The organism is Bradyrhizobium rifense (genome assembly GCF_008123425.1).
Taxonomy (GTDB): Bacteria; Pseudomonadota; Alphaproteobacteria; order Rhizobiales; family Xanthobacteraceae; genus Bradyrhizobium; species Bradyrhizobium rifense.
Genome location: NZ_VSSS01000034.1, coordinates 1 through 57,671 on the forward strand (window position 1 = coordinate 1; position 57,671 = coordinate 57,671).

A 57,671-nucleotide genomic window follows, 5' to 3' on the forward strand; every position below is an offset into this window, starting at 1 on the left:
ATCCGCGCAGGCAGAAGACTGGGTTGCTCCCGGCTCTCGCCGGTCTTGAATGTGCGATTCGCCATAAGACGAATCCTACATCAACTCCCAAAAAACTTGCCCAGCCTCGACGGGTCAAATCTCATGGCCGCGCGGCTCAAACCAGATCGAGCCAAATTGTTGAGCAATTTCTACTGTGCATGGCGCTGTAAGTTATGTGCTCATTCGCGCTCGAGTGTCAGGTCCTGGAGTCTAAGCGGAAACGTCCTGCCCGGTCAGAGCATTGCCGGTTTTTGACCCGCGTCGACCAAGGGTTGAACAGGTCAGCATCTGTGGCGCCTCGACCCGCCAGCCCTTCCACGTTCGGCATCTGGCAATGTAGATGGGTGACCAAACTGGGATGCCGTTCGATCTCTGCCCATCGTTTCGATTCCGCTCGATTCCGCGACCCCAAAAATGCTTCCACATCGTCGCTCAACGACCGCACGAGCGTCACAATGAATCATCAAAGCGCCGTTTCAAGAGCAGTCAATGAAGCAGGAGCTGGGTCTACTCTGCACGGAGGGAAACCATGGCGCTCCATTTCCGCACCATCGACGGTTCAGACAACAACCTTGCGGACCCGGCCCTCAATCAGGCCAACACAGACTTTGCACGAGTGGGGCCGGCGAATTTCGCCGATGGCTTTGACGCTATGCAACCTGGTCCCAATCCACGTGAGATCAGCAACATCGTGGTGGCGAACGGTCCGGACACCCATCTTGAGGTCAACGGCGTAGCGCTGTCCGGGATGATGTATGCATGGGGTCAGTTTGTCGACCATGACCTCGACCTGGAAAAGAGTGGAGTCAACACGGCGGATATTTCAATTCCCGTTCCGGCGGGCGACACGCTACCTCAAGGCACCGTGATTCCCGTGACGCGGGTGGCAATCGATCCGGCGACCGGCATGCCTGGACATCCCGCAACTGCCATCAACACAGTGACCGGCTGGCTCGATGGTTCGCAGGTGTATGGTTCCGACCCCGTCACCGCGGCCAGCCTGCGCACCGCGGATGGTCACATGAAGGTGTCGGCCGGGGACAATCTGCCAATCGTGATGACCGCGCAGGGACCCGCCTTTGCGGCGGGGGATGTGCGGGCGCAGGAAAATCCCGATCTGACGGCGCTGCAGACCTTGTTTGTTCGCGAACACAATTACCAGGTCGATCAATTGCAGCAGGAGCATCCGCGCTGGAGCGGCGACCAATTGTACGAGACGGCCAAGGCGATCACGACCGCGGAAATGGTCAACATCACCTATAAAGAGTTCCTGCCGCATTTGCTGGGACCAGATGCGATTCCGGCCTATCACGGCTATGATCCGAACGTTAACGCCGGCATCACCGAGGAATTTGAAGGAGCGGCCTATCGTTTCGGTCACTCCATCGTGTCGGCCGACATCAATGGCATAAGCAATCTGGGCGCGACCACAGCCGAACAATCGCTGGCGGACACCTTCTTCGAAGCGCCGGCGGCGTTCACTGCCAGTGGCGGCGCCGATGGACTGTTGCGGCATCTTGCCAGCGATACCGCGCAACCGCTCGATACTCATATCGTTGAGGAGCTCCGAAGTTTCCTGAGTGATCCTCCGGATGCGATCGATCTGGCCGCTACCAACATCCAACGTGCGCACGATCTGGGTCTCGGGACGCTGAACCAGACGCGGGAGGCGTTGGGACTTGCTCCCTACAAGAGCTTCGACCAGATCAGTTCGGATTCGGCCACGGCTTCGGCGTTGAAGCAAGCTTATGGCACGGTCGATGCCGTAGACCTGTGGACGGGCGGGCTGGCGGAGGATCATACGGCGGGAGCGGCCATCGGTCAGACCTTTGGCAGGATCATCGCTGACCAGTTTACGGCTTTGCGCGATGGGGACCGGCTGTATTTCGAGAACCAGGGTTTCGATCAGCAAACCCTGAATGAGATCAAGTCGACCACACTCTCGGACATTATCCAACGCGATACGACAGGTACGACCGCCATGCAGGCGGATGCGTTCGTATCAACCGAGCGACATTCCGGCACGCTTGGTGGGGTTGATCCGGCCGGGGCGAACGCAGTGAGCGGTCAGGCTCAGCTTGTGGTGGGATCTCCAGGCAAGGACACGCTGACCGGCGGAAGCCTGGACGACACATTGGTGGCGGCAAGTGGTCACATGACGATGACCGGCGGCGCCGGCGCTGACACGTTTATTTTCGATCTTCGCAACCTCACGGGACAACACAACACGGCGGTGATCACCGACTACGATCCCAAGGTCGATAAGTTGCAACTGCCGCCGAACGATGGCTTCGCTGCCGTCAGAGTATCCTCCGATTATCACGGCGGAACCCTTTTGCATCTCCGCAACGAAACTATCGACCTGCTCGGCGTGAACCCCAACGAATTGCACCATCACGATTGGGCATGAGTCCAAAATGCTGCGTCGCTCAAAGCGAGCGGCGCAGCAGCGGAACAAAAGTCACACGGTGTCGCAGTCGGCGCGAGGTTGGAATCGGCTGGTGTTTTGCCCGACGTGTCAAACCTCGCTCTCGCATGGCTCCCAGCCCGGGCCAAATTGCTGAGCAATTTCTACTGTGCATGGGGTTGTTTTCGAGATTTTTGCTGGCGCGACCGGACGCCGAGGCTAGTTCCCCGAAAACTGCGGCTTGCGCTTCTCCATGAAGGCCTGCCGGCCCTCGCGGAAATCCGCAGAGTCCATGCAGGCTGTGCCGATCGCCTTGATCGCGTTCATGTCGCGCTGGCTTTCGTCCTTCAAGACCTGCGCGATGGTGATCTTGGCGGCCTTGATCGCAAGCGGAGCGTTCCCTGAGATCGTTTCCGCAATCAGCATGGTCTCGCCCCAGAGCTGATCGTCCGGGATCATCCGCTCGATCAGCCCGATGCGCAGCGCTTCCGCCGCGTCGATGCGCATGCCCGTGTACATCAAGAGCCGCGCCCAGGACGGGCCGACCAGCGATACCAGGTGCCGCAGGCCGTCATAGCCATAGGCGATGCCGAGCCTCGCGGCAGGAATGCCGAACTGGCTGTCATGCGCTGCAATGCGGATGTCGGCGAGCATCGCCACCTGCATGCCGCCGCCGAGACAAAAGCCCTGGATGCAGGCAATCGTCGGCTTCGGGAAGTCGGCGAGCAGCGCGCGCTGGGCGGCGCTGCGCTTGCCGTACTCCTCGGACGCCGCCGCGTTGTGGCGGGTTTTCTCGAACTGGCTGATGTCGGCGCCGGAGACGAACGCCTTGCCGCCGGCGCCGCGCATGATCACGACGCGCACCATATCGTCGTCGCGCAGGCTCGTGAGCGCCTCGCCAAATCCCTCCCACATCTCCAGCGACATCGCATTGCGCTTGTCGGGATTGTTGAAGGTGATCACACCGACGCCGTCGGTGACCTCTGTGAGGATCTTGCCGTCGGCGTAGAGAGTTTCATGGGAGAGCTCAGTCATCGCGCGCTCGCTTGTATGTGGCGAGGCGCAATGTGCGACTTTGGCGAGGGCCGGGTCAACCGCGGCAGGGCAGGGGGATCTGCATTCGCCCGTGCCGCGATTGCATGCCTACTGCGCCATATGCGCGGTCAGCGGATGGTTGCCGGCATTGCTGAAGAACGCGGCCTCTTCGGCGGTGGCCTCCAGCAACTGCTCGTCCTGGTTATAGACGTCGTTGCGGAACTGGATGGTCTGGTCCTTGCTCATCCAGGCCGTGAGGTAGATCCAGGCCACCGGCACCTTCTTCGCCATCGCGACCTCCTGATGCTGCCCGGTGGCGATCTCGGTGTCGATCGCGGCGCGCGTCCATTTCGGCTGGTCCTTCAGCAGCCAGGCGGCGAGATCGCGCACATTGTCGACGCGGGAGCAGCCGTGGGAATCGAAGCGGTAATCGTCGCTGAACAGATTGCGCTGGTTGGTGTCGTGCATGTAGACCGAATAGGAGTTCGGCATGTCGATCTTCACCGCGCCGAGCGCGTTGAAGGTGCCGTTCTGCTGGCGCACGGTGAAGTTCGGCGTATGCGTGCCCGACCAGTCGACCGAATGCGGATCGATCGGATTATCATGGCCGTCGAGCACCTCCATGTGCATGCGCGACAGATAGGTCGGGTCCTTGCGCATATGCGCGGAGATCTCGGTCTTGGCGATCGAGGACGGCACCGTCCAGGTCGGGTTCAGCACCACGCCGGTGATCTGGGCCGTCAGCGTCGGCGACGGCTTTTCGGTCTTGCCGACGATGACGCGATAGCGCCGCACCACGACGTCGTTCTCGACCGCTTCGGCGAAGGCGGCGGGGATGTTGACCACGACATAGCGCGGGCCGAAGCTGAAATTGGTGTTCTCGAGCCGCTCGAGCGACGCCTCCAGCTGGCGGATGCGCTTTTGCACCGTGACATTCATGGCCGCGAGCGTGCGCGGCGTCATCGTGCCCGTCGGCGCAAGACCGTGCCGGGCCTGGAAGCGTTTTACGCCGTCGGCGAGATCCTGGTCGAAAGCGCCACTCGCCTTCTCGGCAGCGAGGTCGCCCGAGAGAATCAGCCGCTTGCGCAGGAGGTCGTCATTGGCGCCCTGCACGCCGAGCGCGAACTTGGCGTCCGCGGGAATCGCTGGCCAGCCGCCGCGCACCGCAAGATCGGAGTAGCTCAGCGCCGCGTCCTTGATGCGCTGGGCGGTGCCCTCGTCATAGGTCGGCTCATGCGTCAGCGCGAGCGCTGCGGCCGAGCGGCCCTCGGCGGTCGAAGCCGGTGCCGCAGTGACGGCTTTGGGGGCGGCGGCGTGAGCCGGGTTGGCGGCTGTCGGAACTGTGCCGGACGGGGTGGCCGGCCTGGGTCCTGCCTGACCCGTGGTCTCGGTCTGCGCGAGCGCGGAGGCGCTGGCGAGGAGGCCCATGGCAACGATCACGGCATGGCATTTCGACATCTGTCTGGTTTTCCCCAAGAGGACGAGGCGGCAATTCCCGGCCGCCGCGAGAAGCTAAGGCATCAGGGTTGCGGTCCCATTAAGCACGACGCATCGAGGCCCCCCGCGCGTCCGACGCGGAGGCTCTCGATTGGGTCGCAACAAGGTTGGGACGGGTTCGCGTAAACTGCGACGAATGCCAAAAAAAAGGGGCGGCCATGCCGCCCCAAGAATCCAAGGCCGCGCGCGTAAGGCGCGCAAGCCTCTATCCTTCCAATCAGGATTCATTCTGCCAATCAGGCCTCGCCCAATCCAGCCGCGCCCCCCGACGCGGCGGATTGAACATTGGCCGTGAAGGCCGGACCGTCGACCGATCAGGCTTCGTTCGCCGCGATCGATTCCATCAGCGAGACGAGCTGACGCTGCACCGTCTGATCCTTGATCTTGCTGTAGGCGCGCAGCAGGCGGAGGCTGAAAGCCGAATCCAGGAACAGGAGGCTTTCGACTTCGCGGGCCTTGTTGTCGCCATCATAGAAGAAGGTCACGGGCACATCGAGGGCGGTGGCGATCTGCTGAAGCCGAGCCGCGCCGACGCGATTGACGCCCTTCTCGTATTTCTGGACCTGCTGGAAGCTGACGCCGAGCTTTTCACCCAGCTCGGCCTGCGAGATCTTCATCTCGACGCGCCGCAAACGAATCCGCTTGCCCAGCTCAATGTCCGGCTTGCCGGCACTGCGCTGCTTCATTCTCTTCGCCGCTGCTTTCATTTTGGTTTTCACCTTTGTTCTTCGGTTGAAAATCCCCCGAAGAGCTGGGTCAGGGGTTCGCCCATATACGAGTCCTTGAATTCATGCGGATGCACGAATTCTTCCTTAAACCACGGGAAGCGAGCTGGATTGAAAGCTTCTATCAGCCAGTCAATCATGTGCCGCACGCGGGGAATCCGGCCGCTACCAGGGTGGTAGGACAACCAGATATCCAGCGGTCGGTTCAACTCGACCTCCAGTGGAATCAACTTCCCGCCAAGCGCAATGGCATAGCTCGGGAATACGCCGATTCCGGCTCCATTCGCGACAGCCCAGTAGTTGGCGCTTGAGACGTTGGTCTTCATGACCAGAAGGTCACGTTCAGGAACGCCCGGGAAGAAGCTCTCAAAGGTTTCCTTGGCGGCGAGCTGGTCGGCGAATTGCAGCACCAGGCGGTGCTTGATCAATTCGAGGGCCGAGCGCGGCGTGCCGTGTTTCTCAAGGTATTTTTCCGAAGCCCAGAACATCAAATGCATGCGGCCGAGCCGCACCAGCTTGACGTCGAGTGCCGACGGTCGCGACAGATGGATGGCGACGTCGGCCTCGTGGCGGGAGACGTCGGCCGAGCGCATCGCGCAATGCAAATCGACCAGGATATTCGGATAGGCCTGCTGGAATTCGACCAGCCGCGGGGCGAGCCAGAAGGTGCCCAATCCCTCGGTGACGGCGACGCGGACCTCGCCGGTGAGGGCGTTGGCAGTCGAATCGCTGGTGCGCAACACGTCGAAGGCGGCCGCCTCCATGCGCTCGACAGCGGAGACCACCAGCGCGCCTTCATCGGTGAGATGGGTGCCGTGGACGTCGCGTGTGAAAAGAGTGGTGCCGGTCTGGCGCTCGAAATCGTCGATCCGGCGGCGGACAGCGTTGATCGACAGCGACAAGCGTTCAGCCGCCGAGCGGAAACTGCCGCATCGAACGACTTCCAAGAAAATGCGGGCCGCATCCCAATCGGAGAGGCCGCTGATATTTGTCTTTAGGCGTTCCTCCAGTGGAACGCCCCTTTCCGCTAAGGAGTGCATACAAGTCCCTTCGGGGCGCTAAACTGGCAGAATATATCGTAAACCACAACCACGACGGGTTGGGGAACGGTGAGTTTTGAACGCCATACTTACCGCGCCCGAAGTGGTATTTGAGTGTGCTTGGGGCTGGGAATCGGGCAAGTTATTGCCCGGAAGAGGGGTCAGTCGTGCGTTCCGTTGCGAGCCTTGAAGTGGCTGCGGGATTGCCGGGTCTACGTGGACCGGAGGATGACGTGCGATGTGTCGTGCGCCCTCGTGGGATGGATCGATCGCGCGGGACCAAGCGTTTGAGCTTTGACCGTTGGGACCTCCGCCACTTGGCGATGCCGTCTGAAACTGCAGTTTCGACGCAGAAACACATTGAAATCATCTTCGAAGGCACGGACTCCTCATGCTATCCTTGGCTCTCTTTGGGGGCCAAGGGGATCGTTTCAAGCACGTCTCGCAGCCCGAATTAACGGAAAGAACGCCGTGTCGCATTCAGACGAACAGTTGCAGTCGGTGCTCGAGACGCTCGAGGAGTGCCGCAAGGTTCTCAATGAGAGCAACAGCCGTGAGTCGGCTGAGCTGCTCTCGATCGTCATCCTCGATGTCAGGATGAAGCTCAAAGGAATTGACAGTGCCGACCTCAGGGCGCTGTGCGACGAAATGCTGCGGAGCGCTGCCAGCGAACCGCTGCCCCCCTCCAAGCAGACGCAGGACCAGCCCCGGCGTCCGCTGCTCCGCGTGGTGAAGTAGCCGCGCCGCCGAATCTCGCTTTTTGGCGAGATTCGTGCGCGTCCCGATGCCGCATCTGTGATCGCAGACGGCATCGGGAGGAGCCTTGGTTTGATCGCGCCTCTGTTGCGCATTCCCCGGCATCGGCTACACCAGAGCCGGTTAGGCTCCGGTCGCGTGCGCATTTCCCGCGCCCAGCCCGAGGGCCCGGGATGGCTCCGACTGCATCATGCAAAATGTCTCGATTACGGCGGCGCTGATTGCCGGCCTCGTCAGCTTCCTCTCGCCGTGCGTCCTGCCCCTGGTTCCGCCCTATCTGATCTATCTCACCGGCGCCACGATCGAGCATGTCGAGAGCGACGAGCCGGCCTCGGCCTCCAAGCGCGCGATCATGATGGCGGCGCTGCTATTCGTGCTCGGCTTCTCCACGGTGTTCGTGGCGCTCGGCGCCAGCGCCTCGCTGGTCGGCGGGCTGATCCGCGCCTGGTCGGCGGAGCTGTCGATCCTTGCCGGCATCGTCATCATCATCATGGGCCTGCACTTCCTCGGGCTGACGCGGATCGGCCTGTTGATGCGCGAGGGACGGCTGACCGCGCCAAAACCCGTCGGCCTGTGGGGCGCCTATGTGATGGGGCTCGCCTTCGCCTTCGGCTGGACGCCGTGCATCGGCCCGATCCTCGCCGCGATCCTGTCGATCGCCGCGGCGGAAGCGACGGTGACGAAGGGGGCGGGGCTGCTCGCGGTTTATTCCGCAGGCCTCGGCATTCCCTTCCTGATCGCAGCCCTGATGATCGAGCAGTTCTCAAGACTGTTCGCGCGCATGAAGGGCCAGCTCGTCAATGTCGAGCGTGCCATGGGCGTGCTGATGGTGATCACCGGCATCGGCTTCCTCACGGGCGCGGTCTCCAATGTGAGCATCTGGCTGCTGGAGACGTTTCCGGCACTGCAGACGATCGGCTAGCGCGCACGGCTAAGCACGCAACCTCGGAATGAGGCGCGTTGCATTCTCATGGCCGATGGCATCGAGATCCTCTGCCGAGAGGCCAAGCTTCTGCAATTGCGCAAACTGGCCAAAGCCGAAATAGGGATAGTCAGTGCCGTAGGTGATCTGCGAGGCCGGCACGAGCTTGAGCAGCGCTGCCATGGACGGCGCGAACGTCGCATTCGCGGTGTCGTAATGAAGCCGGCGCAGCTCGCCCTCGATCCCCTCCGGCGCAAATTCCTTCAGGTCGGGCCGCGCCCCGTAAAACGAATTGATACGCCCGGCCATCATTGGGATCGTGCCGCCGGCGTGCGAGAACAGCCATTTGATGTCGCGATAACGGGCGAATGAGCCGCTGAGCAGCAAGCTCGTCACCGTGCGCGTGGTGTCGTGCGGGACTTCGATCACCGCCGGAAACGTGCCGACGCTGAGAGCACTGCAGCAGCTCGCGACCAGCGGATGGACATAGACGACCGCCTTGCGGCGATTGAGTTCTTCGAGCACTGGTCTGTAGGCCGCATTGCCGAGCCATTTGTCGCCGTAGCTCGTCTGCAATCCAATCCCGTCGGCCTTCAGCGTGTCGAGCGCGTATTCGATTTCCTTGAGCGTGGCGTCGATGTCCAGCATCGACAAGGTCGCGAACAGGCCGAAGCGGCCCGGGTGGTCGCGCATCATCTCCGCCGCATAGTCGTTGCAGCTCCGCGCGAGCCGGCCGGATTCCGCCGCGTCAAGGTCGAACCACACGCCGGGGGTCGAGGCGACCGACAGGATGCCGGCTCGGACCCCATTGCTGTTCATATCCTCCACCAGCTTCTCGCGGGTCCATGCGACCTGACCGGGGAAGTGTGGCTGCTTGCGCGCGTCTTCGTAGCCAAGCCAGAGCTTTTGATATTCGGGCGGATAGAAATGCAGATGGGTATCGATCAACGTTGGCTTGGTTTGTCCGAGTGCCGCAATCGACGGGAGGGTCGAGGCCACGCCAAGTGCACCTAATCCCGCGAGAAGCCCGCGTCGCGACCATTTCGGATCGCAACAGGTGCAGCTGCGGCCATGCCCTGGCGATTTTTGATCCCTCGTGTTCATCTTGCGATTCTCCGATGACGATCCGACAAAGCAAGGACCCATGCGGGCAATGGGGACTTCGCCCATCTGCAATCGTCTGTCTGGATAGACGACCTGTCGTGATCGTCGGGGATTGGATTGCGCCGTTTTATCGCCGTTGAACGATGTCTGCACCAAGCCCATCGCGTCATGCCAGCAACTTTATGTGAAAACGGCTCGCCGCTAGGGCGCCGCTCGATAGCTGGGTGCTTCTGTTCGCGCGTGTCGCGATCGCGCCGCTGTTTCTCTACAGCGGCGTTGGAAAGGTGATGGCATTCACCGCGACGGCGGGTGCAGCGACACATACCCAGACCGTACGGGGATTTGCACCAACCGCCAGAAAGATTACCTTTGTGACCATCGACATCTGGCGTGTCGAGGGCGAAAAATTCGCCGAGCATTGAGATCTTGTTGACCTTGCCGGCATGGAGAAACAGCTGGCCGGGAAATGAAACTCCCTGGAATTCGAAATCACCCGTAGCGCTTTGTGTAGCGCGTGACACCAGATAGGAAGCTGGCGGTCTTCATCGCCGATATCCTTCGTTCACCGGGTTTCGTCGAGCGCGCAGATGACGGTGCAGACCACGCCGCGCGGCAGGAAGTCGACCGTTGCCTCGCCGCCGAGCTGGTCGCGTGCGCTGCGCTCGATCAGGCGCGAGCCGAAGCCGCGCTGCACCGGCGCCGTCACCGGTGGCCCGCCAGTCTCGGTCCAGATCAGCCGGAGCCGCGGCTTGGGCGTATCTTCCATAATCTCCCAGTCCAGGGTCACCCGCCCGGTTTCGTTGGATAGTGCGCCGTATTTCGCGGCGTTGGTGGCGATCTCGTGCACGATCATTGAGAGCACGACGGCAAGCCGCGGCGACAGCGGCACGGCGGGGCCGGCCATGCGGATGCGTTCGGGACCGGAAAGCAGAAAGGGCTGGAGCACGCGCGTCACTACATCCTTCAGCTCCGAGCCCTGCCACTTCTCCTGGCTGAGGAGATTATGTGCTTCGGCGAGCGCACCGAGACGGCCCTCGAATTTCGTCCGCTCGTCGCGGCTGGCGCTGCGAAACGTCTGCACCGCGATGGCCTGCATCAGCGCCAGCGTGTTCTTGACGCGATGGTTGAGCTCCTCGATCAGCAGATTGTGCAGCATGTCGCCGCGCGCAATCGTGGTCGCCATCCTGACGGCAAAGGTCAGGCCGATCAGCAGCAACACGCCGCCGATCAGGCTGGTGATCGCGATGTTGCGCCAGAGCGGTGCGATCAGCGAGCTTTCCGGAACGCCGGCGGCGACGGTCCACCCCGTGAGCTGCGATCGCGTGTAGGCGGAGGCGAGTGCGATGCCGTCGAGCGAGATCGACGAGAGGGCGGCCTCGGGTGCGCGGAACATGGCCTCGTAGAGCGAAGGCGAAGCGCGCTTGCCGAATGTTTCGCCGGGGTTCGGCACGCGCGCGAACACGGTGCCCTTGGCGTCGAGCAGGGATGCCGTCCACTCCTGGTCAGGCCGCTGCTTCTCGACGAGATTCTGGAAGATGCTGATCGGTGGGCCGAAGCAGAGGTCGTAGATCACCTCGCCGTTGCGCAACACTGGAACTTCGACGGTGAGAACCTGCCGCTGATTGAGCGTGCCCGTGAACAGGTCGGAATATTGCGGGGCCTTGGTCGCGAACACTTTCTCGACGATCTCGATATTGCCGCGCGACGGCAGGCTCGCAATGTCTTCCGTCGCCGAGGAAAACAGGATCTTGCCCTTGCGGTCGGAGATCAGCACCAAGCCGCCCTTGCCGTATTGATCGAGGAAGCCGAGCGCGATGCGGCGAAAATTCGGGAAGTCGTCGTTTTGCAGCGAGTTCGTCAGCGCAAGCACCTGCAGACTGCCGGTCATCCGCTGGACCTCGGAATCCAGCACCAGGCGCATGCTGCGCACGTTCTCCAGCACGCGCCGGGTCGCGTCGTTGCGGTCCTGCTTGTAATTGTAGAAGGCGATGCCGACCGCGAACACGATCATTGGCAGCGTCGTTCCCGCGACCAGGAGAGCGAGCCGGACCGGCAGGGTGAGCTTTGGCAAACGGGGATATCCTGGTTCCGGCGCGACGGCGCCGGACAGGCGAAGCATAATGCAGCACCGGTGTTCCGCCACTGCACTTTTCGGGGGGCTTGCGCGCCGGCATCCGTGCGGCGCGCAAGTTGCAGTGCAAAAGCAGCCTACAGATTGGTCTCGGTGATCGCGGCGTAGACCATGCTGCGCAGCTCGCGCCGGATCGGGTAGGCGCTCGACGGCAGCACCTGCGTCATGAAGATTGTGATCAACTCCTCAGCGGGATCGATCCAGAACGAGGTTGTGGCCGCGCCGCCCCAATTGTATTCGCCGGGGCTGCCGGCGATCAGGGTTTCGGACGGGCGCATGGTCACGGCGAAACCGAGGCCGAAGCCGATGCCGTTATAGGCGGCCTCCGCGAACATCGAGCGCGACACTTCGGGCAGCGTGCGGCCACCCGGAATGTGGTTGCTCGTCATCAGCGCCAGTGTCTTCGGTCCGATCAGTCTGACGCCGCCGAGTTCGCCGCCGTTGAGCAGTGCGCGGCAGAAGGCGAGATAATCGGCCATCGTCGAGCAGAGCCCGCCGCCGCCGGAGATGAAGGAGGGCACCGACAGGAACGAACTCTTGGTCGGATCGTCCTGGAGCGTCAGGCCCTCGCGGCGCTGGCCGGCATGGAACGTGAAGCCACCACTGGGATCGGCGTTATAGCAGGCGGCGAAACGGTGCGCCTTGGAGGCCGGCACGTGGAAGTCGGTGTCGGTCATGCCGAGCGGATCGAGAATCCGCGTTTTCAGGAACTGCTCGAAGGGCATGCCGGAAATCTTGCCGACGAGATAGCCGAGCACATCGGTCGACACCGAGTAGTTCCAGGCTTCGCCCGGCGAGAATTCGAGCGGGATTTTGGCAAGGCTCTCGATCATGGTCTGCAGCGTGCCGGCTTTCTCGACCTCGCCGATCTTTTCGGCGCGATAGGCGGCATCGACATTGGAGCGCTGCTGGAAGCCGTAAGTAAGCCCCGAGGTGTGGCGCAAGAGGTCGACGATCTGCATCGGCCGCGTCGGCGGCCTCGTCAAAAACGCCGGCGAGGTACCGGCGACGAACACGCCGAGATCCTTCCATTCCGGAATGTATTTGGCGACAGGCTCGTCGATCGCGACCAGGCCTTGCTCGACCAGCATCATGAAAGCGACGGTGGTGAGCGGCTTGGTCATGGAATAGATGCGGTAGATGGTGTCGTCCTTGACCGGCACCTTGCGCTCGACATCGGCAAGGCCCTGCACCGAGCTGTGGGCGATCTTGCCGCGGCGGTAGACGAGGAGATGCGTACCCGGGAAACGGCCGGCATCGATGTAGCGGTTCTTCAGATGCGCATCGACGCGGTCGAGCGCGGCCTTGGACATGCCCACGGATTCGGGCGAGGCGGGGGTTGGGGCGAGCATCGGTTCCTCCGGGCAGTTTTCTCAGGCGTTGATAGCCGAAATGACGGCCTCATTCCAAGCGGGTCGCGCTTAACGCGGGCAGGCCTACTGGTGTAGGCTCCAGTCTGGAACGCCTCCAGGGAGCCCCAAAGATCCGATGGGGCCAACGAGAAACTCAGGGCAAACGCACCATGACCCAGTTCAACGAGACCGAACTCACTGAAGCCGTCGTCAAAAGCTTCGACAACACGCCCGATACGCGTGCGAAATTCCTGCTCCAGGAATTGGTGAAGTCGCTGCACGATTACGTGAGCAAGACCGGTCTCACCTTCGAGGAATGGGAATACGCCATCGATTTCCTGACCCGCACCGGCCAGAAATGCACCGACACCCGCCAGGAGTTCATCCTGCTCTCCGACGTGCTCGGCGTCTCCATGCTGGTCGATGCCGTCAACCACCGCGACCGCGATGGTGCGACCCAGACCACGGTGCTCGGCCCGTTCTATGTCGGCGAGCACAAGATCACCGCCCACGGCACCGATATCTCGCCGAACAATCTCACCGGCGAGCGCATGTTCGTGCAGAGCCGCGTCACCGATCTCAAGGGCAAGCCGCTGGCGAATGTCCCCGTCGACGTCTGGCATGCCGACGATGACGGCTTCTATGATTCACAGAAGGCGAATTATGATGAGGTCGGCGCCTCGGCGCGGGCGCGCTTTATTACGGACAGCGACGGCAAATTCTTCTTCCGCACGATTTTGCCGTGCAGCTACCCGATCCCGACCGACGGGCCGGTCGGCGAGATGATCGTGCAGACCAAGCGCCACCCGATGCGCCCGGCGCATGTGCACTTCCTGGTCAACGCAAAGGGCTACGAGCCGCTGATCACCCACGTCTTCATGGACGGCGACAAATACCTCGATTCCGACGTGGTGTTCGGGGTCAAGGACGACCTCGTCGCCAAGGTCGAACCGCGCAACGACCTGGAGATGCCCGACGGCGCCAAGGCGAACGGGCAATGGCACCTGATGACCTATGAATTCCACCTCAAGCCCGGCGGCGGCCTCGCGCCCAAGCCGCTGGGGACGAAGGCGGCGGAGCCGGCCTGACAGCCCTGCTGGGCGCACCATTTCTCAATTCCCGATATGGGCCGCAAGCTCCTCGGGCGTCCCCATCGGAAAGGCTTCCTTCAAAAAGTCGAGGAAGGCGGACACGCGCGCACTTAGCAACCGTCGCGATGGATAGAGCGTCCAAAGCGCGATGTCTGGTCCGTCGACATCCCCCCAATGCACCAGCGTGCCGGCGGCAAGATCGTGACTGACCAGTGACACCGGAAGGCGTCCGGCGCCGACGCCCGCTCGGACCGCATCACGGACCATGATGAGCGACGACAGTCGAAGCACTGGATCAACCGCGATGCGCGATCTTCCCGCTGGCATCGTTACGTCCCAAGACGTGGTTTGCTCACCCGCTCCGCGCACGACCGCCGGAACAGCCAAGTCGTCCGTCGGTCGTCTCAGGTCCGGGCTCGCCACGACCACCAGCCGGTCGCGCAGAAAGATTCGTCCGACAAGACTTTCGTCCGGATCCGGATTGACCCGAATGACCAAGTCATAACCTTCCTCCACCATGTCGACGGTCCGATCTTCCGTCGTGACCTCGAGCCGAACCTCCGGATATCTGAGCGCGAACCCGGCCGCGAGCTTCCCCATGGCCGTCTGCGAGAACAGAAGGGGCGCGCTAATCCGCAACCTGCCTTGCGGCCTGTCGCCACCGGAAGCGATCGCGGCGGCAGTCTCGTCGAGTTCGGTCAGGAGCGTGCCAGTCCGTTCGTAGAGCGCGCGTCCTTCCTGTGTGAGCTTCAGTACACGCGCTCCGCGCTCGAAAAGGCGCAGGTCGAGACGACTCTCCAGTTCTGCGACCCGGCGGGACAGGGTCGCTTTCGGACGTCCTGCGGCACGGGCGGCTCGTCCGAACCCTCCGTGCCGGGCGACGAGATTGAAGTCAGCGAGAGCAAGGAGATCCATGTGTTCCACTCGTGAGACGGTCTGTCCAAATATACCGTCTATCGATCCGAATGTGGATCACTAACTTCCGGGGTGTCTTCTGACCCAACCCGGAGTGAGCCTCATGACCATCCTCGTTACCGGCGCGACCGGCAATGTCGGCCGCCAAGTCGTTGAACAACTCGTCAAGCGCGGAGCCGATGTCCGCGCCATCGTCCGCGATCCTGCGAAAGCCAACCTGCCGTCGGGCGTCACCGTCGTGCGGGGCGACCTGCTCGACGTCGATTCCCTTCGCAGCGCACTCTCCGGCGTTTCTACCGTGTTCCTGCTCAATGCCGTGGTGCCCGATGAGTTTACCCAGGCGCTGATCGCGCTCAATCTGGCTCGCGAGGCGGGCGTCGAGCGGATCGTCTACCTGTCGGTGATCCACAGCGATCTCTACGTGAACGTGCCGCACTTCGCGGGCAAGTTCGGCGTCGAGCGGATGATCGAGCAGATGGGATTGAACGCCACCATCCTGCGGCCGGCCTACTTCATGAACAACGATCTCACGATCAAGGACGTCGTGCTCGGACACGGTGTCTATCCGATGCCGATCGGCAGCAAGGGGCTTGCCATGATCGACGTGCGCGACATCGGCGAGATCGCTGCCATCGAACTGATCCGTCGCGAGCAGGCCGCGGGGCCATCCCCGGTTAGCCGGATCAATCTCGTCGGTCCGGACACCCTGACCGGCATGGATATCGCTGCCATCTGGTCGGAGGTGTTGGGTCGCACGATCGCCTATGGCGGCGATGACACCGGCGCGTTCGAGCAGAACCTCAAGCAGTTCATGCCGGGCTGGATGGCTTTCGACATGCGGCTGATGAGCGAGCGCTTTCTCACCAATGGAATGATCCCCGAGGCCGACGACGCCGCGCGTCTGACCGCGCTCCTGGGCCGTCCTCTGCGCTCCTATCGCGATTTCGCCTCCGAGATCGCAGCCTCGGCCGCAGCAGGCCGGCACTGATCATCACCACGAACATCAATCACGGGGCGGCCTTTGGGAGGCGTCCCGCTTTCCGAGGTCGCTTCCATGCAAACTTCCGAAACCAACACGATACAAACCGCCCAGCCGAAGATACTGGTCCTTGGAGCGACCGGCGGCACCGGCCGCCTGATCGTCAGCCAGGCGGTGGCGCGGGGTTACGACGTCACCGTGCTGGCGCGTTCTGCCGAGAAGGCGCGTGATCTGAAGGGGGCGAAGTTCGTCGCCGGAGACGCTCGTGACGAAACCGCGTTGCGCCAAGCGCTCCAAGGCCGGGACGCCGTCGTCAGCGCACTCGGCACCGCTGCAAGCCCGTTCCGCGAGGTGACGCTTTTGTCGACGGCGACGCGCGCGCTCGTGAACGCAATGAAGGCCGAGCATGTCTCGCGTCTGGTTTGCATCACGGGCATGGGCGCCGGTGACAGTGCCGGGCACGGCGGCTTTCTGTTCGACAAACTGTTGTTCCCGCTTCTCCTGCGCAACGTCTACGCCGACAAGGATCGGCAGGAAGCGATTGTCAGGGACAGCGGCCTCGATTGGGTTCTGGTTCGCCCCGCCGTCCTGAATGACAAGAGCAGCCGCGGCGCGATCCGGGCCATCACGGATCTCTCCGGCTTCCATGGTGGAAGCATAGCGCGAGAAGACGTCGCAAGATTTGTCCTGGACCAGCTGGGTGACGATGCCTGGCTGCACCGTTCGCCGTTGATCTCATGGTGAAAGGCCATGCGGGGACAGAATCCGTTTCTCATGGTGTGAATCGCGCCTGCCTAATTTAGGTGCGTCGCACAAAATCTAGGCGAATCGCAAATTTGACATGCGCGCCGGGGCTGCGGCAACCGGGCGCACACGATCTAACTCATTAATTTGAAAAGACTTTCTAGGTCCTTTGGCTTGGCACGAAGCTTGAATTGTTCAAGCCGACGCCATTGATGCCGTCCCGCGAGACTTCTCATCCGATTTGCTGACGCCACCAGGCGGGGGTTCCCCCGTCGCGCGTTGGCATGCGCCAAAGCCGGCGCCACGGACGGACGGGCTGCTCGCGCGCACTGACGCCAACAATTCTGCAACGATGCAAAGGACGACACCGCCTATGACCAAGCGCACCCGCCAGCTCTCGGGCCTGAGCCGCCGTCAATTGTTGAAGGCGACCGGCTCTACCGCCGCTCTTCTCGCCGCCGCCAAGCTGAATTTCCCCGCCGGCGCCTTCGCGCAGGATGCAGGCCCCGAGGTCAAGGGCGCCAAGCTCGGCTTCATCGCGCTGACCGATGCGACCCCGCTGTTCGTGGCCAAGGAGAAGGGCATCTTCGCCAAATACGGCATGCCCGATGTCGAGGTGCAGAAGCAGGCCTCCTGGGGCACCACGCGCGATAACCTCGTGCTCGGTTCGGAAGGCAACGGCATCGACGGCGCCCATATCCTGACCCCGATGCCGTATCTGATCTCTTCCGGCAAGGTGACGCAGAACAACCAGCCGACGCCGATGTACATCCTGGCGCGGTTGAACCTGAACGGTCAGTGCATCTCGGTCTCCAAGGAATATGCCGACGTCAAGGTCGGCATCGACACCGCGCCTTTCAAGGCTGCGCTGGAGAAGAAGAAGGCCGGCGGCAAGGCCGTGAAGGCGGCGATGACCTTCCCCGGCGGCACGCATGATCTCTGGATCCGCTACTGGCTCGCTGCCGGCGGCATCGATCCGGACAAGGATATCGAAACCATCGTGGTGCCGCCGCCGCAGATGGTCGCCAACATGAAGGTTGGCACCATGGACTGCTTCTGCGTCTGCGAGCCCTGGAACCTGCAGCTCATCCACCAGGAGATCGGCTACACCGCGATCACCACCGGCGAGCTCTGGGACAAGCATCCCGAAAAGTCGTTCGGCATGCGTGCGGCCTGGGTCGACAAATATCCGAAGGCGGCGAAGGCGCTGCTGATGGCGGTAATGGAAGCCCAGCAATGGGCCGAGAAGGCCGAGAACCGCGAGGAAGCCGCGGTGATCTGCGCCAAGCGCCAGTGGATCAACTGCCCGGTCGAGGACATCACCGACCGCATGAAGGGCAAATTCGACTACGGCACCGGCCGCGTCGTCGAAAACTCGCCGCAGCAGATGCGCTTCTGGAAGGACCAGGCCTCCTATCCTTTCCAGAGCCACGACCTCTGGTTCCTCACCGAGGATATCCGCTGGGGCAAATACGAGCCCGGCTTCGACACCAAGGCGCTGATCGCCAAGGTCAACCGCGAAGACCTCTGGAAGGATGCGGCCAAGACGCTCGGCGTTGCAAGCGCCGACATCCCCACCTCCACCTCGCGCGGCAAGGAGACCTTCTTCGACGGCAAGGTGTTCGATCCCGAAAATCCGGCTGCCTATCTGAAGTCGCTCGCGATCAAGCGCGTCGAAGTCTGATGGAGCCTGCGGCCGCCCCAGGGCGGCCGCATCCTTTGAAGCCGGAGAGGGATTTCGATGAACATGCCTGCCACGAAGATTGAGGTCGAGACTGCGGCGCCCGCTTCCATTGCCGCGCCGGTCGTCGCGATGACGCCGAAGCGCCCGCCGCGCGCGGAAACATACGCACGCATCGCGCGGGAGACGGCTGTGCGGGTCATTCCGCCGCTCGTCGTGATCGCGCTTCTGTTGCTGGTGTGGGAGCTGGTCTGCCGCCGCGCAGGCTCCGCGCTGCCGCCGCCGTCAAAGGTGTTCAAGGACACCAAGGAGCTGATCTTCGATCCGTTCTTCGACCATGGCGGCATCGACAAGGGCCTGTTCTGGCATCTCTCCGCCAGCCTCCAGCGCGTTGCGCTCGGCTATTCGCTCTCCGCGATCGCCGGCATCGCGCTCGGCGTGCTGGTCGGGCAATCGGTCTGGGCGATGCGCGGGCTAGATCCGCTGTTTCAGGTCTTGCGCACCATTCCGCCGCTGGCCTGGCTGCCGCTGTCGCTTGCCGCGTTCCGCGACGGCCAGCCGTCGGCGATCTTCGTCATCTTCATCACCTCGATCTGGCCGATCATCATCAACACCGCGGTCGGCATCCGCAACATCCCGCAGGACTATCGCAACGTCGCTGCCGTGGTGCAGCTCAATCCGCTGGAGTTCTTCGCCAAGATCATGATCCCGGCGGCGGCGCCCTACATCTTCACGGGACTTCGCATCGGCATCGGCCTGTCCTGGCTCGCCATCATCGCGGCGGAAATGCTGATCGGTGGCGTCGGCATTGGCTTCTTCATCTGGGACGCCTGGAATTCCTCGCATATCAGCGAGATCATTCTGGCGCTGTTCTATGTCGGCATCGTCGGCTTCGTGCTCGACCGCGTGATCGCGGGCCTCGGCAAGATCGTCACCCGCGGCACGGCGCAGGGATGAGAGGAGAGCACACATGACCGCCTATCTGAAGCTCGACCACATCGACAAGATCTTTACCCGCGGCGCTGCCACGACCGAGGTGCTGAAGGACATCAACCTGACGATCGAGAAGGGCGAATACGTCTCGATCATCGGCCATTCCGGCTGCGGCAAGTCGACCCTGCTCAACATCATCGCAGGCCTCACCACCGCCACCACCGGCGGCGTCTTGCTGGAGAACCGCGAGGTGAATTCGCCGGGGCCCGATCGCGCGGTGGTGTTCCAGAACCACAGCCTGCTGCCGTGGCTGACCGTGTACGAGAACGTCAAGCTCGGCGTCGACAAGGTCTTTGCCAAGACCAAGACGAGGGCCGAGCGCGACGCCTGGGTGATGCACAATCTCAACCTCGTGCAGATGGCCCATGCCCGGGACAAGCGCCCCTCCGAGATCTCCGGCGGCATGAAGCAGCGCGTCGGCATTGCCCGCGCGCTCGCAATGGAGCCGAAGGTGCTGCTGCTCGATGAGCCCTTCGGCGCGCTCGACGCGCTGACCCGCGCCCATCTGCAGGATTCGGTGATGGCGCTGCATCAGAAGCTCGGCAACACCATTCTGATGATCACCCACGACGTCGACGAGGCCGTGCTGCTGTCCGACCGCATCGTGATGATGACGAACGGGCCCTCCGCGCGCATCGGCGAGGTGCTGGAGGTGCCGCTCGCACGCCCGCGCAAGCGGCTCGAGCTCGCGACCAATGCGACGTATCTGAAGTGCCGGCAGCGCGTGCTCGAATTCCTCTACGAGCGTCATCGCTTCGTCGAGGCCGCGTAACGCATCGTTAACGCGTGAAAACGTTGCGCCTAATTTTGAATCATCAAGCTCAATCCTTGTGCGTCGCACAGGGATTGAGCGAATCGCAAAATTTGCGTGCGAAATCAGCCTGCAAATATTTCGGTCAATTCGAATAAGCTGCTGAATTCCCTGTATTTCCCGATCGCGCGCAGTTGGCACGGAAGTTGAATTACCTTGTTCGACGCCAACGACGACGTCCCTCAACATCATCAATCAGCATCGTGAACTCGCCACCGGGGCCTGGCCTCGGAGCGCGCCTCCGTGGCCGGAGGCAGAGCCTGCAACGACGCAGCGGTGAGCCTAGAAGGGATATGCAATGACCAAGAGTCCGTCTCTAAGTCAGACTTGGATTTCTGACTGGCGCCCCGAAGACGAGGCGTTCTGGAATGCGGGTGGCAAAGCCGTCGCCCGGCGTAATCTGATCTGGTCGATCGTCGCCGAGCATATCGGCTTCTCGGTCTGGCTGATCTGGAGCATCGTCACCACCAAGCTGCCGCAGGCTGGATTCCACTACTCCACCGACGAGCTGTTTCAGCTCATCGCGGTGCCGGGGTTGATCGGTGCATTGATGCGTTTTCCCTACACGTTCGCGGTTACGACCTTCGGCGGCCGCAACTGGACCATTTTCAGCGCAGCCGTGCTGTTCATCCCGACGCTGTCGCTCGCCTATTTCGTGAGCCAGCCCGATACGCCGTTCTGGCTGATGCTGCTGGTGGCCTCCACCGCCGGCCTCGGCGGCGGCAATTTCGCCTCCAGCATGACCAACATCTCCTTCTTCTTCCCTGACCGGATGAAGGGATGGGCGCTCGGCCTCAACGCCGCCGGCGGCAATATCGGCGTCTCCAGCGTGCAGCTGCTGACGCCGATCCTGATGACGCTCGCAGTCATCAATCTGTTCCAGGCCACGCCCGTCGACGGTGTCTTCCTCCAGAACGCCGGCCTGATGTGGGTGCTGCCGATCGCGATCGCGGTGTTCGGCGCGGTGTTCTTCATGAACAACCTCACCACGGCCAAGTCGTCGATCAAGAACCAGCTCGCGGTGGTCAAGCGCAAGCACACCTGGATCATGGCCTATCTCTATATCGGCACGTTCGGATCCTTCATCGGCTACTCCGCTGCGTTTCCGCTGCTGATCAAGACTCAGTTTCCGACGGTGACGATCGGAATCGCGTTCCTCGGGCCTCTGGTCGGCTCGTTGTCGCGACCGCTCGGCGGCCTGCTCGCCGACAAGATCGGCGGCTCGGTCCTCACCTTCTGGAATTTCATGGCGATGGCTGCTGCGACGATCGGCGTGCTCTATTTCGTCGGGCACAAGGACTTCACCGGCTTCCTGTCGATGTTCCTGATCCTGTTCGTCACGACAGGCATCGGCAATGGCTCGACCTATCGCATGATCCCCTCGATCTTCCGTGAGCAGAACCTGTTCAAGGTGCGTGGCAAGGGCGACTCGGAGCGCGCAGTCGCGTTGAAGACCGCAAGCATCGAGAGCGGCGCAGCGGTCGGCTTCATCGGCGCGGTCGGGGCGGTCGGCGGCTATCTGATCCCGAGCGGCTTCGGCAAGTCGATCGCGATGACGGGCGGCCCGCAGCTCGCGCTCGCGATCTATCTCGGCTTCTACGCCTCCTGCCTCGCTCTGACCTGGTGGTTCTACCTGCGTCGCAGTCCGCAGGCTGAAGGCGCGCCAAGCCTTGCTGAGGCGCGGGTGTGACACTTGGTACGAAACTCGCTTCTCCCCGTACGCGGGGAGAGGTCTCGCTGATGACGTTTGACCCATGAACCTTGTTCGCAACGGCGCGGACCAAGGCAAACCGAAACAGGCAGGAGAACATCATGACGCCCGAACAGATCACCCTTGTCCAGCAGAGCTTTTCCAAGGTCGCGCCGATTTCAGAAGCAGCCGCCGTGCTGTTCTACGATCGCCTGTTCGAGGTGGCGCCGTCCGTGCGCGCGATGTTTCCCGAGGACATGACCGAGCAGCGCAAGAAGCTGATGGGCATGCTCGCGGCTGTCGTCAGCGGCCTGTCGAATCTCGAAACAATTCTTCCCGCGGCCTCGGCGCTCGCCAAGCGCCACGTCGCCTACGGCGCCAAGGCCGAGCACTATCCGGTGGTCGGTGCGACCTTGCTGTGGACCCTGGAGAAGGGGCTTGGCGAGGCCTGGACGCCCGAACTCGCAACCGCCTGGACCGACGCCTATGGCGTGCTGTCCGGCTACATGATTTCCGAGGCCTACGGCGCACAGTCGCAGGCCGCCGAATAGGAGATGCCTTGTGAGTGAGCCACTGGTCATCGTCGGTAACGGTATGGCGGCTGCGCGTCTGGTCGATGAACTCGCCAAGACTGCGCTCGGCCGCTACGCGGTTGCCGTCATCGGCGATGAGCCGCGGCTCGCTTACAACCGCGTGCTGCTCTCCTCCGTGCTGGCCGGCGAGACCGGCTCGCACGAGATCGAGCTCCGCCCGGCGGACTGGTGGCGTCATCGCGGCGTCACCGTGCGCTACGGCTATCGCGTCACCGAAATCGACACCGGCCGCCGCGAGCTCAAGATCGCCGGTGAAGAGAGCATGGAGTATTCCAAGCTCGTGCTCGCCACGGGATCGACGCCGCTGCGGCTCAACGTGCCCGGCGCCGATCTTGCTGGCGTGCACACGTTTCGCGATACGCGGGACGTCGATCTGCTGCTGACGCTGGCGGCCGGCAAGAAACGCGTCGTCGTGGTCGGTGGTGGTTTGCTCGGGTTAGAGGCGGCCTACGGTCTTGCAAAGGCCGGTGCGCCAGTGACGCTGCTGCATCTGATGGACCGGCTGATGGAGCGCCAGCTCGATGCGCCGGCCGCTGACCTGCTCAAGACGCTGGTCGAGCGCAAGGGCATCCGCATCCTGCTCAACGCCAGCACCAAGTGCATCCACGGCGATGGCCGCGTCGAGGCCGTCGAGCTCGCCGACGGAAGCCGCATCGAAGCCGACGCCGTGATCTTCGCCGCCGGCATCAGGCCCAACATCGCGCTGGCCAGGGAGGCCGGCATCGCGGTCAATCGCGGCGTGGTCGTCAACGATGTGATGCAGACGGCGTCGTCCGACATCTACGCGCTCGGCGAATGCGCCGAGCATCGCGGCACCTGCTATGGCCTGGTCGAACCCGCCTATGAGCAGGCGTGCGTGCTGGCGCGGCATCTCGGCGGCAAGCCTGCGTCCTACCCGGGCAGCGTGGTCTCGACCAATCTGAAAGTGTCCGGCGTCAGCGTGTTCTCCGCCGGCGACTTCATGGGCGGGGAGGGCAGCGAGAGTCTCGTGCTCACCGACCTGAGGCGGGGTACCTACAAAAAGCTCGTGATCGCCGACGGCCGGCTCACTGGCGCCGTGCTGATCGGTGATACCATCGATGCGCTCTGGTATCTCGAGTTGATCCGCACCCGCGAGAAGATCGCCGGGATCCGCGCCGACATGATGTTCGGCCGCGCGCTCGCGCGTCCGTCCAAAGCGGCTTGATGGAGGCGGCTTGACGATGACCGCGATCGACCCAAACCTCCGCGCCACCAAGACGACCTGTCCCTATTGCGGCGTCGGCTGCGGCGTGCTCGCAACGCCCGACGGCGCGGGTGGTGCTGCGATCGCGGGTGATCCCGATCATCCCGCCAATTTCGGCCGGCTGTGCTCGAAGGGCTCTGCGCTCGGCGAGACCGTTGGGCTCGAGAGCCGGCTGCTGTATCCGATGATCCGCTGCAAGGGCGTGCTCGAACGCGTCGCCTGGAGCGATGCGCTCGATCACGTCGCTCACCGCATGAAGCACATCATTGCGCGCGATGGTGCCGATGCGGTCGCGTTCTATCTGTCCGGCCAGTTGCTGACCGAGGACTATTACGTCGCCAACAAGCTGATGAAGGGCTTCGTCGGCACGGCCAATGTCGACACCAATTCGCGGCTCTGCATGTCGTCCTCGGTCGCTGGCCACCGCCGCGCCTTCGGCGCCGACACCGTGCCCGGCTGCTACGAGGATCTCGACCAGGCCGACCTGCTGGTCTTTGTCGGCTCGAACGCGGCCTGGTGCCACCCGGTGCTGTTCCAGCGCATGGTGAAGAACCGGCAGGAGCGCGGCGCGCGGATGATCGTGATTGATCCGCGCCGCACTGATACCGCGAGCGACGTTGATCTGTTCCTGGGCCTCAAGCCCGGCACCGATACCGCGCTGTTCTCCGGCCTGTTCGTCCATCTCGCCGACAGCGGTGCACTGGACCAGAAGTATATCGCTCAGAACACGTCGGGCTTTGATGATGCGCTGGCGCGCGCGCGCAGCATCGCCGGCAGCGTCACCGCGACCGCGCTGGCGACTGGACTGTCCGAGCAGGACGTCGCCGCCTTCTTCAAGATGTTCCGCGACACCGAGCGTGTCGTCACGCTCTATTCGCAGGGCGTGAACCAGTCGGCGCAGGGCACCGACAAGGTCAACGCGATCCTGAACTGCCATCTCGCCACGGGCCGCATCGGCAAGCTCGGTGCCTCACCGTTCTCGCTCACCGGCCAGCCCAACGCGATGGGCGGCCGCGAGGTCGGCGGGCTCGCCAACCAGCTCGCCGCCCATATGAACTTCACGCCGCCCGACATCGACCGCGTCAGGCGGTTCTGGAAGGCGCCGCGCATCGCGACCCATGAGGGTTTGAAGGCGGTGCAGCTGTTCGAAGCGATCAACCGCGGCGAGGTCAAGGCGCTCTGGGTGATGGGCACCAATCCGGCGGTCTCGCTGCCCGATGCGGATTTCGTGCGCGAGGCGCTGAAGAAGCTCGAGCTGTTCGTCGTGTCCGAGAATGTGCTCTCCAACGACACGGTCGAGGCGGGGCCGCATGTGCTGCTGCCGGCGCTGGCCTGGGGCGAGAAGTCGGGCACGGTGACCAATTCCGAGCGCCGCATCTCGCGTCAGCGTTCGTTCCTCCCCGCACCCGGCGAGGCGCGTCCCGATTGGTGGATCCTCAGCGAGACCGCAAAACGCCTCGGCTTCGGCGACAGTTTTAATTACAGATCCGCGGCCGATATCTTCCGCGAACACGCCGCACTCTCGGCGTTCGAGAACAATGGCAGCCGCGATTTCGACATTGGCGCGCTGACGTCGCTGTCCGACGAAGACTTTGACGCCTTGAAGCCCGTGCAATGGCCGGCGCGCGAGGGCGAGGCGCCGGGCGAGCGCTTCTTCGCAGCTGGCGGCTTCTTCACCAATGACGGCAAGGGCCGCTTCGTCGCGCCGGAGGTGCCGGCGCTGCGCAGCGAGACCGGGCCGTCGCGCCCCCTGCGGCTCAACACCGGCCGCATCCGCGACCAGTGGCACACCATGACGCGCACGGGGCTGAGCAAGCGGCTCGGCGCGCATCTGCCCGAGCCATTCGTCGAGATCCATCCCGCCGACGCCAACAAATACAGCATCGCCCATGACGGCTTCGCCCGCATCACCACCGATTACGGTCAGTGCATCCTGAAGGTCGTCGTCAGCGACCGGCAGCAGCGCGGCATGCTGTTCGCGCCGATCCACTGGAGCGCGATGAACGGCTCGCATGGCCGGGTCGGCGCGCTGGCCGCGCCGTTCACCGATCCGTTCTCCGGACAGCCGGAGTCGAAGGCGACGCCGGCCGCGATCGCGCCGTATGAATACGTCTTCCGCGGCTTTGCGCTGTCGCGAAAGCAGCTCGACCTCCCGCCGAACCTGCTGTGGACCCGCGTCACGGTCTCAGGCGGCTTCGGCTATCTCTTCGCCGACAATGCGGATCTGTCGCGCTGGCCGGCCTGGCTCGATGGCCTTGCCGGCGAAGACGTCGCCGACTATCGCGATTTCGGCGGCGGCGTTTATCGTGCGGCCTCGTTCGCGGGCGATCGCATCGAGACCTGCCTGTTCGTCGGCCCCGCGCACGATGCCGGCGACTGGGAGGTGGTGAAGAGCGTGTTCGCGGCCGATCGCGTCACCGACGATCAGCGCCGCATGCTGCTATCGGGCAAGTCCAGCGAAGGCGCCGCCTCGACCGGCCCGATCGTCTGCGCCTGCTTCGGCGTCGGCCGCGGCACCATCTGCGACACCATCGCAAGCGGTGCCTGCACCGCCGCCGAGATCGGCGTCAAGCTCAAGGCCGGCACCAATTGCGGATCCTGCATCCCCGAACTGAAGCGCTTGATCGCGACGACCGAGGTGACACCGGCGAAGCAGGCGAAGCTCGCGGGCGCGGCGAGCTAAGCGAGCGAGGTCTCGTGCCCCGGACGCTGCGCGGCACGCAGTGATGCGGCTGCAGAGCCGGGGCCCATCTAACAGCGGAGTGTCTGGCCTTCCTGGGTCCCCGCTCTGCGCAGCAACGCTGATGCGTTGCAGCGCGTCCGGGACACGAGAGTGGTATGGGCTGATACGCAGCCATGCCGCTGCCCCAATCGACGCGCCCGCGATTGTGCCCTATGTTGCCGCGCTCCCGCCTCAACAATCATAAAAGCCAAAATGTACCTGGAAACGCCGCCGCGCCTGATCGAAACCAAGATCTTTTCCGCCATGCCCGACAATTTTCGCCGCAAGGGCGTGCGGACGGATTGGGCTGACGCCAATCGGCCGGGCGTGCTGACCGATAGCTTCATCGAAGGCCCGTCGTTCGACAGGGACGGCAATCTCTACGTCGTCGACATTCCCTTCGGTCGCATCTTCCGCATCGCACCGGATGGGACGTGGTCGCTCGTCGTCGAATACGAGGGCTGGCCGAACGGGCTGAAGATCGCGGCTGACGGCCGCATCCTGGTGGCCGATTACATGCACGGCATCATGGAGCTCGACGCCAAGGCCGGTCGCATCAAGCCCGTCCTGACCGCGCGCAATTCAGAATCGTTCCGCGGCTGCAACGATCTGCATCTCGCCTCGAATGGCGACATCTATTTCACCGACCAGGGTCAGACCGGCCTGCACGACGCAAGCGGCCGCGTCTACAAGCTGGCGCCGAACGGCCGGCTCGATTGTTTGATCGACACCGGCATCAGCCCGAACGGACTGGTGCTTGACCCGACCGAGACCGTGTTGTTCGTCGCGATGACGCGCGACAATGCGGTGTGGCGGCTCCCATTCATGAAAGATGGCAGCGTGTCGAAGGTCGGCCGCTTCTGCTCGCTGTTCGGCACATCAGGCCCCGACGGCATGAGCATGGATGCGAGCGGCCGCCTGTTCGTCGGCCACGCCTCGCTCGGCCATGTCTTCGTGTTCGCACCGAATGGTGAACTGATCGCGCGGATCAAGTCCTGCGCGGGGCCGAATTGCACCAATGTCGCCATCGGTGGCGCGAGCAAAGATCGGCTCTATATCACGGAGTCAGCGACCGGCAGTGTGCTGGTCGCGGACATCGGTGGTCTCTAGAGCATTTGAAGGAACAAACATGAACACAAAACCCTTCGGCCAGACCGGCGCCAATGTTTCCGTGGTCGGACAGGGCACCTGGTATCTCGACCATGGCGATCGCAAGCGCGCGGTCGCGGCGCTGCAGCGCGGGCTCGATCTTGGTATGACCCATATCGATACCGCCGAGATGTATGGCGATGCCGAGCTCGTCATTGCCGATGCGATCGCCGGCCGTCGCGAAGAGGTGTTCCTGGTCTCAAAGGTGCTGCCGAGCAACGCCTCGCGTCGCGGCACCATCACCGCCTGCGAGCGCTCGCTGAAGCGGCTGAAGACGGATCGTCTCGATTGCTATCTGCTGCACTGGCGCGGGTCGTATGACCTTGCAGACACCGTCGCTGCATTCGAAGATCTGGTGAAGGCCGGCAAGATCAAATCCTGGGGCGTCTCCAATTTCGACGCTGACGATCTCGACGAGATTCTCGATGTCTCCGGCAAAGGCCGCATCGCCTGCAATCAGGTGCTCTATCATCTGAAGGAACGTGCGATCGAGCACGCCGTCATCCCCTGGTGTGAGAAGCACGGCGTCGCCGTCGTCGCCTATTCACCGTTCGGTCACGATGATTTTCCCGATGAGCGCAGCAAGGGCGGTGCGGTGCTGGCGCGCATCGCGGAGGCGCGTCGCGCGACGCCGCGTCAGATCGCGCTGAGCTTCCTCACCCGTGCGACTACGGTGTTCGCTATCCCGAAGGCGTCGTCCGCGGAACATGCCGGCGAAAATGCGGCTGCCGGCGATCTCGTGCTGACGAAAGAGGAGATTTCGGCGCTGGATGCGGCGTTTCCGCGCGGTCCGAAACCGCGTGGCCTGCCCATGCTGTAGTGCACAAAAGCCTATTATTAATGGAGTATTGACGCGCGCGGACGTGAGCGCATATCGGCATCCTGTTTTCGGAAGTTGTGAAAGGGACGCATTTGTCGTTTTTTACGGCCGTCCCCGATTCGTATTTCCCAGGTTCAGCCGTGACACCGCCGCCCGCCGCAGCCGCAAGGCTCGACAGTATTTCCATGCCCATGCCGGAGAAGAAGCAGCAGACGCGCCGCGCGCCTGCGCGCGTCGATCATCCCTTCAAGGGCATCGCGCTGGTGCTGCTGTCGACGGTGTTTCTCGGCTGCTCCGACGTCACCGCGAAATACCTCTCGACCAGTCTGCCGTCGATCGAGATCACCTGGATCCGTTTCGTCACCTTCGCGCTGATGTTCACGCCGGTGATGCTGCCGGGCTCGCCGCTGCATGCGATGCGCACCGAACGTCTCGGGCTGCAATTGATGCGTGGTGTCGCACTGCTCGGCTCCTCGCTGTTCTTCATCACCGGCCTGCGCTTTCTCCCCATCGCGGAAGCCTCCGCCACCGGCTTCGTCTCGCCGCTGTTCGTCACCGCGCTCTCGATCATCTTTCTCAGCGAGCAGGTCGGCATGCGCCGCTGGATCGCGACGGCGATCGGGCTGATGGGCGTGATGATCATTCTGCGGCCGGGCTCGAGCGCGTTCCATGTTGCCGCCTTCTTCCCGATCGTCTCGGCGTTCTGCTGGGCCGCCGCGCTGATCATGACGCGCCTGATGAGCGGGCGCGAAGCCGTGGTCACCACGATGGCGTACTCGGCGCTCACTGGCGTTGCGATCCTCAGCGTGATGGTGCCGTTCGTCTGGGTGACGCCGACCTGGACAGGCATCGGGCTCGGCATCCTGATCGGTCTTGCCTCCACGATCGGCCAGTGGATCGTCGTGCTCGCCTATCGCTACGGCGATGCCTCGGTGCTGGCGCCGTTCTCCTACACGCAGTTGCTGTGGGTCAGCATTCTGGGCTTCTTCCTGTTCGGCGAGTTGCCGGATGTCTGGACCGTCACGGGTGCGGCCTTCATCGTCGCCAGCGGCCTCTACATCGCCCATCGCGAGCGCATCCGCCGCGCCCAGCTGCTGGTGTTGGAAGAGCGTTCTCCGAACCCCTGACGCAAGTCCAGGCGTCCCTGTTCATGCTATCAACGGCTCCAACGATATGGGAGGAGCCGAATGCGCGCTGCGATTTTCAGGAACGGTGAGATTGTCGTCGACCGGATGGCCGAGCCGAAGCCGGGTCCCGGCCAGGTGCTGGTCAAGACGCTCGCCTGCGGCATCTGCGGCTCCGACCTGCACGCGCGCCAGCACGCGCCACGAATGGTGGAGATGGCGAAGAAGACCGGGCGACCACCGATGGATCTGTCGCGCGACGTCGTCTTCGGCCACGAGTTCTGTTGCGAGATCGTCGACTATGGCTCCGGCACGACGCGCAAGCTCAAGCCGGGCACGCATGTGTGCTCGCTGCCCGCACTGCTGACGCCGGAAGGCATCAAGGGCATCGGCTATTCCAACGACTTTGTCGGCGGTTATGCGGAGCAGATGCTGCTCAGCGAGCCGCTGCTGCTGGAGGTGCCGAACGGCCTTGCGCCGGAACATGCCGCGCTGACCGAGCCGCTCGCGGTCGGTGTCCACGCGGTTGAAAAAGCCAACATCCGCGGCGGCGAGGTGCCGCTCGTGATCGGCTGCGGTCCGGTCGGCCTCGCGGTGATCGCCGCGCTCAGGATCAGGGGCCTCCATCCGATCGTCGCCGCCGACTACTCGCCGGCGCGGCGTGCGCTCGCAGCTCAGCTTGGCGCCGATATCGTCGTCGATCCCAAGGTGTCGCAGCCCTATGCGACCTGGGCCGAGCACGCGCAGATGTCGGAGGCGGAGAAGGCGGCGCGACCGCCGCTCAAGGCCATGCTGCCGGCACTGAAGCCCGCGGTCATCTTCGAGTGCGTCGGCGTGCCCGGCCTGCTGCAGCAGGTGTTCGAAGGCGCACCGCGCGATGCCAAGATCGTCGTGGTCGGCGTCTGCATGGAGAGCGACAAAAGCGAACCCATGCTGGGCATCATGAAGGAGCTCAACGTCCAGTACGTGCTGGGCTACACGCCGGAGGAGTTTTTGGCGTCGCTGCGCCTGATCGCCGAAGGGCAGGTGGATGCGGCGGCGATGGTGACGGCGGAAGTGGGCATCGACGGTGTCGCCAAGGCATTTGCCGATCTCGCCAATCCCGAGGCGCACACCAAGATCATCGTGCAGCCGTGGAAATAGGGAACGGCTGAAGCACGGCGCCATCGGACTTTTGTGTGACATCGGCGTGGCTCATCTGGGCGATCACGGCCCGGCGGTCGACGATGGCCTGATGGAATTGCGCCAGCACAAGGCCGAAGGCGGCGAGGTCGCCGTCCTCGATGGCCCCGTCTTCGTGACAGACCAGTGTCTCACGCAGGATGTCGTCGGCCGCGCTTTGCATCGCCGCGAGATCGTCCACTGACGTCGTTTCGCGCACATTCGTGATCGCAGTCAGCAGCCGGTCGCGATGCAGCGCGTTCTCGCTGCGCTCCTCGCGCCGCAGATAATGCCGCAGCCATGCGGCAACCGAGCCGAGGCCGGAGAGCAGCAGCACCACGCCCCAGATGTAGTCGCTGTACTTGTCCATGAAGCTGCGTTCGTTGCCGTCGATATAGGCGGCGGCTCCCGCATGTGCCGGCAGCGCGGCATCCTTGTCGGTGTCGGGCTTCTGGATATGGCTCGCCCCGGGCAGCTCCTTGACCAGCGACGGCTTGATCGTAAACAGCTCGCGGGTGAAGGCAGCCACCGCGTCTTCAGACAGCGCGCTTGGGGCCACGATGAGATGATTGACGGCGATGGTCTCGATCTTGTCGTCGGGCCGCTGCGGTGTCGCCGCAAATGCGCCGGCCGGGATTTCCTCGGACTCATAGAGCGGGTGCCGCTCGGCAATGGCCTCGGAGACGTCGACCGGGAGGAACTTCGGATCGCCGCGCAGGCGCGTGGTGGCGGCAATCGTCTCGGCGATGACCTTGTCGTCGAGCGCGCCCACCATCATGAAGGCATCGAGCGTGGTGTCCTGGGTCATCTCGGAGATGCGGTCGGTGCCGAACTGGGTGGTCGTCACCTTCTGCGGATTGACGCCGGACTCGGCCAGGATGACGCGCAGCAGATTGGGATTGGCATCGCCGAGTCCGACGATGCCGATGCGGCGGCCGCCGAGCGAAGCGATGTCCGTGACCTTCGACTTAGCCGCGCCCTTGCGCCCCGTCGGCGCCCACAGCACCACAAAGTTCCGGCGCAGGATCGCGACCGAATTGGCGTCGGCTGGCATAGCGAGATCGCCGCGCGCGACCGCGAGGTCGGCCTTGCCGCCGCCGAGCAGATTGAGGCTTTGCAGCGTGCCGTCTGTCTCGATCGGCGTCAGCCGCACGGTGCCGCTTTTCGCCTCGATCGCCTTGGCGATGGCCAACACCAGCGCCTGGTCGTCGCTACCGGCAGGTCCAACGGCGATGCGCAGCGTCGCCGGCTGCCAGAGCCAATAGGCAAGCGCGAGCGCGACCGTCAGAAGCGACAGGAGGCTCGCCACCGCGAGCCACGGGCCGAGGCGATTGCGGCGGCGGGACGGGGCGCCCCTCGTTACGCTCAGATCGCTCGGCACGGGCATCGCGCTTTCCTCATCGGCAAGCTGGCCCGCCGGTCAACGCGGCGGGTGCCGTCAGTATTTCGAAGGCACGTACATCTCCGGCGGGATCGGACCGCGGTGATAGTCGGGATTGCGCACGCGTGGCGGCAGCACCACGGGCGTGTGGCCGACCTCCTGGTAGGGGATCTGGGTCAGGAGATGCGCGATGCAGTTGAGTCGCGCGCGCTTCTTGTCGACGGCGTCGACGATCCACCATGGCGAGTCCGGCAGGTGCGTGTGCTCCAGCATCGTCTCCTTTGCCTTGGTGTAGGCTTCCCAGCGGCTGCGGGCCTCGACGTCCATCGGGCTCAGCTTCCACTGCTTGAGCGGAACCTTGATGCGCATGGTGAAGCGGAACTGCTGCTCGTCGTCGGTGATGGAGAACCAGTACTTGACGAGGATGATGCCGGAGCGGATCAGCATCCGCTCGAACTCGGGAACCGTCTTGAAGAACTCCTGATACTGCTCGTCGGTGCAGAAGCCCATCACGCGCTCGACGCCGGCCCGATTGTACCAGCTGCGGTCGAACAGCACCATCTCGCCGCCCGCGGGCAGATGCGAGACGTAGCGCTGGAAATACCATTGGGTGCGCTCGCGCTCGCTCGGCGCCGGAAGCGCTGCGACGCGGCAGATGCGGGGATTGAGGCGTTGGGTGATGCGCTTGATGACGCCGCCCTTGCCGGCGGAGTCGCGGCCTTCGAACAGCACGACGACCTTCTTCTTCTCGCCCTGCACCCAGTCCTGCAGCTTGACCAGCTCGCTCTGGAGCCGGAGCAGCTCCCGGAAATAGAGCCTTCGGTCAACCGTCGGGTGGATCGCGTCGGTCTCGTCCAGCAGTTCGTCGAAGCGGCTGTCGTCGAGCTCAAGCTCCAGCTCTTCGTCGAGATCGTCGGTCATTTCCCGGATGATGCGCTCGCGTTTGGCCATTTCAGGGGTGCGGTCGGATGCGGTCATGGATCCTTCTCTCGGCTCAGATGCCTGTCGCCCACGACCATTGACGGGGTTTATTGCGTCCATGTGACACGGGCGGCCGGCCGGGCCGACCGGCCCGAAAATGGCCCGGCAGGGGCCGTCAGACCGGCAGCGCGATCGAATATTTGACCTGGCTGAGCGCAAAGCTCGACTCGATCGAGGCGATGCCGTCGAGCCGGGTCAGCTTGGTCTTGAGGAAGGTCTCGTAGGAGGCGAGGTCGGCTGCCACCACGCGCAGGAGGTAGTCGCGGTTGCCGGTCATCAGATAGCATTCCAGCACCTCGTCCCATTTCGAGATGGCGCGGGCGAAACGATTCAGATCCTCCTCCTTCTGCCGCGCCAGCTTGATCGAGATGAAGACGCTGACATGCAGCCCCAGCGCCTTCTGGTCCACGGTCGCGATGTAGCGCGAGATGACGCCGCGTTCCTCCAGCAGCTTGACCCTGCGATGGCAGGGCGAGACCGACAATCCGACCTTGTCGGCGAGCTCCTGCATGGTCAGCCGGCTGTCGGTCTGCAGAGAGCTGAGAATCTTGCGGTCGATGGCGTCAAGCTCAGGCATTGGGATGGAACCTGTGTTTGGTCGGGTTTCATTGGTAAAATATCCCAATATTTGGAGGTATGGCGCGAAAAATTGAGAAATCTGGCGACGCCCGCAGGCGTATCATCGCTTGACCTGTTTTCCGGGAGCATTGCCATGCCCGTTGATTCCGCCCGTCTCGACACATTGACCGCGCTGGCCCGCAAGGCGCTGTGGCTGTCGTCGTGGACCATCCACCACGCCAACCATGTTCGCTCGAACACGGATGGACTGAAGGTCGGAGGACATCAGGCCTCCTCGGCCTCGCTCGCCACTATCATGTCGGCGCTGTATTTTAGCGTGTTGCGGCCTGAGGACCGCGTCGCGGTGAAGCCGCATGCGAGCCCGGTGTTTCACGCCATCCAGTATCTGTTCGGCCGGCAGAGCCGCGAGAAGCTGGAGAATTTCCGCGGCTTCAAGGGCGCGCAGTCCTATCCCTCCCGCACCAAGGACGTCGACGACGTCGATTTCTCGACCGGGTCGGTCGGCCTCGGCGTCGCGCAGACGCTGTTTGCCTCGCTGGTGCAGGACTACGTCAAGGCGCATGGCTGGATGAAGGATCGCCGCGAAGGGCGGATGATCGCGCTGGTCGGCGACGCCGAGATGGACGAGGGCAACATCTTCGAAGCCTTGGCCGAAGGCTGGAAGCACGGCCTGCGCAACACCTGGTGGGTGGTTGACTACAATCGCCAGTCGCTCGATGCCGTCGTGCGCGAAGGTCTCTGGGAAAAGTTCGAGACCATGTTCCGCAATTTCGGCTGGGATGTGGTCATCGTGAAATACGGCCGCCTGATGCGCGAGGCCTTTGCCGAGCCCGGCGGCGAGGCGCTGAAGCGCTGGATCGACAATTGCCCGAACGCGCTCTATGCGGCGCTGTGCTTCCAGGGCGGCGCTGCCTTCCGCAAGCATTTGCACGACGAGATCGGCGACCAGGGCCCGATCACGAAGTTGATCGACAAGCGCAGCGACGAGGAGTTGCTGGCGCTGATGTCGAATCTCGGCGGTCACGACATGGCGAGCATGCTGGACGCCTTTGAGTCCATCGACCACGACCGCCCGGTCTGCTTCATCGCCTACACCATCAAGGGCGTCGGCCTGCCGTTCCAGGGCCACAAGGATAACCATGCCGGCCTGATGACGGTCGCGCAGATGGAGAAATATCGCGAGAGCCAGAACATCCGTCCCGGGCACGAATGGGACAAGTATGAAGGCCTGACGCAAGACGCCGCCGATCTCGACGCCTTCCTCGCGCGCGTGCCGTTCAACACGGACGGCCGCCGGCTCACCGCGCCGGTCGTCGAGGTGCCGCAGCAACTCGCCTTCAAGCCGTCGCCGCAGATGTCGACGCAACAGGGCTTTGGCCTCGTGCTGAACGAGATCGCGCGCGGCGACAGCGAGCTGGCACAACGGATCGTTACCACGTCGCCCGACGTCACCGTCTCGACCAATCTCGGCCCGTGGGTGAATCGGCGCGGCCTGTTCGCGCGTGGTGAGAAGGCGGATTTATTCCGCAGCGAGAAAATTCCATCCACCTTCAACTGGGACTTCTCGCCCAAGGGCCAGCATCTCGAGCTTGGCATCGCCGAGATGAACCTGTTCATCATGCTCTCGGCGCTCGGCCTGTCGCACCAGATCAACGGCGCGCGGCTGCTGCCGGTCGGCACGCTCTATGATCCCTTCATCGAGCGCGGCCTCGATGCGCTGAACTATGCCTGCTACCAGGATGCACGCTTCATGGTGGCGGCGACGCCATCAGGCATCACGCTCGCGCCCGAGGGCGGCGCGCACCAGTCGATCGCGACGCCGCTGATCGGCATGGCGCAGGACGGGCTCGCCTCGTTCGAGCCGGCCTTTGTCGACGAACTCGCCGTCATCATGGGTTGGGGTTTTGACCACATGCAGCGCGATCCCGGCGAAGGCGGCTCGGTCTATTTGCGGCTGTCGACGCGCTCAATCGAGCAGGCACAGCGGATCATGACGCCGGAACTGCAGCAGGGCATCACCGACGGCGCCTATTGGCTGCGCAAGCCGGGCCCGAATGCCGAACTCGTGATCGCCTATACCGGCGCGGTCGCGCCCGAAGCGATCGAGGCGACCGGCTTCATCGGCGAGAGCCGCCGCGACATCGGATTGCTGGCGATCACCTCGGCGGATCGCCTGCATGCGGGTTGGACTGCCGCGCGAAAATTGCGGCGCGACCGGCGTGGCGTGCAGCATCTCAGCCACATCGAAAAACTGCTGGCGCCTCTGCCGCGCGACTGCGGCATCGTGACCGTGATCGACGGCCACCCGGCCTCACTCGGCTGGCTCGGCAGTGTCCGCGGCCATCGCGTCGAGGCGCTCGGCGTCGAGCAGTTCGGCCAGACCGGCACCATCGCTGACCTCTATCGGCACTATGGCATCGACGCGAATGCCATCATCGACGCGGCGGAAAGCCTCACCACCGGCGCGCCGATCGTCCATCGCAAGATGGCGGTGTAGTCGAGGTAACCAGGCCGTGATTCCGAGGCGATCATGCGCCCCCCGGAATGACGGCTGTGCCACCTTGCCACGTTCCCGCCATCGGCTCATATAACCTCCGTCCGCCGCAACGCTGGCCCCGCATATGGCGGGTTCAATTGCCGGCGCTTTCGTGCAAGGATGCCTGCCGAAACGCCCCCCAAGCCCCCAAGAAGAGGTTAACGATGGTCAATCGCATGCAATTCTACATCGACGGCGCCTGGGTCGATCCCGCCGTCAAGAAGTCCACCCCGGTCGTCAATCCGGCGACGGAAGAGGCGATGTACGAGATTGCGCTCGGCTCCAAGGCTGACGTGGACAAGGCTGTCGCCGCCGCCAAGCGCGCCTTTGCAACGTTCTCCCAGACCAGCCGTGACGAGCGCGTCGCGCTGCTCACCAAAGTCATCGAAGTCTACAAGGGCCGTCTCAAGGAGATTGGCGCTGCCGTGTCCGACGAAATGGGCGCGCCGCTGCCGATGGCTGAAAAGCTCCAGGCCGGCGCCGGCCTTGGCCATCTCATGACCACGCTCGACGTGCTCAAGAACTATCATTTCGAGGAGCCGATCGGCACTGCCATGGTGCTGCGCGAGCCGGTCGGTGTGGTCGGCATGATCACGCCCTGGAACTGGCCGCTCAACCAGATCGCCTGCAAGGTCGCGCCCGCGCTCGCCGCCGGCTGCACCATGATCCTGAAGCCGTCGGAGTTCACGCCCACGTCGGCGCTGATTTTCGCGGAAATTCTCCATGAAGCCGGCGTGCCGAAGGGCGTGTTCAACCTCGTCAACGGCCTCGGCCCCGAGGTCGGCGCCGCCATGAGCGAGCACCCCGACATCGACATGATCTCCTTCACCGGCTCGACCCGCGCCGGCATCGACGTTGCGAAGCGCGCGGCGCCGACCGTGAAGCGCGTCAGCCAGGAGCTCGGCGGCAAGTCGCCGAACGTCATCCTCGAAGGCGCCGACCTGACCAAGGCGGTGACCGGCGGCGTGATGCACATGTTCAACAACTCCGGCCAGTCCTGCAACGCGCCCTCGCGCATGATCGTGCCGCTGTCGAAGATGAAGGAAGTCGCCGCGATCGCGAAGGCTGTCGCCGACAAGACCAAGGCGGGCGATCCGCGCGCCGAAGGCACCACCATCGGCCCGGTCGTCAACCGCGGCCAGTGGGACAAGATCCAGGCGCTGATCAAGAAGGGCATCGACGAGGGCGCAACGCTCGTCGCCGGCGGACCGGGCCTACCCGAAGGCGTCAACAAGGGCTTCTACGTCCGCCCGACCATCTTCGCCGACGTCACCCCCGAGATGACGATCGCCCGTGAAGAAATCTTCGGACCGGTGCTGACCATCCTCGGCGCCAAGGACGAAGCCGAGGCCGTGCACATCGCCAACGACACGCCGTATGGCCTCGCTGGCTATGTCTCCGGCGCTTCGGTCGAGGACGCCAAGCGCGTCGGTCGCCAGATCCGCGCCGGCAACGTCAATCTCCAGGGCGTGCCCAACGACCGCACTGCTCCGTTCGGCGGCTACAAGCAGTCCGGCAACGGCCGCGAGTGGGGCAAGTATGGCCTCGAGGACTTCCTCGAAGTGAAGGCCGTCGCCGGCTTCAACGCGGCGTAGGTTTTAGCGCCTGAACAGAATGACGCCGGAGCGGGAAACCACTCCGGCGTTTTTTTGTGGTGTCTCGACAAACGCGCGGTGCCGTAGGGTGGGCAAAGCGAAGCGTGCCCACGTCTTCGCGACCGCGACGGCGTGATGGTGGGCACGTCGCTTTCGCTCCTTTGCCCACCCTACGAGACCGTCGCCCGCCGTTGTAAGGCTATCCCCCCACCGCACCCTGCGTATTCACATACAGCGCGTAGATCGACTGGCTCGCGGCCATGAACAGGCGGTTGCGCTTGACGCCGCCGAAGCAGAGATTGGCGCAGCGCTCGGGCAGCGCGATGCGGCCGATCATGACGCCATCGGGCGCGAACACGACCACGCCGTCGAGCTCGGGATCGCCCATGCCCCAGCCGCACCAGAGATTGCCGTCGATGTCGCAGCGCATGCCGTCGGGCGTGCCAGGACCGGCATCGATATGGACGCGCTTGTTGGAAATCGTGGTGCCATCCGCCGAGACGTCATAGGCGAGAATTTTGCGGTTCGGCACGCCGCGCGATTCCACGACATAGAGAATCTTCTCATCCGGCGAGAAGCACAGCCCGTTCGGCCCCAGCACGCCTTCCGCGACGACGGTCGCCTTGCCGGTCGCGGGATCGAGCCGGTAGACATTCGGCTCGATCTCGGGCTCGGCCTTGTAGCCCTCGTAATTGCCGAGCAGGCCGAAGGTCGGATCGGTGAACCAGATCGAGCCGTCCGATTTAACAACGACATCGTTCGGCGAGTTCAACCGCTTGCCGTTGAATTGATCCATCAGCACGGTGATGCTGCCGTCATATTCGGTGCGCACCACGCGGCGCCCGCCGTGCTCGCAGGTGACGAGCCGGCCCTGCCTGTCACGCGTATTGCCGTTGGCGAAATTGGAAGGTTTCCGGAACACCGACACCGCGCCGGTCTCTTCCTCCCATTTGATGATGCGCTGGTTCGGAATGTCGCTGCACAGCAGGTACCGCCCGTCGCCGAACCACACCGGGCCCTCGGCCCAGCGCAGGCCGGTCGCCAGCCGCTCGACGGCCGACAATTTCAACCAGTATTTTTCGAAGCGGGGGTCCAGTGCTTTTATCGCCGGATCGGGGTAATAGGTCGCCGGCTGCCAGCCTTGAGTGCGGGACGGTGCATCGTTCATGTGCAATTCTCGTTGTTACGTTCCCTCTGCCCAAGTCTGCTATCATTAGAGACCTGTGACCGCAAATCGGTCGCCAAATACGAGGAAAGACATGCCGCGCATCTTGATGTCAGGAGCTTCGGGCGGAATCGGAACGCGCCTGCGGAAATTGCTGCCGCCGATCTATCCGGACCTGCTGCTCTCTGACATCCGCCCGCCCGCCGATCTCGGAGCGAACGAGCAGTTCAAGGCGGCGGACCTGTCCGACCTCGCGCAAGTCGAGGCGATCTGCGAGGGCGTCGACGGCATCCTCCATTTCGGCGGCTATTCGGTCGAGGGCCCGTGGGACGACATCCTCCAGGCCAACATCATCGGCGGCTATAATCTATTCGAGGCGGCATATCGCAAGGGCGTCAAGCGCGTGGTGTTCGCGTCCTCGAACCATGCCGTCGGATTCTATCCGCGCCACCACAAGATCGGGACCGACGTCACGCCGCGCCCCGACGGCCGCTACGGCGTCAGCAAGGTGTTCGGCGAGGCACTCGGTGCGCTCTATGCCGATAAGCATGGCCTGAAAGTGACTTGCCTCCGCATCGGCAATTTCGGTGACGTGCCGCTGGACCTTCGCCGGATTTCGATCTGGCTGAAGCCTGAAGACCTGGTGCAGCTCTGCCAGATCGGGCTTGAGCATCCCGATATCCATTTCGAAGTGTTCTACGGTGCCTCGCTGAACGAGCGCGCCTGGTGGGACAACCACCGCGCCTACGAATTCGGCTATCGCCCGACCGGCCGTTCCGAGGATCACGTAGCACACGCCATGGCCGAGCAGGCCAAGCTCAAGCCGGATCCGGTCGGCGACCACTACCAGGGCGGCGCGTTCTGCAGCAACGAGTTTGACGGCGACACGAGCCGGATCATCGATTGGAATAAGCGGTAATGCTTGCCGTCATGGTCGGCCTGTCCCGGCCATGACGGCCCATTGACTTGGATCAACGTTGCTGCAGTCGTTTGGCTTTCGATCGGTGTGATCGGAATTCGGTAACGTCACCCTGATCAAAGCTCAGGGCGGCGGCGAGAGCCACGACAATGAAAATCAAATTGTCTGTCTTCGCGATGCTCGCGACGATCGGGTCAGGACCGTCGCAAGCCGCAACGCTCAGCGACGCGGAAGCGACGTTTCTCGACCAGCTCGTCACCGCATCCGCGGTGCTCGAACAGCGATGCATCGGCTACGAGGTCGATGGCGCGGGCGGCGTTCGGCTCGGCGCCCGGCTTCTCGGCAGCCCCAATGCGGCGATGGCGATGATCGACGCCTTTTCTGCGGCGATAAAGGCCCACGACGGCGAGAGCTACGATCCCGGCAAGTTTCGTCCCGAGGTGTTCGAGGCGGCCAGCAAGACGATCAAGCGCGTCTTGGCGGATTTGATCAAAGACCCGAAAGGGGCTTGCGCCGACTATGGTGATGCCAGCGTGGATCGCGGCCTGTTGCGGCGGTACTGAACTGGGACTTGAGGAATTTAGATCTCCACAAACGAAAGGGCCGTCTCGAGAGACGGCCCTTGTCGTTATTCGACTATCTCAACGATCCGGTGTGTTCGTGGTTCGACCAGGACCGTGCGACCGTTGACCACCGTATAACGATACTCGCGGGCGCCGTATTCGGGTGGCACCTCGTAATAGGTCACGCCCTCTTCCGGAAGAACCGCCCCAACTCTCACATCCTCGCGATACTGATATGAGGGGCGTCGCTGTTCGACCACGTAGGAGTGAAAGCGCGGACGCTGATCGACACCAAGGACTCCGGCCACGCCGCCAACGACGCCGCCGACTACGCCACCCACAACTGCACCGACGGGGCCTGCCGCTCGCTCACCATCCCGCGCACCGCGTTCGACGCCTCCGGGGACGCCCTGGGCCTGGGTCGTTACGGGAAGCAGGACGGCGACGGCAACAGCGGCGGCTCCGACAAAACGGCAAATCATGGCAGCTCCTATGGTGGGGGATTGGTGAGATACCAAGTAACAAGCCGACAATAGGTTCCCAAAGATTGCGGACATGCGGCGTTATCGCCGGAGCGGTCGCGATGTCCGAAACCTCGCGACCACTAGCGCTCAACCCTTCAGCAGCAAAAGGCCTGCGATAAAATTGCCGGTCAAATCCTTCAGATGGCCGATCGAGTAAGCTGCATCACCGCTCGAAGCAGATCTCAGCTACGAGTGAGCGCTCGACCGTTCAGCTTCCTCTCCCGCGATCCTTGCCAGATAATCCGACTTGCTGAACTGCATGTGATCCACGCACAGCTGCGCCAGTGCCCAGCTGTCGCGGCCCTTCAACAGCTCGATCATCAGCTCGTGCTGGCGGCGCGACTGCGCGAGGCCGTCGCGGTCGGCGAGGTTCTTGGCGCGCATCGGCAGCGTCAGGCTCATGTAGTCCTGGAGCGAGCGCACCAGATAGGGATTGCCGCAGGCTGCGAACAGCGCGACGTGGAAGGCGTCGTTGGCCTCGTGGATGCCGCGCAGGTCGCGGATGTCGGCCTTCGCGCAATAGTCGCGTTGCAAGGCGGTCAGTTCGTCGATCAGGCCTTGCGGCGCGGGCAGGGGGATCATCAGCGCGGCCTGCCGCGTCAGCATCTCCCTGACTTCGTAGATCTGCCGGACCTCCTCGGCGGAATAGAACCGCACGGTGGCGCCGACATTCTTCTCGCGGCGGACGATGCCGCGGCGTTCGGCGTCCACCAGCGCCTGGCGCACGAAGTGTCTGGAGGTGCCGTAGCGCGACATCAGCGCATCCTCGGTGAGGCGCGCACCCGGCGGCAGGCGGCCGAAGATGATGTCCTCCTCCAGCCGCGCGACGACGTCGTCCGGATCGTCGCGCCGGACCGGCATGGCGTCTGTGGTGTGAATGTCGGACATGCCCTCAGCCTCCGGCGTCTCGCCGGTTCGCCTTGTGGAGCAGGCAGAGGCCGGATTGTCAATAATTTGTGTCCGATAGCGGCGTCTGAGGCCAGAAAGAGCGCCGATGAGGCCCAATCTTATTGACAATCGGGGGGCAGGCTGTAGCACAATGGCAACTGAGACGGAGTGGCATGATGACGAGTGGTTTGCGCAAGGGTCTGACGAGCTATGGCGATGCCGGCTTCTCGCTGTTCCTGCGCAAGGCGTTCATCAAGGCCATGGGCTATTCCGACGACGCGCTGGAGCGCCCGATCGTCGGCATCACCAACACCTACAGCGACTACAATCCCTGCCACGGCAACGTCCCGCAGATCATCGAGGCCGCCAAGCGCGGCGTGATGCTGTCGGGGGCGATGCCGTTCGTGTTTCCGACCATCTCGATCGCCGAGAGCTTTGCGCATCCGACCTCGATGTATCTGCGCAATCTGATGGCGATGGACACCGAGGAGATGATCCGGGCCCAACCGATGGATTCGGTGATCGTGATCGGCGGCTGCGACAAGACACTGCCCGCGCAGGTGATGGCCGCGATCAGCGCCGACCTGCCGACCGTGGTCATTCCCGTCGGCCCGATGGTTGTCGGCCATCACAAGGGCGAGGTGCTGGGCGCCTGCACCGATTGCCGCCGTCTCTGGGGCAAGTATCGCGCCGGCGAGATTGACGATGTCGAAATCGAAGCGGTGAACGGCCGCCTTGCGCCGTCGGTCGGCACTTGCATGGTGATGGGTACGGCCTCGACCATGGCCTGCATGATCGAAGCCATGGGCCTGTCGCTGCCGATGAGTGCGACGATCCCCGCGCCGCATGCCGAGCGTTTCCGTCTGGCCGAGGCGAGCGGCCGGGTTGCGGCCGAAATGGCCAAGACCAAGGGCCCGAAGCCGAGCGAGTTCCTGACGCCGGCCTCCTTCAAGAACGCGCAGGTCGTGCTGCAGGCGATCGGCGGCTCGACCAACGGCCTGATCCATCTGACCGCGATGGCGCATCGCTCGCCGCACCGGCTCGATCTCGAAGCGTTCGACCAGATCGGCCGCGAGGTGCCGGTGCTGGTCGATCTCAAGCCGTCGGGCGAGCATTACATGGAGCATTTCCATCACGCCGGTGGTGTGCCGAAACTGCTGGCGCAGCTTGGCGATCTCGTCGATCTCGACGCGAAGACGATCTCGGGCCAGACACTGCGCGATGTCGTCGCGAATGCGGAGGACGTGCCCGGCCAGGACGCGATCCGCTCGCGCGATAATCCGATCAAGAAGGAAGGCGGCCTTGCCGTCCTGCACGGCAACCTCGCGCCGCGTGGTGCTGTGATCAAGCAGTCGGCGGCGAGCCCCAAGCTCTTGCAGCACACGGGGCGCGCGGTGGTGTTCGAATCCGTCGAGGACATGACCTTGCGGGTGGACGATCCCGAGCTCGACGTCACCGCCGATGACGTGCTGGTGCTGCGCAATGCCGGCCCCAAGGGTGCGCCGGGTATGCCCGAGGCGGGTTATCTGCCGATCCCGAAGAAGCTCGCGCGTGGCGGCACCAAGGACATGGTGCGCATTTCGGATGCGCGCATGAGCGGCACCGCATTCGGCACCATCGTGCTGCACATCACGCCGGAATCGGCTGTCGGCGGGCCACTGGCGCTGGTGAAAAACGGCGACAAGATCAGCCTCGATGTGGCCAAGCGCAGCATCGAGCTCTTGGTCGATGCCGCCGAGCTCGAGCGCCGGCGCGCCGCCCTGAAGCCGGCCACGGCGCCGGACGAAGTCAAGCGTGGCTACGCCTGGCTCTTCGACAAGACCATCTTGCAGGCCGACGAGGGCTGCGACTTCGACTTTATGCAGAGGACTGGACCAAAGACTGAAAAGGGCTGACAACCACTCGAACGAGCGCCCAGACCGCTAAAAGCGGCGGGCGATAAAAACAGGGGGAGACGATGATTGTACGATCCATGCCAGGATTCTTACGCGGCTTGGTGGCTACGGCCGCCATGCTGTTCGTCACGGGCGCCGGGGCCCAGGAGGTGAAGCACTATCGCTTCGCCTATGACCAGCCCCGCAACACCGGCTACTCGATCGCCGGCGACCTCTTTGCCGACAAGCTCAAGGAATTGAGCAAAGGCACCATGATCATCGACCAGTATCCGGGCGCGCAGCTGGGCCAAGAGCCGCAACTGCTCCAGCTCGTGAAGGCCGGCGATATCGAGTTCGCGATCATTTCCTCGGCCAACACCGCGACGATCTCCCCGCAGGCCGGCGTGATGTCGCTGCACTTCCTGTTCCGCGACGAGAACCACGTGATCAAGGGGCTGGCCGATCCCCGTGTGTTCGAGGCGCTCAAGACCATGATCGACGAGACCACGCAGGGCCTGCATGTGATCGCGACCGGATCGCAGGGCGTGCGCCACATGTACTCCAAGAAGGAGATTCACAATGTCGGCGACATCAAGGGGCTGAAGATCCGCGTGCAGGCGACCGCGACCGAGGATGCCATGTTCCCGGCCTATGGCGCCCAGACCGTGCACATGCCGTTCGGCAGCGTTTACACAAGCTTGCAAACCGGCGTCGTCGACGTCGCCGAGAACAGCATCAACGTCTATCTCGTCAACAAGCATTACGAGGTGGCGCCGGTGCTGAACATTACCGAGCACGAAGCCAACAATGCGCTGGTGTACATCTCCGACAAGCTCTGGCAGAGCCTCTCGGCGGAGCAGAAGCAGTGGGTGCAGACGGCGGCCAACGAGATCAGCTCGAAGGAGCCGGCCAAGGCGTTCGATCTCGAGCGCAGCGCGGCCGAAAAGCTCAAGAAGATGGGCGTGAAGGTTGTCGATAACGTCGACAAGAAGAGCTTTACGGCGATCGCCGACCCCTATCTCGACAAGCTCGCCAAGGAGCTCGGCCCGCACGCCGAGAAGATCAAGAACCTGATCCGGTCGATTAATTAGGTCGTCTGCGGCCATCCTTCGAGACGCCCGCCACAGGCGGGCGTCTCGAACCATGCAGGCCGAGCAAGTTCGGCAGCTTCCCAGCTGTCGCATGCGGCAGCTCCGGGACGACGAGGACATTGATGGCCATCGCCGACAAGCTCGTGTTGCAACGCCAACGCCACCTGAAATGGCGCTGGCTCGACTGGCTCGAGCTCGCGCTCATGATCCTGTGCGGTGTGCTGTGCTTCGGCTTCTCGCTGTCGGTCACGGCCGACATCGTTACCCGCACCATCGGCCATCCCTGGCTATGGCTCCAGGAAGTCACATCGACGCTGTTCATCTATGCGATCTTCATCGGGACGGCGGTCGCGACCCGTCGCAACGATCACCTCTATCTGACGGCGATCTCCGAGGCGATGCATGGCGTCCCCAGGATCATCGTCGAAGTCATCATCCGCCTCATCGTCCTCGGCGTCGCCTTCTGCCTGATCTGGTACGGCTACCAGAACTATCTGCGCGGCTTCGGCAGCTTCCGCCTGCCGTCGGGCACGCCGATCGCCTCGCTTTACGCCATTATTCCAGTGTCCGGCATCCTGATCGGACTGTTCACCATCGAGCAGCTCGTCAACGGCCTGCGCAACGGCTTTGACCATCCGGAGCCGCTGGACGAGGATGCCGCGCCGGTCGTGACCGAGGCGCAAATGAGGGCGCAGCCGTGAGCGCACCCGTTGTCCTGGCGTTGATGTCGATCTGCTTCCTGTCGTTCGGCTATCTCGGCGTGCCCGTGCCGTTTTCGCTGATGGCCGGCGTGTTCATCGGCGCGGTCCTGTCCGACGTCTCGCTCGCCGCGATCATCCAGAAGATCTTTGACGGCGTCGATTCCGAGGCGCTGCTGGCGATCCCGTTCTTCCTGCTGGTCGGCGAGCTCATGAGCTCGGCCAATGTGGTGGTTCGAATAGCAAATCTCTCGGTATCGCTGGTGGGGCATATCAGGGGCGGGCTGTCGCAGGTCGTCGTCGTCTTCAGCATGTTCTTCTCGGAAATGTCGGGTTCGACCACCGCCGACGTCGCCGTGATGAGCCGCGCACTCGGCGGCCCGATGAAGCGCGAAGGCTACGAGCCCGCCTTCATCGCCGCCATCATCGCATCCGCGTCGACCATTGCGGCGCTGGTGCCACCGAGCATCACCGCGGTGGTCTATGGCGCAGTCGGCAACGTCTCGATCGCCGGCCTGTTCATGGCGGGCGTGGTGCCCGGCCTGATGATCGGCTTCGGCCTGATGATCTATTGTTATTTCTTCGGCCCCTCCGGCTTGCGCAAGCCGCGCGCGCCGCTGCGGCAGATCGTGTTCGCCGCCGGCGACGCCGCGCTGCCGCTGATGATCCCGGTCATCCTGCTCGGCGGCATCCTGACCGGCTGGTTCACGCCGACGGAAGCCGGCGTTGTTGCGGTGGTCTGGATCATCCTGGTCGTGATCCCCGCGCTCAACCGCGGGCATTTCCGGAAGATCCCGTATGATTTCTGCCTTGCCGGGCTGATCTTCTCGCTGCCGCTGATCACCATCGGTGCCGCCAACGCCTTCGGCTGGATGCTCGCCTATTTGCGCGGCGCCAGCTACATCGCCGACATGATCACCTCGATTGCGGGCAACGATCCGCATCTGATCATGCTGCTGATGGTGCTGCTGTTCACCGTGGTCGGCGACTTCATCGAGCCGGTGCCGACCATCATCATCTTCATGCCGCTGGTCAACACGCTGACGGAAGCGGGCGACATCAACGGCGTCCATATGGGCGTGGTGCTGATCGCGACGCTCGCCTTTGGCCTGATCACGCCGCCTTATGGTCTGGTGCTGCTGATGGCGTCGAAATTCGTCGGCGTCAGCTTTGCGAAGGCGTTACGCGCGGCGCTGCCGATCTATGTCGTGTTCTTCGCGACCATCGCGTTTGCGATCTATTTCCCGAGCGTCGTGCTGTGGCTGCCGCAGCATGTGCTGCCGGAATCGGTCGGCTGCTTCAAATCGCCGGCGGGGACCGGCTACATCTGTCCCAAGTGATCTTCCTAAGTGACGATCTGCTCAACGCGCCACTGCGCGTCCTCGCGGACGTAGTGGAACGGTGCGCCGTGGCTGTTCTTGAAGTAGCTGCCGGTGAGCGCGTTCGCCATGCCCTGCATCACGGCGTCATGGCAGACGAACAGCAGATGGTCGCCGGGATAGCGGTCGAGCCAACCGGCCACGCAGCGCAGTGAGCGTTCGGCCATGGCGTCCCAGTTCTCGCCGTCGGCGGGCAGGATCGAGACGAGTCCCGTCGCGGAAGCGACGCCGTGCTTGATCATGAGGTCGCGGACGGGCAGGCCCTCGAAGCTTCCGAAATCGAACTCGATGATGCCCTCGTCGATCGTGAGCGGCACCGAGATTGCTTCCGCGATGATCTCGGCGGTTTTCGCCGCGCGCACCAGCGGGCTCGCGACGATGCGGCTGACGCCGGCCCCGCGTAACAGGTCCGCGGCCTCGTGCGCTTGCCGGAGGCCATCCTCGTTCAGCGGATTGTCGGTCCGGCCTTGAAAGAGTCCCTGCCGGTTCCAGTCGGTCGCGCCGTGACGCAGGCCGCAGAACGAGCGTGACGGCGTGGGCGCGCTCACTTGCTCTTGCTCGTGAACTTCTTCACGGCAACACGAAAATCTTCCGTGTTCATCGCCATGATGATTTTGTGCTCCTCGGCATCGAGCTGCTGTTTTACCGGCGTGGTGGTGGCCGCATAGACCAGCGACTTGGTGCCGGCGATGGCCGCCGGCGGGTTCTGCGCCAGCCGTTCGGCCAGCTGCCGCGTCGCCGCCTTTAGCTCGGTTGCGGGAACGGTCTTGGCGACTAGGCCCCATTCAAGGGCTTGCTGCGCCGTAAAATTGTCCTCGGCCAGAAAGATCTGCAGCGCCCGGCGCGAGCCAACGGTGCCGACGATCCCGACCGTCGATCCGCCATCCGGCGAGACGCCGATCTTGGCATAGGCGGGCGTGAACTTGGCGTCCTCGGCGGCGATGCAGAGGTCGGTGACGAAGGCCAGCCCCATGCCGGCGCCGGCGGCCGAGCCATGCACGCTCGACAGCGAGATCTTCGGCATGCGCCGGATGATCTCGATGAAGGAATGATAGTGCTTGAGCAGCTCGCCGACCACCGGCGTCACCGTGTTGGCTTCAGCCGCAGCGCCAATCGTCTGCAGATCGCCGCCGGCCGAGAAGGCGCGGCCTTCGCCTTCGAGGACCACGACTCTGATCGCGTCATTGCCCTCGATGTAGGTCGCGAGCTGCTCGAGCTTCTGCGCGATCGCAAGGTTGATCGAGTTGAACGCGGTCGGGCGGTTGAGCGTAATGGTCGCAATCGGGCCGTCGATCCGCAGCAGCGCGGGGTCATCGGGTTGGGAGATGGGAGCTGGCATTTGAGGAATCCCCGGCATGAGGTCTGTTGCTGCAACTAGATCGCAGAAGGCGAGGGGTGACAATCCCCCGCCGCCAATGCCTCGCCTACGGCCCCTTGCGCAAGCCGGAATGATCGGCTCAAATGGGGCCGCCTTCGTTTAGGGACGGACACGAGCGCCGGCTCCTCCTAGGCTAGCCAAGCCAGTATGAGCGAGAGAGGAGACGACATGGGTGACGCTCGTGTCTTGCGGAAATGGGCTGTCCAATGACGGACGGTCCGGTGATCATCGTCGGTGCCGGCCATGGCGGCTACCAGGTCGCGGCATCCCTGCGGCAGGCAGGTTTTTCGGATCGCATCCGCCTGATCAATGACGAGGCGCATCTGCCCTATCAGCGGCCGCCGCTGTCAAAGGCCTACATCAAGGGTTCCGCCGGGCCGGAGAGCCTGATGTTCCGGCCGGAGAAATTTTACCACGATCAGACCATCGAGCTGATCGCGGGCCGTGCCGTGTCGATCGACCGCGCGGGGCGCAAGCTTCTGCTCGCATCCGGCGAGACGCTGCCTTACGGCCATCTGGTGCTGGCAACCGGCGCGCGCAACCGGCTGCTCGATCTGCCCAACGCCAATCTCCCCGACGTGAAATATCTGCGCATCCTCGACGAGAGCGAGGCGCTGCGAAAGATCATTCCGTCGAAGACGCGCGTTGTGGTCATCGGCGCCGGCTTCATTGGCCTCGAATTCGCCGCGACCGCGCGGATCAAGGGGCTCGAGGTCGACGTGCTCGAGCTTGCGCCGCGGGTGATGGCGCGCGCGGTGACGGCGGAGGTCTCGGAGTATTTTGAGGCGCGGCATCGCGAGGCCGGCATCCGCATTCACCTTGGTGTGCAGGCAACGTCGATCGAGGCCGAGAACGGCAAGGTCACCGGCGTCTCCTTGAGTGACGGACGGCATCTGCCCGCCGACCTCGTCGTGGTCGGTGTCGGCGTGCTGCCGAATATCGAGCTCGCGGCCGAGGCGGGGCTGCCGGTCGCGGCCGGCATCATCGTCGACGAATATCTCTCGACGGCTGATCCCAATATCTCTGCGATCGGCGATTGTGCGCTGTTTGCGAGCCCGCGCTTCGGCGGCTCGCTGCGGCTGGAATCGGTGCAGAACGCCACCGATCACGCCCGCTGCCTGGCGGCGCGCCTGACCGGCGACAAGAAGGTCTATGACGGCCATCCCTGGTTCTGGAGCGACCAGGGCGACGACAAGCTCCAGATCGCAGGTCTCACCACCGGCTACGACCGCGTCGTGCTGCGCGGCGATCCCGCGAAAAAGGCGTTTTCCGTGTTCTGCTACCACGGCGACAAGCTGCTCGGCATCGAATCGATCAACCGCGCCGGCGATCACATGTTCGGCCGAAGGTTGCAGGCCATGAACCGCTCGATCACGCCGGAGCAGGCCGCGGATGAGAGCTTTGACCTGAAGAGCGCGCTGGCTTGAGTCTCTCTCCCTCTCCCCGTTCTTACGGGGAGAGGGTAGGGGTGAGGGGCTCTCACCGCGTATGAGACTGTCGTGAGACCTGTACCCCCTCACCCGGATTGCATCTGCGATGCAATCCGACCTCTCCCCGCAAGCGGGGCGAGGTGAAGACAGCGCTCCGCCCTACAGAATCGCTGCCACTTCCGCGGCCGTCGGCATCGACGGCCCGGCCCCCATGCGCTGCACGCTGATCGAGGCGGCGGCGTTGGCGAAGGCGAGGGCGGCGCGCAGCGGCACGCCATCAGCGAGCTGCGACGCGAGCGCGCCGACAAAGCAATCGCCGGCGCCGGTGGTGTCGATCGCCTTCACCACGCGGCCGGGTACGGAAAATTCCTCGCTGGAAGCGAGCGCGAGCACGCCGCGCTTGCCGAGCGTGACGCAAATCGTCTGGTCCTCGCGCGCCTGAAGTTTTCGCGCGACCGCGATGATCTTTGCGGTCTCGTCGTCGTCGGTGAGCTCGGTGCCTGCGAGGAAGCCGAGCTCCGTCTCGTTCAGCACCAGGATATCGACCAGCGCGAGAAGCTCGGGCGACATCTTTTGCGCCGGGGCAGGATTGAGCACTGTGGTGGCGCCGGCCGTGTGCGCGCGCTGGAAGAACGCGGCAATGGTCGGCAGCGGAATCTCGAATTGGCTGACGGCGACATCGCCCTTCGCCAGCGGCGCATCCGCGACGTCATCCGCGCTGACCAGTGCGTTGCTGCCGGGAATGACGACGATGGTGTTGTCGGAGGCCGCGACCGTGATGATCGCGGTGCCGGTGTGTGTCTCGGGCGTCTCCTTGATCGAGCCGGGATCGATGCCCTGCGCGTTAAGGAACGTCCTCAGTTCAGCCCCGAACGAATCCGTGCCCAGCCGCCCGATCAGCGTGGTCTTCGCGCCGAGCCGTGACGCGGCCACGGCCTGGTTCGCACCCTTGCCGCCCGGAAAATACAGCACCTGCTTTCCGGCGACGGTCTCGCCGACCCTGGGATGGCGATCGGCGGTCGCCACCACATCCATGTTGATGCTGCCGGCGACGAAGACACGCCCCATGACAAACCTCTTCGAAGTCTAAACTCGGACTTCGAACTCGTGCCTGACTTTGGCGATGTCCACAAGGGTCGGAAGTCCCGCCTCGTTGCCGAGGCGCTGGATCTTGAAGGTCGAGGCGGCGCGGGCAAAATCAAAATGCTCGCGCCAGCTTTTGCCGGGATGGGCCAGATAGGAATAGACATAGGCGCCGTGGAAGACGTCGCCGGCGCCGTTGGTGTCGATCACGCGCTCGCGCGGGATCGGCATCGCCGGCATGGTCTCGACCGCACCGGTTTCGTTGTACCAGAGCAGGCCCTTCTCACCCATGGTGATGCCGCCGATCTTGCAGCCGCGGCCCTTGAGGTAGTCGAGCATCTTTTCCGGCGTGAGATCCATCTGTTCGCAGAGGCGCTCGGCGACGATCGCGACGTCGATGTATTCAAGCAGTTCATGCGTGTTGGTGCGCAGGCCGCCGCCGTCGAGCGAGGTCAAAATGCCGGCCTCGCGGCAGACCTTTGCGTAGTGGATCGCGGCATCGGGCTGATGCCCGTCGATATGCAGCGCGCGGCAGCCGCCGAGATTGAGGATCGGGAACGGATGGATGTGCTCGTCGTCGCGGCAGCGGACGATGGCGCGCTTGCCGTCCTTCGGCATGATGAAGGAGAGCGAGGACTGGTTCACCTTCCGCCCGTGCAACGAGATCGCGTATTTCGCGCACATGTCCATGAACATGCGGCCGAGCCAGTCGTTCGCAGCGGTGGCGACGAGATCGGGCACGATGCCGAGCTTGGCGCAGCAGAACGCCGCCGTGACCGCGTTGCCGCCGAAAGAGACCGCGTAGTCGGTTGCCACGTGCTTTTCGTCGCCGGTCGGCATGTGGTCGGTGATGAAGACGACGTCGATATAGGTCTGTCCGATAAAGAGAGCCTGCATTGCTTGTCCGTGATGCGCTTTGGTGGTCCCGGCCGGCGGGTTTACTCTAACACCGGTTCCGTGTCCGGGACGCTGAAATTATTCGCAAAACAACCCCGAGGCGCTTGAGGCCGGCATGGGGCCGGAATACGACCATGTCAGGCCCATGCCAAGCCCGGACAAATGCCGTTTTTCGGCCGGTTGTTCCTGGTCCATAAAGAGGGGGGAATATGATCACCGGCCTCGATCACATCGTTGCTCTGGTCAGGGATATCGGTGCGGCCAAGGCGGCCTATCAGACGCTCCTAGGCCGCGCGCCGGCCTGGCAGAATTCCGGCGAGGGCGCCGATCGCGTGCTGTTCACCCTCGACAACTTGACCCTCGAATTGATGGCGCCGAGCGGCTTCACCGCCACCGCGGACCGCATGCGCGCGCTGCTCGACGACCAGGAGGGGGTGCTCGCCAGCCTGTGCTTTCGCGTCGCAGACATGAGCAAGATGCACCGGCGGCTGGACCGGGTGGCGCTGAAGCCGGATCCCGTTGCCGAGGTCGAGAGCAGTGACGCCGCGACCGGCGCGGCCCTGCACTGGAAGCGCACGCGGGCCGCGACCGAGCTCACGCGCGGCGTGCGCATGTTCTTCCTCGAGCTGGCCGAGGAGCGTCCGAAGTCGGTTGCGATCGATGTCGCGCCGATCGACGGGCTCGACCACATCGTGATCACCACCGAGGATTCCGATCGCGCCGCCGCGCTCTATGGCGCCCGGCTCGGGCTCGATCTGGCGCTCGACCGCTCGCATCACGATTGGGGGCAGCTGATGTTCTTCCGCTGCGGCGATCTCATCGTCGAAGTGGTCCGCCGACCCGTGGCGGGCGGGGATTCCCTGCACGACCGGCTCTGGGGCCTGAGCTGGCGCGTCGCCGACATCGACGCCACCCGCGCCCGCCTGCTCGCCGCTGGTCTCGACGTCACCGAAGTCCGCAACGGCCGCAAGCCGGGCACGCGCATCATGACCGTGCGGAACGGCACCTGTGGGATCCAGACCGTGCTGCTGGAGCGTTCGCCGAAGCCGGTGGAATAGGCTCCGTTCTCTCCACGCGTCATTTGCGAGCGAAGCGAAGCAATCCAGAATCCCGCCGCGGTGACCGTCTGGATTGCTTCGTCGCAAGGGCTCCTCGCAATGACGGCGGGGGCGTGGTACATGGCATACCGTAAGCACCCAGCGAGCACCCGGTTTGGCGAAGGCAACGGCAAAGCGAACTCCGAAATGGCAGCGCGATCCCGAGGGGATGCGGCTGCGCATTCTCGAGGCGGCCAAGCAGGAGTTTTCCGCTCATGGGCTCGCCGGCGCGCGCGTCGACCGCATCGCAGTTAAGGCCGGCGCCAACAAGCGCATGCTGTACTATCACGTCGGCAACAAGGACGACCTCTATCTCGCGGTGCTGGAAGGCGCCTATGACAAGATCCGCAGCGAGGAGCGGGGGCTCGATCTCGAACATCTCGATCCGCCCGAGGCCATCAAGCGGCTGATCGAGTTCACCTGGGGCTACTTCCTGCGCAATCCCGAGTTCCTGTCGCTGCTCCAGACCGAGAACCTTGCGCGCGCCAAGCATTTGAAGCGCTCGACCAAGGTCAAGTCGATGCACTCGCCCTTCGTCGAGATGATCCGCACCGTGGTGCGGCGCGGCGTCGAGAGCGGCGATTTCCAGGTCGCGGTCGATCCGGTGCAGCTCTACATCTCGATCGCGGGCCTCTGCTTCTTCTACCTCTCGAACTCGGCGACACTGAGCGTGATCTTCGGCCGCGACCTGCTCGCCAAGGACGCCAAGGACGAGCGGCTTGCCCACATGGTCGGCCTCGTGCTGGCCGCGTTGACGGGACAGTCCGCTGCGCTGTTCGAGATCGCCAAGGCGCCGAAGTCGCGCGCTGCGGTGGCGCAGACGGTGTAGGCCGTAGTGCGCGCATTGGTGGATGTAGCGCCCGCCGTTTCCACAATCTCCGCCGTCGTTGCCCGCGAAGGCGGGCAATCCAGTATTCCAGAGACGCTGGTGGGATACGGAGAAGCGGCGGCGTACTGGATTCCCCACTTTCGCGGGGAATGACACCAAGGGTGGCGAGACGGTCCACCCCTTCACGCACCTTTCGCGCCCCAAAACCGGCACAAAACGTCACGGGGAAACCTCTGGACAGTATTTATCCAACGGGTTAATTTCTCCCCGAACGAAAAAGAATGCCGGGAGTGAGGCGTGGCTGAGCTGAAGCCGCAAGGTGCGGTGTCCAAGATGCTGAATGCGGCCTGGATCAGGCCGTTTGTATTCTTGGTTTTCATCGTCGTGGCTTGGGATCTCGCGATCCGGCTGTTTAGGATTCCCGCCTACCAAATCCCGTCACCCGCTGATGTCGTTGCGGTGCTGTGGACCGACTGGCCGGAGCTGCTGCGGCAGTCCTGGCCGACCACCTATGCGACCGTTTGCGGCTTCATGCTCTCGGCGCTATTCGGTATCCCCGTTGCCATGCTGATCGCGGGCTCGAAGACGGTGGAGAGCTACGTCTATCCGCTCTTGGTATTCTCCCAATCCGTGCCGAAGATCGCCATCGCGCCTTTGTTCGTGGTCTGGTTCGGCTTCGGCATTATCCCGAAGGTGATCTCGGCGTTCCTGCTCGGCTTCTTCCCCGTCGTGGTCTCGGCGGTGCAGGGCTTCAAGTCGGTCGACCCTGACATGGTCGATCTCGCCCGCGCCATGCAGGGCAGCCGCTTTCAGGTGTTTTGCGCGGTGAACCTGCCGCATGCGCTGCCGGCGATCTTCTCCGGCCTGAAAGTCTCGGTGACGCTCGCCGTGGTCGGCGCGGTCGTCGGTGAGTTCGTCGGCTCCAACTCCGGCATCGGATACGTGATGCAGCGCTCGATCGGCACCTTCGACCTGCCGACGATGTTCGCGGCCCTCGTGATCCTCGCGCTGCTCGGCGTCATCCTGTTCTGGATCGTCGACCGGATCGAGAAGCTGGTCATTCCCTGGCATGTCAGCCAGCGCGAAGACGTGATTTTCGCCTCTTAACTTAAGCAACGGCCACCAACGGCCGAAACATAACGAAGGGAGAGTGACGATGAAGCGATGGATTGGGGCTGCATCTGTGGCGCTGATGGCGTTTGCAGTGTCGCCGGCGCGGGCGGCCGACAAGGTCGTGCTGATGCTCAACTGGTACGTCTATGGCGAGCACGCGCCGTTCTATTACGGCAAGGCCAAGGGCATTTACGCTGCCGAGGGCATCGACCTCGAGATCCAGGAAGGCCGCGGTTCGGCTGCGACCACGCAAGCCGTGGCTGCCAAGACCGCCGATTTCGGCTATGTCGACGTTCCCACCATGATGCGCGCCGCGATCAAGGGCGCGCCTGTGATCGCGACCGGCGTGCTGCTGCAGACCAGCCCGATGTCCGCGATGGGCTTCGTCGACAAGAACATCAGGAAGCCGGAAGACATCAAGGGCAAGACGGTGGCGATCACGCCGGCCGATTCCATGACCCAGATCTGGCCGCTGTTCCTGAAGAAGACCGGCCTGAAGGAGAGTGACTTCACGACGGTCGCCGGTGATGGCCAGACCAAGCTCAACGCCGTCATCAACGGCCAGGCTGATCTGCTGCTCGGCTACGTCATGGACCAGTCGATGAAGATCAAGGACGCCACCGGCAAGGACGTCTATCCGATCAAGTTCGCCGACTACGGCATCAACATGGTCTCCTCCGGCATCATCGCCAACTCCGACTATGTGAAGGCCAATGCCGATCTCGTTCGCCGCTTCATGTCGGCGACGACCAAGGCGGTCGAAGCCGCCGAGAAGGAGCCGAAGGCCGCCGCGCAGTCGATCCTCGATGCCAACCCGAAGGGCGGCAAGATCGACACGCTGACGCAGGGCTTTGAGCTGACCATTCCGCTGTACCGGACCGTCGAGACCAAGGGCAAGCGGCCGTTCCAGGTCACCGATCAGAACATGACGGATAGCGTCAACCTGATGGTCGAATATGGCGGGCTCGACGCCAAGGCCAAGGAGAACCCGAAGGCCTTCTACACCAACGATTACCTTCCGAAGAGTGGCACGTGAAACCAGCGACGATCGTGAGTGAAGCCGTGCAGCCGGCCGCGCATCTGAGACTGGTGAGCGACCGGGCTGCCGGCGATACGTCGGGCATCACGCTGTCCGGCGTGTCCAAGACGTACCGGACGCGTGACGGCGACGTGCCGTCGCTGCGGCCGCTCGACTTCCACATCAATGACGGCGAGTTCTTCGTCGTGGTCGGCCCCAGCGGCTGCGGCAAGTCCACGCTGCTCAAGCTGATCTCGGGGTTGCTGCCGCCGACATCAGGCGAAGTTCTGGTCGAGGGCGAGAAGGTGACGAAGCCACATGGCAATGTCGGCATCGTCTTCCAGAACGCGCTGCTGCTGCCCTGGCGCAACATCCTGTCCAACGTGATGCTGCCGATCGACATGAAGCGGCTGCCGCGGGACGAATATCTCGTGCGCGCCAAGGCGTTGCTCAAACTGGTCGGGCTCGAAGGGTTCGAGAAGAAGCTGCCCTGGCAGCTCTCCGGCGGGATGCAGCAGCGCGCGTCGATCTGCCGTGCGCTGGTGCACGATCCCAAGATCATGCTGATGGACGAGCCGTTCGGCGCACTCGATGCGCTGACACGCGAGCGCATGAATGTCGAGCTGATGCGGATCCAGCGCGAGACCAGGAAGACGGTGCTGTTGATCACGCATTCGATTCCGGAGGCTGTGTTCCTCGCCGACCGCGTGCTGGTCATGACCGAGCGGCCCGGCGCGGTCGCAGCGATCTACGACGTGCCGATGCCGCGCCCGCGTTCGCTCGACGTGATGGCCGATCCTGTTTTCACCGAGCTTGTACAACGAATCCGCAAGCATTTCTTCTCGCAAGGTACGCTGGACTAGACCATGGCGCCGCGCCTGAAGCTGCGAGACATCGCCTTCTTCGAACGTCCCGTGCATTTCGCGCGGCCGTTCCGCTTTGGCGCTGTTACCATCAATGCGACGCCGCAGCTGTTCGTGCGGGTCGAGATCGAGGTCGAGGGCAAGGGAACCGCCGTTGGCGCCAGCGCCGAACTGCTGGTGCCGAAATGGTTCGACAAGCGATCGGAGCTGTCGCCGGCGCAGACGGTTGATGGACTGCGGCGTTCCCTGGAGATCGCACGTGGGCTTTATCTGGCGCGGACTGGATTCCAGACAGCGTTCGATCTGCATGCCTCCTGCATCGGGGCCCAGATCGCGACGTGCGCGAAAAAGAACATTCCAGCGCTGGCCGCGGCCTATGGTCCAGCAGAGATCGACAAGGCGATCCTCGATGCGCTGCTGCGTGGCGTCGAGACCAATTTTTTCGACGGGATGGCCGGGAATATCGCCGGCATCGATGCGCGTCTCTCGCCTGATTTGAACGACGGCGATATCACGCGATTTCTTGTCCTTGCCAATCAGCACCGATCGGAACGCGTAGCGATCCGCCATACCGTCGGCCTCGACGACAAGGTCGAGGGCAACGGCGGCGTAGCCGATCCGAAGGAAAACGCTGGTGCACGCTATTTCAAGCTGAAGCTCGGCGGGGATCCCGATGTCGATGCCGCTCGGCTAACCCGTATCGGCCGGGAGCTGGCGACGCTGCCTTATGATTACAAGGTGACGCTTGATGGCAATGAACAGTACGCGGACCTGACGGCGCTTGCGGCGCTGGTCAACCTGTTGGAGCGCGACGACGCGCTAAAGCCGATCTTTCGCAAGCTGATCTATATCGAACAGCCCATGCCGCGCGACGTCACGCGTCAATCGCCGCTCGGTGACACTCTGCGTCGTCGCGGTTTCATCATCGACGAGGCGGACGATTCATATGACGCCTGGCCGGCCGCCCACAAGCTTGGTTACAGCGGCATCTCGTCGAAATCCTGCAAAGGTATCTACAAGTCGATCGTGAACTTCACCCGCATCGCCAAACTGGACGAAGAGGGAGCGGAGTGTTTCATCACGGGTGAAGATCTGACCTGCC

Annotated in this window: 51 protein-coding genes (1 of these 51 running past the window's edge); 33 read left to right on the plus strand and 18 right to left on the minus strand. The window is 63.5% G+C overall.

The annotated features are described in order from the left end of the window. Positions 1-550: 550 nt before the first annotated feature. A complete protein-coding gene (locus FXB40_RS23135) occupies positions 551-2,431 on the plus strand; it encodes a peroxidase family protein (protein ID WP_148774518.1) in 1,881 nt (626 codons plus the stop codon). A 216-nt stretch (positions 2,432-2,647) separates the two neighbouring features. On the opposite strand, the gene FXB40_RS23140 is transcribed toward FXB40_RS23135, so the two are convergent. From FXB40_RS23140 to FXB40_RS23155, 4 genes are all read right to left on the minus strand, one after another. After that, a complete protein-coding gene (locus tag FXB40_RS23140; RefSeq protein ID WP_148774519.1) occupies positions 2,648-3,463 on the minus strand; it encodes an enoyl-CoA hydratase in 816 nt (271 codons plus the stop codon). A gap of 108 nt (positions 3,464-3,571) precedes the next feature. Next, positions 3,572-4,921 carry a L,D-transpeptidase family protein gene (locus tag FXB40_RS23145; protein WP_148774520.1) on the minus strand — a complete coding sequence of 450 codons (1,350 nt, stop codon included), beginning with the start codon at positions 4,919-4,921 and terminating at the stop codon, positions 3,572-3,574. Between the two features lie 353 nt (positions 4,922-5,274). Then, positions 5,275-5,646, minus strand: a complete 372-nt coding sequence (locus FXB40_RS23150; protein ID WP_014497036.1) for a helix-turn-helix domain-containing protein — start codon at positions 5,644-5,646, stop codon at positions 5,275-5,277. A gap of 29 nt (positions 5,647-5,675) precedes the next feature. Further along, positions 5,676-6,725: a LysR family transcriptional regulator gene (locus FXB40_RS23155; protein WP_148774521.1), complete on the minus strand. Its 1,050-nt coding sequence runs from the start codon at positions 6,723-6,725 to the stop codon at positions 5,676-5,678. 471 nt (positions 6,726-7,196) lie between these two features. Here FXB40_RS23155 and FXB40_RS23165 point away from each other — a divergent pair, with 471 nt between their 5' ends. Both FXB40_RS23165 and FXB40_RS23170 read left to right on the plus strand, forming a co-directional pair. Next, complete coding sequence (locus tag FXB40_RS23165; RefSeq protein ID WP_148774522.1) at positions 7,197-7,463, plus strand: hypothetical protein; 267 nt, start codon at positions 7,197-7,199, stop codon at positions 7,461-7,463. Positions 7,464-7,671: 208 nt separating this feature from the next. Next, positions 7,672-8,403, plus strand: a complete 732-nt coding sequence (locus FXB40_RS23170; protein WP_148774523.1) for a cytochrome c biogenesis CcdA family protein — start codon at positions 7,672-7,674, stop codon at positions 8,401-8,403. Positions 8,404-8,412: 9 nt separating this feature from the next. Here the strand turns inward: FXB40_RS23170 and FXB40_RS23175 are convergent, their stop codons facing one another. Beyond that, positions 8,413-9,402 (minus strand): amidohydrolase family protein, encoded by a 990-nt coding sequence (locus FXB40_RS23175; RefSeq protein WP_246207846.1) that lies wholly within the window; start codon positions 9,400-9,402, stop codon positions 8,413-8,415. Positions 9,403-9,731: 329 nt separating this feature from the next. Here FXB40_RS23175 and FXB40_RS23180 point away from each other — a divergent pair, with 329 nt between their 5' ends. Further along, the gene (locus FXB40_RS23180; protein WP_148774525.1) at positions 9,732-9,929 is read left to right on the plus strand and encodes a hypothetical protein; all 198 of its coding nucleotides are present in this window, start codon (positions 9,732-9,734) and stop codon (positions 9,927-9,929) included. 140 nt (positions 9,930-10,069) lie between these two features. On the opposite strand, the gene FXB40_RS23185 is transcribed toward FXB40_RS23180, so the two are convergent. Continuing rightward, on the minus strand, positions 10,070-11,578 hold the full coding sequence (locus FXB40_RS23185; RefSeq protein WP_246207848.1) for a sensor histidine kinase: 1,509 nt from the start codon (positions 11,576-11,578) through the stop codon (positions 10,070-10,072). A 137-nt stretch (positions 11,579-11,715) separates the two neighbouring features. Beyond that, positions 11,716-12,990: a serine hydrolase domain-containing protein gene (locus tag FXB40_RS23190; RefSeq protein ID WP_148774526.1), complete on the minus strand. Its 1,275-nt coding sequence runs from the start codon at positions 12,988-12,990 to the stop codon at positions 11,716-11,718. Positions 12,991-13,160: 170 nt separating this feature from the next. Here FXB40_RS23190 and FXB40_RS23195 point away from each other — a divergent pair, with 170 nt between their 5' ends. Continuing rightward, positions 13,161-14,078 carry a dioxygenase family protein gene (locus FXB40_RS23195; RefSeq protein ID WP_148774527.1) on the plus strand — a complete coding sequence of 306 codons (918 nt, stop codon included), beginning with the start codon at positions 13,161-13,163 and terminating at the stop codon, positions 14,076-14,078. Positions 14,079-14,102: 24 nt separating this feature from the next. Here FXB40_RS23195 and FXB40_RS23200 read toward each other — a convergent pair whose 3' ends face one another. Beyond that, positions 14,103-14,996, minus strand: a complete 894-nt coding sequence (locus tag FXB40_RS23200; RefSeq protein WP_148774528.1) for a LysR family transcriptional regulator — start codon at positions 14,994-14,996, stop codon at positions 14,103-14,105. Positions 14,997-15,099: 103 nt separating this feature from the next. Here FXB40_RS23200 and FXB40_RS23205 point away from each other — a divergent pair, with 103 nt between their 5' ends. The 13 genes from FXB40_RS23205 (at position 15,100) to FXB40_RS23265 (ending at position 30,670) form a co-directional block, all read left to right on the plus strand. After that, complete coding sequence (locus FXB40_RS23205; RefSeq protein WP_148774529.1) at positions 15,100-15,984, plus strand: NmrA/HSCARG family protein; 885 nt, start codon at positions 15,100-15,102, stop codon at positions 15,982-15,984. A gap of 66 nt (positions 15,985-16,050) precedes the next feature. Then, positions 16,051-16,719, plus strand: coding sequence for an NAD(P)-dependent oxidoreductase (locus FXB40_RS23210; RefSeq protein ID WP_148774530.1), 669 nt, complete (start codon positions 16,051-16,053; stop codon positions 16,717-16,719). Between the two features lie 373 nt (positions 16,720-17,092). Beyond that, positions 17,093-18,403, plus strand: coding sequence for a CmpA/NrtA family ABC transporter substrate-binding protein (locus tag FXB40_RS23215; protein ID WP_148774531.1), 1,311 nt, complete (start codon positions 17,093-17,095; stop codon positions 18,401-18,403). Between the two features lie 57 nt (positions 18,404-18,460). Then, on the plus strand, positions 18,461-19,357 hold the full coding sequence (gene ntrB, locus FXB40_RS23220) for a nitrate ABC transporter permease (protein ID WP_148774532.1): 897 nt from the start codon (positions 18,461-18,463) through the stop codon (positions 19,355-19,357). A 13-nt stretch (positions 19,358-19,370) separates the two neighbouring features. After that, positions 19,371-20,165, plus strand: coding sequence for an ABC transporter ATP-binding protein (locus FXB40_RS23225; RefSeq protein WP_148774533.1), 795 nt, complete (start codon positions 19,371-19,373; stop codon positions 20,163-20,165). A 337-nt stretch (positions 20,166-20,502) separates the two neighbouring features. Further along, positions 20,503-21,894 carry an MFS transporter gene (locus FXB40_RS23230; RefSeq protein ID WP_148774534.1) on the plus strand — a complete coding sequence of 464 codons (1,392 nt, stop codon included), beginning with the start codon at positions 20,503-20,505 and terminating at the stop codon, positions 21,892-21,894. Positions 21,895-22,016: 122 nt separating this feature from the next. After that, on the plus strand, positions 22,017-22,445 hold the full coding sequence (locus FXB40_RS23235) for a globin family protein (RefSeq protein WP_148774535.1): 429 nt from the start codon (positions 22,017-22,019) through the stop codon (positions 22,443-22,445). A 10-nt stretch (positions 22,446-22,455) separates the two neighbouring features. Then, on the plus strand, positions 22,456-23,673 hold the full coding sequence (locus tag FXB40_RS23240) for an NAD(P)/FAD-dependent oxidoreductase (RefSeq protein WP_148774536.1): 1,218 nt from the start codon (positions 22,456-22,458) through the stop codon (positions 23,671-23,673). Between the two features lie 16 nt (positions 23,674-23,689). After that, entirely contained in the window at positions 23,690-26,395 is a 2,706-nt protein-coding gene (locus FXB40_RS23245; protein ID WP_148774537.1) for a nitrate reductase, read from the plus strand. Between the two features lie 252 nt (positions 26,396-26,647). Beyond that, positions 26,648-27,544: an SMP-30/gluconolactonase/LRE family protein gene (locus FXB40_RS23250; protein ID WP_148774538.1), complete on the plus strand. Its 897-nt coding sequence runs from the start codon at positions 26,648-26,650 to the stop codon at positions 27,542-27,544. A 19-nt stretch (positions 27,545-27,563) separates the two neighbouring features. Then, a complete protein-coding gene (locus tag FXB40_RS23255; protein ID WP_148774539.1) occupies positions 27,564-28,403 on the plus strand; it encodes an aldo/keto reductase in 840 nt (279 codons plus the stop codon). A gap of 185 nt (positions 28,404-28,588) precedes the next feature. Further along, the gene (locus FXB40_RS23260; protein WP_187437083.1) at positions 28,589-29,530 is read left to right on the plus strand and encodes a DMT family transporter; all 942 of its coding nucleotides are present in this window, start codon (positions 28,589-28,591) and stop codon (positions 29,528-29,530) included. 60 nt (positions 29,531-29,590) lie between these two features. Then, positions 29,591-30,670, plus strand: coding sequence for a zinc-binding dehydrogenase (locus FXB40_RS23265; RefSeq protein WP_148774541.1), 1,080 nt, complete (start codon positions 29,591-29,593; stop codon positions 30,668-30,670). Here the strand turns inward: FXB40_RS23265 and FXB40_RS23270 are convergent. The 3 genes from FXB40_RS23270 to FXB40_RS23280 form a co-directional block, all read right to left on the minus strand. Beyond that, positions 30,648-32,075, minus strand: coding sequence for a TAXI family TRAP transporter solute-binding subunit (locus tag FXB40_RS23270; RefSeq protein ID WP_148774542.1), 1,428 nt, complete (start codon positions 32,073-32,075; stop codon positions 30,648-30,650). The genes FXB40_RS23265 and FXB40_RS23270 overlap by 23 nt on opposite strands. Positions 32,076-32,126: 51 nt before the next feature. Continuing rightward, on the minus strand, positions 32,127-33,047 hold the full coding sequence (gene ppk2, locus FXB40_RS23275) for a polyphosphate kinase 2 (RefSeq protein WP_148774543.1): 921 nt from the start codon (positions 33,045-33,047) through the stop codon (positions 32,127-32,129). A 118-nt stretch (positions 33,048-33,165) separates the two neighbouring features. Continuing rightward, on the minus strand, positions 33,166-33,627 hold the full coding sequence (locus tag FXB40_RS23280) for an Lrp/AsnC family transcriptional regulator (RefSeq protein ID WP_027528875.1): 462 nt from the start codon (positions 33,625-33,627) through the stop codon (positions 33,166-33,168). Between the two features lie 135 nt (positions 33,628-33,762). On the opposite strand from FXB40_RS23280, the gene FXB40_RS23285 reads away from it, so the two are divergent. Beyond that, complete coding sequence (locus tag FXB40_RS23285) at positions 33,763-36,126, plus strand: transketolase (protein WP_148774544.1); 2,364 nt, start codon at positions 33,763-33,765, stop codon at positions 36,124-36,126. Positions 36,127-36,329: 203 nt separating this feature from the next. Beyond that, the gene (locus FXB40_RS23290; RefSeq protein ID WP_148774545.1) at positions 36,330-37,760 is read left to right on the plus strand and encodes an aldehyde dehydrogenase family protein; all 1,431 of its coding nucleotides are present in this window, start codon (positions 36,330-36,332) and stop codon (positions 37,758-37,760) included. A gap of 199 nt (positions 37,761-37,959) precedes the next feature. On the opposite strand, the gene FXB40_RS23295 is transcribed toward FXB40_RS23290, so the two are convergent. Continuing rightward, positions 37,960-38,928 (minus strand): SMP-30/gluconolactonase/LRE family protein, encoded by a 969-nt coding sequence (locus FXB40_RS23295; RefSeq protein ID WP_148774546.1) that lies wholly within the window; start codon positions 38,926-38,928, stop codon positions 37,960-37,962. 91 nt (positions 38,929-39,019) lie between these two features. Here FXB40_RS23295 and FXB40_RS23300 point away from each other — a divergent pair, with 91 nt between their 5' ends. After that, positions 39,020-39,844 carry an NAD-dependent epimerase/dehydratase family protein gene (locus tag FXB40_RS23300; protein ID WP_148774547.1) on the plus strand — a complete coding sequence of 275 codons (825 nt, stop codon included), beginning with the start codon at positions 39,020-39,022 and terminating at the stop codon, positions 39,842-39,844. 149 nt (positions 39,845-39,993) lie between these two features. Continuing rightward, positions 39,994-40,407 carry a hypothetical protein gene (locus FXB40_RS23305; protein ID WP_148774548.1) on the plus strand — a complete coding sequence of 138 codons (414 nt, stop codon included), beginning with the start codon at positions 39,994-39,996 and terminating at the stop codon, positions 40,405-40,407. 65 nt (positions 40,408-40,472) lie between these two features. Here the strand turns inward: FXB40_RS23305 and FXB40_RS23310 are convergent, their stop codons facing one another. Beyond that, complete coding sequence (locus FXB40_RS23310) at positions 40,473-40,889, minus strand: DUF1236 domain-containing protein (RefSeq protein WP_148774549.1); 417 nt, start codon at positions 40,887-40,889, stop codon at positions 40,473-40,475. A 228-nt stretch (positions 40,890-41,117) separates the two neighbouring features. Then, the gene (locus FXB40_RS23315) at positions 41,118-41,819 is read right to left on the minus strand and encodes a GntR family transcriptional regulator (RefSeq protein ID WP_148774550.1); all 702 of its coding nucleotides are present in this window, start codon (positions 41,817-41,819) and stop codon (positions 41,118-41,120) included. Between the two features lie 176 nt (positions 41,820-41,995). Here FXB40_RS23315 and FXB40_RS23320 point away from each other — a divergent pair, with 176 nt between their 5' ends. From FXB40_RS23320 to FXB40_RS23335, 4 genes are all read left to right on the plus strand, one after another. Next, entirely contained in the window at positions 41,996-43,714 is a 1,719-nt protein-coding gene (locus FXB40_RS23320; protein WP_187437081.1) for an IlvD/Edd family dehydratase, read from the plus strand. A gap of 62 nt (positions 43,715-43,776) precedes the next feature. Beyond that, a complete protein-coding gene (locus FXB40_RS23325; protein ID WP_148774552.1) occupies positions 43,777-44,784 on the plus strand; it encodes a TRAP transporter substrate-binding protein in 1,008 nt (335 codons plus the stop codon). Between the two features lie 122 nt (positions 44,785-44,906). Further along, positions 44,907-45,485 (plus strand): TRAP transporter small permease, encoded by a 579-nt coding sequence (locus tag FXB40_RS23330; protein WP_148774553.1) that lies wholly within the window; start codon positions 44,907-44,909, stop codon positions 45,483-45,485. Beyond that, positions 45,482-46,822 carry a TRAP transporter large permease gene (locus FXB40_RS23335; RefSeq protein ID WP_148774554.1) on the plus strand — a complete coding sequence of 447 codons (1,341 nt, stop codon included), beginning with the start codon at positions 45,482-45,484 and terminating at the stop codon, positions 46,820-46,822. The genes FXB40_RS23330 and FXB40_RS23335 overlap by 4 nt, the downstream gene beginning before the upstream one ends. A 5-nt stretch (positions 46,823-46,827) precedes the next feature. Here FXB40_RS23335 and FXB40_RS23340 read toward each other — a convergent pair whose 3' ends face one another. Further along, the gene (locus tag FXB40_RS23340; protein ID WP_148774555.1) at positions 46,828-47,409 is read right to left on the minus strand and encodes a histidine phosphatase family protein; all 582 of its coding nucleotides are present in this window, start codon (positions 47,407-47,409) and stop codon (positions 46,828-46,830) included. Beyond that, on the minus strand, positions 47,406-48,200 hold the full coding sequence (locus tag FXB40_RS23345; protein ID WP_148774556.1) for an enoyl-CoA hydratase/isomerase family protein: 795 nt from the start codon (positions 48,198-48,200) through the stop codon (positions 47,406-47,408). Before FXB40_RS23345 ends, FXB40_RS23340 begins: the two co-directional genes overlap by 4 nt. Positions 48,201-48,445: 245 nt before the next feature. Between FXB40_RS23345 and FXB40_RS23350 the strand changes: the two genes are divergently transcribed. Continuing rightward, the gene (locus tag FXB40_RS23350; RefSeq protein ID WP_148774557.1) at positions 48,446-49,666 is read left to right on the plus strand and encodes an NAD(P)/FAD-dependent oxidoreductase; all 1,221 of its coding nucleotides are present in this window, start codon (positions 48,446-48,448) and stop codon (positions 49,664-49,666) included. 162 nt (positions 49,667-49,828) lie between these two features. Here the strand turns inward: FXB40_RS23350 and rbsK are convergent, their stop codons facing one another. Both rbsK and FXB40_RS23360 read right to left on the minus strand, forming a co-directional pair. Continuing rightward, positions 49,829-50,737, minus strand: a complete 909-nt coding sequence (gene rbsK / locus FXB40_RS23355) for a ribokinase (protein ID WP_148774558.1) — start codon at positions 50,735-50,737, stop codon at positions 49,829-49,831. An 18-nt stretch (positions 50,738-50,755) separates the two neighbouring features. Beyond that, positions 50,756-51,649, minus strand: a complete 894-nt coding sequence (locus FXB40_RS23360) for a sugar kinase (RefSeq protein ID WP_148774559.1) — start codon at positions 51,647-51,649, stop codon at positions 50,756-50,758. 209 nt (positions 51,650-51,858) lie between these two features. On the opposite strand from FXB40_RS23360, the gene FXB40_RS23365 reads away from it, so the two are divergent. The 6 genes from FXB40_RS23365 to FXB40_RS23395 all read left to right on the plus strand — a co-directional run. After that, positions 51,859-52,707 carry a VOC family protein gene (locus FXB40_RS23365; protein ID WP_148774560.1) on the plus strand — a complete coding sequence of 283 codons (849 nt, stop codon included), beginning with the start codon at positions 51,859-51,861 and terminating at the stop codon, positions 52,705-52,707. A gap of 208 nt (positions 52,708-52,915) precedes the next feature. After that, the gene (locus FXB40_RS23370) at positions 52,916-53,575 is read left to right on the plus strand and encodes a TetR/AcrR family transcriptional regulator (RefSeq protein ID WP_148774572.1); all 660 of its coding nucleotides are present in this window, start codon (positions 52,916-52,918) and stop codon (positions 53,573-53,575) included. Positions 53,576-53,872: 297 nt separating this feature from the next. Beyond that, entirely contained in the window at positions 53,873-54,682 is an 810-nt protein-coding gene (locus FXB40_RS23380; protein ID WP_148774561.1) for an ABC transporter permease, read from the plus strand. Between the two features lie 49 nt (positions 54,683-54,731). Beyond that, on the plus strand, positions 54,732-55,724 hold the full coding sequence (locus tag FXB40_RS23385; protein ID WP_187437082.1) for an ABC transporter substrate-binding protein: 993 nt from the start codon (positions 54,732-54,734) through the stop codon (positions 55,722-55,724). Then, positions 55,721-56,569 carry an ABC transporter ATP-binding protein gene (locus FXB40_RS23390; protein WP_148774563.1) on the plus strand — a complete coding sequence of 283 codons (849 nt, stop codon included), beginning with the start codon at positions 55,721-55,723 and terminating at the stop codon, positions 56,567-56,569. The genes FXB40_RS23385 and FXB40_RS23390 overlap by 4 nt, the downstream gene beginning before the upstream one ends. 3 nt (positions 56,570-56,572) lie before the next feature. Beyond that, on the plus strand, positions 56,573-57,671 hold the 5' portion of the coding sequence (locus FXB40_RS23395; RefSeq protein ID WP_148774564.1) for an enolase-like domain-containing protein. It continues 308 nt past the right edge of the window; the window shows 1,099 of its 1,407 coding nt (coding positions 1-1,099); the start codon lies at positions 56,573-56,575; the stop codon falls past the right edge of the window.

Coding starts and splice junctions, on each gene's coding strand:
- FXB40_RS23135 (WP_148774518.1), top strand. CDS start 551: ATGGCGCTCCATTTCCGCACCATCGACGGTTCAGACAACAACCTTGCG.
- FXB40_RS23140 (WP_148774519.1), bottom strand. CDS start 3,463: ATGACTGAGCTCTCCCATGAAACTCTCTACGCCGACGGCAAGATCCTC.
- FXB40_RS23145 (WP_148774520.1), bottom strand. CDS start 4,921: ATGTCGAAATGCCATGCCGTGATCGTTGCCATGGGCCTCCTCGCCAGC.
- FXB40_RS23150 (WP_014497036.1), bottom strand. CDS start 5,646: ATGAAGCAGCGCAGTGCCGGCAAGCCGGACATTGAGCTGGGCAAGCGG.
- FXB40_RS23155 (WP_148774521.1), bottom strand. CDS start 6,725: ATGCACTCCTTAGCGGAAAGGGGCGTTCCACTGGAGGAACGCCTAAAG.
- FXB40_RS23170 (WP_148774523.1), top strand. CDS start 7,672: ATGCAAAATGTCTCGATTACGGCGGCGCTGATTGCCGGCCTCGTCAGC.
- FXB40_RS23190 (WP_148774526.1), bottom strand. CDS start 12,990: ATGCTCGCCCCAACCCCCGCCTCGCCCGAATCCGTGGGCATGTCCAAG.
- FXB40_RS23195 (WP_148774527.1), top strand. CDS start 13,161: ATGACCCAGTTCAACGAGACCGAACTCACTGAAGCCGTCGTCAAAAGC.
- FXB40_RS23200 (WP_148774528.1), bottom strand. CDS start 14,996: ATGGATCTCCTTGCTCTCGCTGACTTCAATCTCGTCGCCCGGCACGGA.
- FXB40_RS23205 (WP_148774529.1), top strand. CDS start 15,100: ATGACCATCCTCGTTACCGGCGCGACCGGCAATGTCGGCCGCCAAGTC.
- FXB40_RS23210 (WP_148774530.1), top strand. CDS start 16,051: ATGCAAACTTCCGAAACCAACACGATACAAACCGCCCAGCCGAAGATA.
- FXB40_RS23215 (WP_148774531.1), top strand. CDS start 17,093: ATGACCAAGCGCACCCGCCAGCTCTCGGGCCTGAGCCGCCGTCAATTG.
- ntrB (WP_148774532.1), top strand. CDS start 18,461: ATGAACATGCCTGCCACGAAGATTGAGGTCGAGACTGCGGCGCCCGCT.
- FXB40_RS23225 (WP_148774533.1), top strand. CDS start 19,371: ATGACCGCCTATCTGAAGCTCGACCACATCGACAAGATCTTTACCCGC.
- FXB40_RS23230 (WP_148774534.1), top strand. CDS start 20,503: ATGACCAAGAGTCCGTCTCTAAGTCAGACTTGGATTTCTGACTGGCGC.
- FXB40_RS23235 (WP_148774535.1), top strand. CDS start 22,017: ATGACGCCCGAACAGATCACCCTTGTCCAGCAGAGCTTTTCCAAGGTC.
- FXB40_RS23245 (WP_148774537.1), top strand. CDS start 23,690: ATGACCGCGATCGACCCAAACCTCCGCGCCACCAAGACGACCTGTCCC.
- FXB40_RS23250 (WP_148774538.1), top strand. CDS start 26,648: ATGTACCTGGAAACGCCGCCGCGCCTGATCGAAACCAAGATCTTTTCC.
- FXB40_RS23255 (WP_148774539.1), top strand. CDS start 27,564: ATGAACACAAAACCCTTCGGCCAGACCGGCGCCAATGTTTCCGTGGTC.
- FXB40_RS23260 (WP_187437083.1), top strand. CDS start 28,589: ATGCCCATGCCGGAGAAGAAGCAGCAGACGCGCCGCGCGCCTGCGCGC.
- FXB40_RS23265 (WP_148774541.1), top strand. CDS start 29,591: ATGCGCGCTGCGATTTTCAGGAACGGTGAGATTGTCGTCGACCGGATG.
- FXB40_RS23270 (WP_148774542.1), bottom strand. CDS start 32,075: ATGCCCGTGCCGAGCGATCTGAGCGTAACGAGGGGCGCCCCGTCCCGC.
- ppk2 (WP_148774543.1), bottom strand. CDS start 33,047: ATGACCGCATCCGACCGCACCCCTGAAATGGCCAAACGCGAGCGCATC.
- FXB40_RS23280 (WP_027528875.1), bottom strand. CDS start 33,627: ATGCCTGAGCTTGACGCCATCGACCGCAAGATTCTCAGCTCTCTGCAG.
- FXB40_RS23285 (WP_148774544.1), top strand. CDS start 33,763: ATGCCCGTTGATTCCGCCCGTCTCGACACATTGACCGCGCTGGCCCGC.
- FXB40_RS23290 (WP_148774545.1), top strand. CDS start 36,330: ATGGTCAATCGCATGCAATTCTACATCGACGGCGCCTGGGTCGATCCC.
- FXB40_RS23295 (WP_148774546.1), bottom strand. CDS start 38,928: ATGAACGATGCACCGTCCCGCACTCAAGGCTGGCAGCCGGCGACCTAT.
- FXB40_RS23300 (WP_148774547.1), top strand. CDS start 39,020: ATGCCGCGCATCTTGATGTCAGGAGCTTCGGGCGGAATCGGAACGCGC.
- FXB40_RS23305 (WP_148774548.1), top strand. CDS start 39,994: ATGAAAATCAAATTGTCTGTCTTCGCGATGCTCGCGACGATCGGGTCA.
- FXB40_RS23310 (WP_148774549.1), bottom strand. CDS start 40,889: ATGATTTGCCGTTTTGTCGGAGCCGCCGCTGTTGCCGTCGCCGTCCTG.
- FXB40_RS23315 (WP_148774550.1), bottom strand. CDS start 41,819: ATGTCCGACATTCACACCACAGACGCCATGCCGGTCCGGCGCGACGAT.
- FXB40_RS23320 (WP_187437081.1), top strand. CDS start 41,996: ATGACGAGTGGTTTGCGCAAGGGTCTGACGAGCTATGGCGATGCCGGC.
- FXB40_RS23325 (WP_148774552.1), top strand. CDS start 43,777: ATGATTGTACGATCCATGCCAGGATTCTTACGCGGCTTGGTGGCTACG.
- FXB40_RS23330 (WP_148774553.1), top strand. CDS start 44,907: ATGGCCATCGCCGACAAGCTCGTGTTGCAACGCCAACGCCACCTGAAA.
- FXB40_RS23345 (WP_148774556.1), bottom strand. CDS start 48,200: ATGCCAGCTCCCATCTCCCAACCCGATGACCCCGCGCTGCTGCGGATC.
- FXB40_RS23350 (WP_148774557.1), top strand. CDS start 48,446: ATGACGGACGGTCCGGTGATCATCGTCGGTGCCGGCCATGGCGGCTAC.
- rbsK (WP_148774558.1), bottom strand. CDS start 50,737: ATGGGGCGTGTCTTCGTCGCCGGCAGCATCAACATGGATGTGGTGGCG.
- FXB40_RS23360 (WP_148774559.1), bottom strand. CDS start 51,649: ATGCAGGCTCTCTTTATCGGACAGACCTATATCGACGTCGTCTTCATC.
- FXB40_RS23365 (WP_148774560.1), top strand. CDS start 51,859: ATGATCACCGGCCTCGATCACATCGTTGCTCTGGTCAGGGATATCGGT.
- FXB40_RS23370 (WP_148774572.1), top strand. CDS start 52,916: ATGCGGCTGCGCATTCTCGAGGCGGCCAAGCAGGAGTTTTCCGCTCAT.
- FXB40_RS23385 (WP_187437082.1), top strand. CDS start 54,732: ATGAAGCGATGGATTGGGGCTGCATCTGTGGCGCTGATGGCGTTTGCA.